The sequence below is a fragment of the Alistipes timonensis JC136 genome, from assembly GCF_900107675.1.
GTDB classification, from domain to species: domain Bacteria; phylum Bacteroidota; class Bacteroidia; order Bacteroidales; family Rikenellaceae; genus Alistipes; species Alistipes timonensis.
The window spans coordinates 346,030-403,700 of the sequence record NZ_FNRI01000003.1; the positions used below are offsets into that span (position 1 = coordinate 346,030).

At 60.1% G+C, this 57,671-nt stretch carries 38 protein-coding genes (2 of these 38 only partly in view); 19 read left to right on the forward strand and 19 right to left on the reverse strand.

Going from position 1 to position 57,671, the window contains the following annotated elements:
• The 15 genes in view from BLU78_RS05895 to BLU78_RS05965 are tightly spaced (at most 49 nt apart) and all read right to left on the reverse strand, a layout consistent with a single transcriptional unit that may run on beyond the window.
• Positions 1-1,546 carry the 5' portion of an FG-GAP-like repeat-containing protein gene (locus tag BLU78_RS05895; protein WP_231290795.1) on the reverse strand. It extends 467 nt beyond the left edge of the window, so the window shows 1,546 of its 2,013 coding nt (coding positions 1-1,546); the start codon lies at positions 1,544-1,546; the stop codon falls past the left edge of the window.
• Positions 1,547-1,555: 9 nt separating this feature from the next.
• A complete protein-coding gene (locus BLU78_RS05900; protein WP_010261844.1) occupies positions 1,556-3,430 on the reverse strand; it encodes a sialate O-acetylesterase in 1,875 nt (624 codons plus the stop codon).
• A 15-nt stretch (positions 3,431-3,445) separates the two neighbouring features.
• Positions 3,446-5,053 (reverse strand): sialidase family protein, encoded by a 1,608-nt coding sequence (locus BLU78_RS05905; RefSeq protein WP_010261846.1) that lies wholly within the window; start codon positions 5,051-5,053, stop codon positions 3,446-3,448.
• A gap of 5 nt (positions 5,054-5,058) precedes the next feature.
• Positions 5,059-6,651, reverse strand: a complete 1,593-nt coding sequence (locus tag BLU78_RS05910) for a sialidase family protein (protein ID WP_010261847.1) — start codon at positions 6,649-6,651, stop codon at positions 5,059-5,061.
• Positions 6,652-6,674: 23 nt separating this feature from the next.
• Positions 6,675-8,606 carry a DUF5017 domain-containing protein gene (locus BLU78_RS05915; RefSeq protein WP_010261849.1) on the reverse strand — a complete coding sequence of 644 codons (1,932 nt, stop codon included), beginning with the start codon at positions 8,604-8,606 and terminating at the stop codon, positions 6,675-6,677.
• 12 nt (positions 8,607-8,618) lie between these two features.
• The gene (locus BLU78_RS05920; protein WP_010261851.1) at positions 8,619-9,617 is read right to left on the reverse strand and encodes a DUF5017 domain-containing protein; all 999 of its coding nucleotides are present in this window, start codon (positions 9,615-9,617) and stop codon (positions 8,619-8,621) included.
• 21 nt (positions 9,618-9,638) lie between these two features.
• Positions 9,639-11,264, reverse strand: coding sequence for a RagB/SusD family nutrient uptake outer membrane protein (locus tag BLU78_RS05925; RefSeq protein WP_026020702.1), 1,626 nt, complete (start codon positions 11,262-11,264; stop codon positions 9,639-9,641).
• Positions 11,265-11,283: 19 nt separating this feature from the next.
• The gene (locus BLU78_RS05930) at positions 11,284-14,430 is read right to left on the reverse strand and encodes a SusC/RagA family TonB-linked outer membrane protein (protein WP_010261854.1); all 3,147 of its coding nucleotides are present in this window, start codon (positions 14,428-14,430) and stop codon (positions 11,284-11,286) included.
• A gap of 34 nt (positions 14,431-14,464) precedes the next feature.
• Entirely contained in the window at positions 14,465-16,237 is a 1,773-nt protein-coding gene (locus BLU78_RS05935; protein ID WP_010261856.1) for an L-fucose isomerase, read from the reverse strand.
• Positions 16,238-16,259: 22 nt separating this feature from the next.
• A complete protein-coding gene (locus BLU78_RS05940; RefSeq protein ID WP_010261858.1) occupies positions 16,260-17,708 on the reverse strand; it encodes a sulfatase family protein in 1,449 nt (482 codons plus the stop codon).
• A complete protein-coding gene (locus tag BLU78_RS05945) occupies positions 17,705-19,192 on the reverse strand; it encodes a sodium:solute symporter family protein (RefSeq protein ID WP_009597978.1) in 1,488 nt (495 codons plus the stop codon). The genes BLU78_RS05940 and BLU78_RS05945 overlap by 4 nt, the downstream gene beginning before the upstream one ends.
• Positions 19,193-19,224: 32 nt before the next feature.
• Positions 19,225-20,136 (reverse strand): dihydrodipicolinate synthase family protein, encoded by a 912-nt coding sequence (locus BLU78_RS05950; RefSeq protein WP_010261865.1) that lies wholly within the window; start codon positions 20,134-20,136, stop codon positions 19,225-19,227.
• A gap of 22 nt (positions 20,137-20,158) precedes the next feature.
• Positions 20,159-21,034, reverse strand: a complete 876-nt coding sequence (locus BLU78_RS05955) for an alpha/beta hydrolase (protein WP_010261868.1) — start codon at positions 21,032-21,034, stop codon at positions 20,159-20,161.
• On the reverse strand, positions 21,031-23,091 hold the full coding sequence (locus BLU78_RS05960; protein ID WP_010261871.1) for an FG-GAP repeat domain-containing protein: 2,061 nt from the start codon (positions 23,089-23,091) through the stop codon (positions 21,031-21,033). Before BLU78_RS05960 ends, BLU78_RS05955 begins: the two co-directional genes overlap by 4 nt.
• A 49-nt stretch (positions 23,092-23,140) precedes the next feature.
• Positions 23,141-24,199, reverse strand: a complete 1,059-nt coding sequence (locus BLU78_RS05965) for a LacI family DNA-binding transcriptional regulator (RefSeq protein WP_231290796.1) — start codon at positions 24,197-24,199, stop codon at positions 23,141-23,143.
• A 115-nt stretch (positions 24,200-24,314) separates the two neighbouring features.
• Between BLU78_RS05965 and BLU78_RS05970 the strand changes: the two genes are divergently transcribed.
• From BLU78_RS05970 to polA, 4 genes are all read left to right on the forward strand, one after another.
• Positions 24,315-25,454 (forward strand): DUF6786 family protein, encoded by a 1,140-nt coding sequence (locus tag BLU78_RS05970; protein WP_026020703.1) that lies wholly within the window; start codon positions 24,315-24,317, stop codon positions 25,452-25,454.
• 11 nt (positions 25,455-25,465) lie between these two features.
• Complete coding sequence (locus BLU78_RS05975; protein WP_026020704.1) at positions 25,466-27,091, forward strand: ribulokinase; 1,626 nt, start codon at positions 25,466-25,468, stop codon at positions 27,089-27,091.
• 241 nt (positions 27,092-27,332) lie between these two features.
• Complete coding sequence (locus BLU78_RS05980; RefSeq protein WP_176791124.1) at positions 27,333-27,785, forward strand: 6-pyruvoyl trahydropterin synthase family protein; 453 nt, start codon at positions 27,333-27,335, stop codon at positions 27,783-27,785.
• Between the two features lie 36 nt (positions 27,786-27,821).
• Positions 27,822-30,698, forward strand: coding sequence for a DNA polymerase I (gene polA, locus BLU78_RS05985; RefSeq protein ID WP_010261886.1), 2,877 nt, complete (start codon positions 27,822-27,824; stop codon positions 30,696-30,698).
• Between the two features lie 53 nt (positions 30,699-30,751).
• Here polA and BLU78_RS05990 read toward each other — a convergent pair whose 3' ends face one another.
• Together BLU78_RS05990 and BLU78_RS05995 are read right to left on the reverse strand one after the other, a co-directional pair.
• Complete coding sequence (locus BLU78_RS05990) at positions 30,752-33,403, reverse strand: peptidase associated domain and porin domain-containing protein (protein ID WP_010261888.1); 2,652 nt, start codon at positions 33,401-33,403, stop codon at positions 30,752-30,754.
• Between the two features lie 145 nt (positions 33,404-33,548).
• Positions 33,549-34,079, reverse strand: a complete 531-nt coding sequence (locus tag BLU78_RS05995; RefSeq protein ID WP_010261890.1) for a nitroreductase family protein — start codon at positions 34,077-34,079, stop codon at positions 33,549-33,551.
• Between the two features lie 160 nt (positions 34,080-34,239).
• Between BLU78_RS05995 and BLU78_RS06000 the strand changes: the two genes are divergently transcribed.
• The 6 genes from BLU78_RS06000 to folE are packed head-to-tail and all read left to right on the forward strand — an operon-like array spanning position 34,240 to position 38,516.
• Complete coding sequence (locus tag BLU78_RS06000; RefSeq protein WP_020691997.1) at positions 34,240-35,079, forward strand: HAD family hydrolase; 840 nt, start codon at positions 34,240-34,242, stop codon at positions 35,077-35,079.
• Between the two features lies 1 nt (position 35,080).
• On the forward strand, positions 35,081-35,662 hold the full coding sequence (locus tag BLU78_RS06005) for a hypothetical protein (RefSeq protein WP_010261896.1): 582 nt from the start codon (positions 35,081-35,083) through the stop codon (positions 35,660-35,662).
• A complete protein-coding gene (locus BLU78_RS06010; protein ID WP_010261899.1) occupies positions 35,649-36,299 on the forward strand; it encodes an ATP-binding cassette domain-containing protein in 651 nt (216 codons plus the stop codon). The genes BLU78_RS06005 and BLU78_RS06010 overlap by 14 nt, the downstream gene beginning before the upstream one ends.
• Before the next feature lie 25 nt (positions 36,300-36,324).
• On the forward strand, positions 36,325-36,906 hold the full coding sequence (gene rdgB / locus BLU78_RS06015) for an RdgB/HAM1 family non-canonical purine NTP pyrophosphatase (RefSeq protein ID WP_010261901.1): 582 nt from the start codon (positions 36,325-36,327) through the stop codon (positions 36,904-36,906).
• Between the two features lie 4 nt (positions 36,907-36,910).
• The gene (locus tag BLU78_RS06020) at positions 36,911-37,888 is read left to right on the forward strand and encodes a Gfo/Idh/MocA family protein (RefSeq protein ID WP_010261903.1); all 978 of its coding nucleotides are present in this window, start codon (positions 36,911-36,913) and stop codon (positions 37,886-37,888) included.
• Between the two features lie 19 nt (positions 37,889-37,907).
• A complete protein-coding gene (gene folE, locus BLU78_RS06025) occupies positions 37,908-38,516 on the forward strand; it encodes a GTP cyclohydrolase I FolE (RefSeq protein WP_010261906.1) in 609 nt (202 codons plus the stop codon).
• Between the two features lie 58 nt (positions 38,517-38,574).
• On the opposite strand, the gene BLU78_RS06030 is transcribed toward folE, so the two are convergent.
• Both BLU78_RS06030 and BLU78_RS06035 read right to left on the reverse strand, forming a co-directional pair.
• Entirely contained in the window at positions 38,575-40,893 is a 2,319-nt protein-coding gene (locus BLU78_RS06030; RefSeq protein ID WP_010261910.1) for a PAS domain-containing protein, read from the reverse strand.
• Positions 40,894-41,046: 153 nt separating this feature from the next.
• Positions 41,047-43,884: a helix-turn-helix and ligand-binding sensor domain-containing protein gene (locus tag BLU78_RS06035; protein WP_143029364.1), complete on the reverse strand. Its 2,838-nt coding sequence runs from the start codon at positions 43,882-43,884 to the stop codon at positions 41,047-41,049.
• Between the two features lie 288 nt (positions 43,885-44,172).
• Between BLU78_RS06035 and BLU78_RS06040 the strand changes: the two genes are divergently transcribed.
• The 9 genes from BLU78_RS06040 to BLU78_RS06080 form a co-directional block, all read left to right on the forward strand.
• Positions 44,173-47,283 (forward strand): SusC/RagA family TonB-linked outer membrane protein, encoded by a 3,111-nt coding sequence (locus tag BLU78_RS06040; RefSeq protein ID WP_231290798.1) that lies wholly within the window; start codon positions 44,173-44,175, stop codon positions 47,281-47,283.
• Positions 47,284-47,300: 17 nt separating this feature from the next.
• Entirely contained in the window at positions 47,301-48,944 is a 1,644-nt protein-coding gene (locus tag BLU78_RS06045) for a RagB/SusD family nutrient uptake outer membrane protein (protein ID WP_010261916.1), read from the forward strand.
• Positions 48,945-48,962: 18 nt separating this feature from the next.
• Complete coding sequence (locus BLU78_RS06050) at positions 48,963-49,916, forward strand: PKD domain-containing protein (protein WP_010261918.1); 954 nt, start codon at positions 48,963-48,965, stop codon at positions 49,914-49,916.
• A 21-nt stretch (positions 49,917-49,937) separates the two neighbouring features.
• Entirely contained in the window at positions 49,938-52,625 is a 2,688-nt protein-coding gene (locus BLU78_RS06055) for a M26 family metallopeptidase (protein ID WP_010261920.1), read from the forward strand.
• A 25-nt stretch (positions 52,626-52,650) separates the two neighbouring features.
• Positions 52,651-53,553 (forward strand): glycosyl hydrolase, encoded by a 903-nt coding sequence (locus tag BLU78_RS06060; RefSeq protein WP_010261922.1) that lies wholly within the window; start codon positions 52,651-52,653, stop codon positions 53,551-53,553.
• A gap of 5 nt (positions 53,554-53,558) precedes the next feature.
• Positions 53,559-55,358, forward strand: coding sequence for a glycoside hydrolase family 2 protein (locus BLU78_RS06065; RefSeq protein WP_010261924.1), 1,800 nt, complete (start codon positions 53,559-53,561; stop codon positions 55,356-55,358).
• Entirely contained in the window at positions 55,358-56,602 is a 1,245-nt protein-coding gene (locus BLU78_RS06070; protein WP_010261926.1) for a glycoside hydrolase family 5 protein, read from the forward strand. The genes BLU78_RS06065 and BLU78_RS06070 overlap by 1 nt, the downstream gene beginning before the upstream one ends.
• 205 nt (positions 56,603-56,807) lie before the next feature.
• The gene (locus tag BLU78_RS06075; protein ID WP_010261928.1) at positions 56,808-57,449 is read left to right on the forward strand and encodes a DUF4136 domain-containing protein; all 642 of its coding nucleotides are present in this window, start codon (positions 56,808-56,810) and stop codon (positions 57,447-57,449) included.
• Between the two features lie 26 nt (positions 57,450-57,475).
• On the forward strand, positions 57,476-57,671 hold the 5' portion of the coding sequence (locus BLU78_RS06080) for an outer membrane beta-barrel protein (RefSeq protein WP_010261930.1). 431 nt of this gene lie beyond the right edge of the window; only the first 196 of its 627 coding nucleotides appear in the window; its start codon is at positions 57,476-57,478; the stop codon falls past the right edge of the window.

Here is a 57,671-nt window from a genome sequence, read left to right on the forward strand (position 1 = left end):
CGATCTGGCGGTACATGTGCAGGGCATTGTCCTTGTCCATGATGACGATGCGGTTGCTGCCGCCGATCCGGGCGATGGCCGGGCGGACGCGCCAGGTGCCGTAGAGTTCGAGGTTGTCCACGCTCAGGGCCACGGGAGCGTCGAGTTCGGGTTTTTCACGGGTGCCGCGGTTGAGCATCACCTCGAATTTGGCCCGTGAACCCGAAACCACGACATCGGGCAGTCCGTCGCCGTTCCAGTCGCAGACCGTCGGGCAGAGATAGCCCCACGAAGCCTCGAAAGGACCTTGTACGACATGATACCCCGGACGCAGCAGGATCGGGCTGCCTCCGGCGCAGACCTCCTCGGAACGGGCGAAATCGGGCTCGGTGTTCGTGCCGCGGTTCTTGAAGAAGAGCAGCCGCCCTTCCGAATTGCCGGCCACGATGTCCAGTGCGCCGTCGCCGTCCCAATCCACGACATTGGGCACCGTCAGCGAACCTCCGTAGAGAGGAGCGTTGCGTTGCAGCACCGGCGCCGGGTCGGAGTAGATCGGAGCCCCTTCGGGCGTGGAGCCGATGAAGCGGTAGCGGTACATCGCCGCTTCGCCGCCGATGATCAGGTCTTGCCGGTCGTTCCGACCCGAGGGATAGGGAATGACACGCGAACTGTAAGACGTATGTACACGGATGCGCTCGTTGTCACGCATGGCATGGAGCGGCGGCAATCCCCCGGTCGGTATCTTTTTCCGGTAGGGAATGAACTTCATGCTTCCGAGTTTGTTGGTGAAGAGGTAGCCGTCGTAGCTGCCGTCCGCCGAACGCACGCAGGCTAGTTCGCTGGCTCCGATGACGAGGTTCATGTTGTTTCCCACCTGTTCGACATCGGTGATCTGGTTCCAGTTGCCGGCGTCCAGCGTCATGCGGAAAAGTCCCGAACCGGGCAGCGCCCCGCGGTAAATCTCGGCGCCGTCGTAGTAGGACTGACGGTCGCCCTTGAATGTTTCGGGGCGGTAGGACTGTCCGTCGTGGCAGAGGATCGCCAGCTCGATGTCGCGTTTGCCGCGGCGGATGCAGTCGAACGACGCTATTGGATAGGGAATGCCTTTCAGCACGCTTTCGGCGATCGTCGTGAAAGCACGGCCGTCCCAGCGGGTGACGACGAGGCGTTTCGTGGAGAGGCGCAGCAGGTAGACCTTCTTGCCGTCCTGAAAGATGCGGATTTGCGAGGGGAACTTTTTCTCCTTGTCCCAGGGGGTTGACACGCGTTGCGGCGCGGCGTAGACGAGTTCGCCCTCCGGCGTGGTCCGGTCGTAGGGGCAGCGCCAGAATCCCCGGGCGTCGGGCATTCCGCTCGCTATGAAGACGAAAAGATCGGGATATTGCTCCGAGGAGATGTAGGCGAAGCCGCGCGGGGCGTTGCTGTATGTCAGTCCGAATGACATCGGGGCGAGTCCCTCTTCGCCGCCAGCCGCGATGGGTTGTGCGTGTTGCAGCGGCCCGGCCGCCCAAAGATTTTGCAACGTCAGGAAACAGATGATTGTGAGGATGATAGATGGTTTTTTCATGGTGGTGGACTATTTCGTATAGTCGATTTTTGGTGCGAGGAGTGTTACGCCGGCGAAATCTTTGGTGCGGGGGAGCGTGACGCTCTCTCCGGCCTTCACGTCGCGGTAGTAGATGCCGAGGATGCCGGGCTTGCTTTTGTCGTGCGTGGTGTAGCGGATTTCATCGTCGCGTTCGGGTTTCCAGCCGTTCAGTACATTGGCCGTGTGGCTGTTGCGGCGTACGGCGATGTAGATGCGGCATTTTTCCCGGGCAGTCACTTTGCAGGTGAGCATCTGTTCGCCCAGCCCTGCGTCGTGTGTCAGCATCTCGTAGCCGGCGAAGCGTTCGGGGAGCTTGGTCAACGGGTAAACCCGGTTGGTGAAGAACTTTTCGCCGAGACGGAAACTCCCCACCGCGAAACCTTTGCCCGAAGCCGTCACGGCGGCGCCCGAGAGCGACTCGACGGGCTGTCGGGCCGGAGCGGCCTTGTCGTCGGCATCGCTGCGGAAAGGGGCTACGGGGAGTCCGGCCGTATCGAAGAGATTGCCGATGGCGCCGTCGCTGAAGCAGTAGCGTACGGCCGTCGGGCGGGCTACCTGCTTGCTCCAGACAACCAGCCGGTTGCTCTTGTCGTCGATGATTCCCTGCGCCGGAACGAACTTCATCGAGGCGTCGCACACCTCCAGTCCGCGGATGGCGTCGTCCTTGCAGACGATGCCTCCTTCGGCATTGTCGAACGAGACGTAAACCTGCGATTTTCGGAACTCCGCCTGCCGAAAGGTCGGGCTTTTGTATTTCCGGCCGCTCTTACCGTAGACTTCGGCAAGGGCGAAGCCGGCCAGCCGGTCGCCGACACCTTGCTTATAGCGGGGATGGATGTTCGTCACGTCGTCCACCAGGTCGGAAATGACCGCCATGCCCGTCGAAGGGACCGTCGCGGCGACGCGGGCCTGCTGTTCGCGGACCACGGCGCCGGAAGTGCCGCCCTCGGAGCGGGCGTGGGGGGCTATCTGCACGAAATAGAAAGGCAGCGTCTGGCCGAATACCTTGCGCCACGACTCGATCATCATCGTGAATTCATCGCCGTAGAGTGCGGCGTTCGTCTTGTTGGACTCGCCCTGATACCAGATGGCTCCGGCGAAGGCCGTGTGGCGCAGCGGGTGGATCATGGCGTTGTAGAGCGAGCCGATCTGCCAGAGTTTGCTCTTCGACTGCTCTTTCCAGGAGGCGACCATTTGCGGGTTCTTGCCCATGACGTTGGCGGGGGTCCACACTTCGACGGGAGTTCCGCCCCACGACGAGTTGACCAGTCCGACGGGTTGTTGGAGTTCGTCGGCGAGGCGTTTGCCGAAGAAATAACCCACGGCGCTGAAATAGAGGGCGCTTTTGGGGGTGCACACCTGCCAGCGGCCTTCGCAGTCGTCCTGCGGATACGGAGTGCTGTTCTTCGTGACGGTGAAGAGGCGGATTTGGGGATTCATCGGGCTTTCGAGCTCCTTCTTCATGTCCACGATGCCGTTGGCTGCACTCCAGTTCATGTTCGACTGTCCGCTGCAGAGCCATACCTGGCCGATGAGGATGTCGTCGACTTTCCGTACCGCCTTTTTATTGGTGGCGAAGGTGATCGAACGGGGCTCCGCCGAGGCGGCGGGGGTGGTCAGTTCGACGCTCCAGGCGGTGTCATACCCCACTTTGACCGTTACTGCTTCGCCCCACGAAGGGGTGACCGTCAGCGTGGCGTTGGGGTCGGCCCAACCGTGCAGTTTGACGGTGGTTTTTTCCTGAAGGACCATGTGGTCGCCGATGACGGCCGGCAGCCGGAGGAACGGTTGTGCCGCTGCAGAGAGAGCGGTCAGCAGGCAGAATCCCGCGAGGAGAAGCGCTTTTCGGATGCTACGTTTCATGGTATCTGTTTGGTTTTAAGGTTTATGCAGTGTTTGAACGCAGTCGGAGGCGACCCCGGGTTCCCGAAATCGTTCGATGCGTTTGAATACGAGGAAATTGGCGTCGTGCTGGCGGTTCGGGAGGCCGCGAGGCTCCTCCATGGCCAGCCGGATGACGGCGATGAGGTCGTCGCCGTCGAACTGCCAGTCGACATACTGGAAACCGTCGAAAAAGGGATTGTCGCTCCGGATGACGGTGCGTTCGACCTTCCAATGGCGGAGGTCCTTCGAGCTGATGAGCGTCAGGGTGTTGCGAATCAGTCCGCAATGGATGCCGTTGGCGTAAATGCCCCCGTGGGCGAGGCCCCGGAACTCTTCGCAGACGGCGGAGGTGAGCGACCAGTAGCGCTGTGACAGCGAGTCGTAGCGGATGGTGAACTTCTTGCCGCCGCCCGGCATTTCGACGATGTCCCTGCGGGGATCGAACGCGAGCCGTTCGGGACTTAATACGCGGACGATGGCCGCCGAGCGGCCGTAGGTGTGCTCGTCCACCCGCAGGACATTGACCAGCGATTGATCAGGGGCGACGACGATGTTGCCTTCGATCCACTGGCGGAATCCGTTTCCGTCTATCCACGCGGGGTCGTAGTCGAGCTGTTCGGAGCGGCTCCAGCTCGATGCCTGCATCAGATCGGCATCGACGGGTGCCGACATGACGAACGCCCGGCGTTTCTCGCCCGGCGTGTTGGTCTCCATGGCACGCCAGATGCGCCCTCCGTGGACGACGACCGGAACGGGTGCCGAGTGGTATTTGCCGCGCAGGAGGATGCCCTCGTCGGAACGTGTTTCATCGGGGAAACTCCACGTGCGTCCCATGTCGTCCGAGCGGCAAATGATGATGTCGCCCCGGGGCGTGGCCGTTCCCATCATGTATAGCGCTCCCTGGTGGGGAAACACCGTGTAAAAATTGATCGGATAGCGTCCCCGCGACCAGTGTTTCCAGGTCGCACCCCGATCCGTCGAGCGGTAGAAATCGACGTTTCGTTGGAGGTTCACGCCGCTGCACGCAGCCAGATAACTGCCGTCGGGGAGGATCAGCAGGTTGGGATTGGTGATGTGCGTTCGGCGCAATTCCCGGACCTGTGTGATGACAGTTCCGGGGATGGGCGCCGTGTTCGCAACGCGGAGGTTTTCGGCGAAAAGCAGACAGGAGGGTCCATCCTGCTGCGACGGGAGTTCCAGCCAGCGGCCGGGGGTGTCATAACGTTGCCGGTAAAGCCGATAGCGGGTTTTGTTGACGAAAAATCCCTCGCCGGTGGGGAGCCACTGAGTCGTGTCGGGCCGGGTGCCGGAGAGTGCCAGCAGCAGGTCGCAGGGCTGCGATGACCGCACTGCCTCGGGGCCTCGGAATTCCCGCAGGCTGACGGCGTAGGTCATTCCTTCGAGACGTGCGGGGAGGCTTTTGCCGAAGCGGTTGCGCTTGTATTGGGGGAAGACCTCCGCGCCGGGTTGCGCCTGGCGGATGTCGATCAACCGTCCCCGGACTTCGATGCTCCCCTCCCCGCGCGGGGAGGCCGCAAAGAGTTGCGGCTTTCCCGTGACGAGGAGCAGGAGCAGCGGGGCGAGCAGTCGGATTCGGCGCATGGCGATCAGAGGTTTCGGAAGTCGGCGATGCGCAGGAAGCTCAGGATATTGGCGTCGTGCTGGCGGTAGGGCAAGCCGCGGCGTTCGGGACAGGCCATGCGGCATACGGCCACGAGGTCGTTGCCGTTGAACTGCCAGTCGACGTACTGGAATCCGTGGAAGAAGGGATCTTCGTTTTCGAGGACCACCTTGTAGGGAACCCACGTGATCAGATCGGTCGAGTAGCACAGCACCAGCCGGTTTCGGATCAGGTCGCGGGTGATGCCGTTCAGGTAGAGGCCGTCGTTCTTCATCCCGACGTATTTCGAGGCCGCGGGATTGGAGAGGGTCCAGTAGCGCTGGCTTTGTTCGTCGTAGCGGATGGTGAATTTCTTGCCGCCGCCGGGGAAGGTGATGAAGTCGTTGGAAACGGAGAAGGTGAGTTTCGACGGGCTGGTGACGGTGACTTTGGCCGCCAGCTGGCTGGTTTGTTTGCTGCTGGCCCGGAGGATGTTGTAGAGGCCGTTGGAGGTGGCGACCATGTTGCCCTCGATCAGCTCGGTAACGGTCTTTTCGTTGACGATCATTTCGTTGTCGGTAATGAGGTTGTCGGATTTAGTCCAACTCGACGCGTCGAGCAGGTCGGCATCGACGGGTGCGGAAATGACGAACGGACGTTTGATGGAGGTGTCGCTTCCGGCTGTTTCGCAGGCCCGCCAGAGACGCCCGTCGTAGACCACCACGGGCACGGCGGCCGAGTGGAAACCTCCGGTGAGCAGCACGCCGTTCGTGGCGTCGGTGGGTTTGGTCCAGGTCGCTCCGTTGTCCTCCGAGCGTGAAATCAGCAGGTCTTGGTTTCCGATCCCGGCCCCCATCATATAGAGCGCACCCTCGAAGACGAAGAGGTTGTAGTAGTTGCGGATGCCGTTGAGGGCCGTGACGTTCTCCACGAGGGTTGACCAGGTGGCGCCGCGGTCTTTCGACACGAAGAGCGTCGCACCGTCCGTGACTCCGGTGCACGAAGCCACATAGTTCCCGTTGGGGAGGATGGCGATCGAAGCGTTGCTGACGGTGCTTTTGCGCAGCTCGGGGACCTGGGCGATGACGGTTCCCGGTACGGGATCGCAGGCGACGCTCAGGGTCTCGGCGAAGAGCATCGTGGCATATTCACGGTCGGCCGGATCGGGAATTTCGATCCACTGCCCCGGGGTACGGCAGACGTAGGAGTAAAGGTAATAGGTAAGGTCATTCATCGCGAAGCTCTTTTCCGTGGCGCTCCACCCTGCGGCGTTCAGCTCGGGGGTGGTGATCGCCATGTAGACCGTTTGGGCGCTGCCGCAGCGGAAAGCCTCGGCGCCGCGGGCTTTCAGGAGCCCGGTGGCATAGGAGAGCGGCGTATCGAAGAGCGTTTCGATGTCCGAGTCGAAAATATAGTCGGATTGCTGGGGAAACGCCTCCTTCCCCACCGCGAACGGACGGATGTCGACGAGTGTTCCGCGAACCTCTATGGCACCGGCGGGCAGGGGCGCCTCCTTGGCACCGTCGTCCTCTTTTTCGCAGGCGCCGAAAAGGAGTCCGGAAAAAAGGAATAAAAGCGCTGTTTTGATGCTGTTTTTCATAGTCATGAATTTTCAGAGTGGGGTTATTCGGTGACGGAGACGCTCTTCCGGAGCAGGATTTGTTTTTCTCCGGCCAGGGTCATCACCGTGCCGACCACCGCTACCTGGTAGATGCCGGGGGCGGTGAACGTATATTGATAACTTGCAGGCTGCTCGTCGTCGGAAGCTTTGATGACGAAGGGGCTGTCCTTACCCACGTTCTTCGCTTCGGGGCGTGTCAGTTTCGGCATCACCAGGTAGGAATCCTTGTCGACCGTCGGCCTGAATGCGGCGCCGAGGCGCAGTACGCAGGAATAACCCGTGTAATTGGTGAAGAGCCGGAACGGATTGGTTCCGTCACCGGAGTCGAATGTCGAGCCCTGGACGAAGGTCGGATAGTCCGGGTTGCTCACACCGTCCGCATATTTCTGGCGGTAGATCTCCGTATAGGAACTTTCCGACTTGTACTGCGCCCGTACCCACATGTCGTAGGAGTAGAAGTAGGTGCGGCCGTTGCCTGCTGTACCCGTTTCGGGGTCGGTGTAGTCAGCATCGAATTTGTCCACATGGTAGAAGAACGCGATCCAACAGCTGTTGCCTTCGCCCGAGAACCAGTCCGTGCAGTCGGCCGTGCCTGCATCATAGGGTTTGGTCGAAGCGGTGGCGGCGGGATATCCGGAATCGACGCCGTGTATGGGCTTCGTCATGTCGAACCGGTCGGATACATCGGTCCATGTGGCGGCGAGAATTCCCGTCTGGGTCATCGTGCCGTCGAAATCGGTCGAGTACATCACCTTGGCGGGATGGCGTTGTGTACCGCTGTTGAGCAGCATCATGAAATTCATCGTCATATCGGGCTCCTGCATCCGGTCTTTTTCCGCATAGGCGTAGTCGTGGCCCTCCTCGCCCGACCAGAAATCCACGCGGTCGGCGATACCTGTCATGGAAACCGTCAACGGCTCTCCGACCTTGCAACTCAATACGGGGATTTCCGCCTCGAACTCGTCGGAGAGTATAAACTCGTCGAGTGAAAGCTCATAGGACTTGGTGTAGTGGCGGTTCGGGTGCAGTGTGACCTGCTCCGGGATGGTGTAGCTGTAGGTCGAGTTGTCGATGGCCGTCACTTCGAAGCGGAGCGTGCCGGCCGGATGGGTCCCGGGTGCCGCCACCAGATAGGCGCTGACATAGTCCGTCTTCGTGACGGCGAGGTTCGTATCGAAGGTCAGCGTGAGGCTTTGCGACTCCTCTTCCCCGACGACGGGCAGCGTTGCTGCAGGGTCTATGGTCCGGGTCAGGTCGATGGTTCCGGCCGGGATGGCGAGCGCCGCGGCGTCGGAGAGCAGGCGGACCTGTTTTACCGGTACCGAAGCGATGGCGCAGTCGGCGGTCATTTTAAAACGCAGTTCGACGATGGAAAAGATGTTGGCGAAGTTGAACCGGATTGCACCTTCGCTCACGGTTCCCGCGGGGATGTTCACCGGTGCGGCTGTCATCAGCCCGTAGCGGGCGATATGAGCCGGAGAGTTGCCCTCCGACTGCGTTTGCAGGGCCGGAAGCGAAAAGGGATGGGCCTCGGGATTCGGAGTGCGGTCGTCGATCTTAGTGTAGGGATAGTAGGCGTAGAAACCCTGCGCGGCGTTTTTTGTCCACGTAAAGAGTTCGTAGGTGTCCGATGCCGAGAACGAGCAGCGTGTGGCGTCGCTCTTGTAGGGGGTGGCCGTGTAAGCATAGTTGTCGCCCGAGGAACGGTCGTCTTTGCGACCGTAGATGCCTACTTCGTCGGCTTCGGCCCACGTGATGGCGAGCGTCCGGTCGTCGTTGGTTCCGACTTCGGTGCGGGTCGTCGGTTCGCCTGCGGAGAAGCATACGGCCTGCTCCCCGTCGGGGAGCGCTTCGCGCGGCATGATATCGTCCTGGCTGCACGCCGTCAGGAACAGCGACGCAGCGATGATCGTAAAGGTTATGCGGTTCGTCATGGTTTTGTCGTTTTATTGGTTCCACTCTCCGGGCAGCGGCGGCGTGATGCCGCCTTCGTCCTCGATAATCCGGACCGAGACTTTTCGGATGACCTCCTTGCGGCCGTAGACATTTGCGTTGGCCGCCACGAAAGCGATTTCGTAGTCGCCCGGTTCGGTGTAGGTATAGGCATAGCTGCTCAGCGAAGCCTCGGCCATCGCCTTGATGCCGACGCCGAAGTCGGGACCGTCGTTGATCTGGTCCATCCGGTAGATGGGACCGCTGACGGCCCAGCATTCGCGGGAGACCGAGGGCTGGAACTCGCTGCGGAGGAGGATGCGCGAGGCATTGACGTCGGGCAGCGAGGAGGCCCCTTCGAACGAAGCCGCCTGCACGATCTGCCAACGCATGTCGGCGAAATCGTAGAGCGTGGAAACCGACTCCCCGGCTATGCCGTTGAGCTTCGTGGCCTGGATGTTCCATTGCGTGCGGCCGTTCTTTATCGCAGCATCATAGGGTTCGACGACCCAATGAAAACTGAAATAGAGCGGAGATTCGGGGTCGGAGAAGTACTCGGTGACATTCACGTCGCCCGAGAGCAGAGCGGTAATCCCGGTGTCGGTCGGCATCTTGAAACGGTCGGTGATGTCGATCCACGTGGCGGCCCGCACGGCCTCCTCGGTGTACTCACCCGAGAAATCCGTGGAGTAGCAGACTGGAACGCGTGAAGGGTTGGGATTTCCGGCCGTTCCCGAGGTGGTCGTGGTGGAGAAGGAGAAGGTCATCTCGCTGTCCGTGATCCGGTCGGTATCCTTGTAGGCATAGTCGTTGCCCTTCTCGCCCGAGTAGAAGATGATAAAATCGGGGTTGCCGCTGAAATGGAACCGGACGGGTTCGCCGACCTTGAAGGTTTCGGCTTCGAGCGAAACGTCGAAATGCACGTCGTCGACATCGTCGAGGTTCTTGCGGCATCCGGTCGTCAGCGCCGCGAATGCCGCAAACAGCAAGAGATATTTTATTGTCTTTTTCATAATCGTTTGATTGTTTGGGTACTACCATCCGGGATTCTGTACCAGCGCTCGGTTGACACCCAGTTCGTAGGTGGGGATCGGCCATATCTCGTCGCGCCGGTTGACGCTGTTGTAGGTGCGTCGGGCGTTTACGTAGTACGAAGAGGTGTAACTGTCGGGAATGGCTGCCGCGAGGCTGCGGGCGTAGCGCATCCGGTCGTAGAATTCACCCCAGCGCACGATGTCGTCCTTGCGGAGCAGCTCGAAGCCCAGTTCGCGCGGACGCTCGTCTTTGATGGCTTCCAGCAGGTAGCTCTTGTCGCCCGTTTCGAGGTCGACGCTCGCATCCGGCGTGTTGATGTCCTTTCCGAAGCCGCGGCGGCGCACCTGGTTGACATATTCGTAGGCTTGTTTCAGGTCGTCGGCGCTGTGGTTGTCGGGGTCGGCGGCAACGCCTTCGGCCCAGATCAGCAGGATGTCGGAGTAGCGCAGCAGCGGGAAGTTGATAGGCGTGTAGTTGGTCGACCGCGGTTGGCTGAGTTCGTATTCGCGGCGGAATTTACCGCAATAGCGAATCCAGATATTGGACGTTTGTTCGGTCTTGGCGCCCGTCGTCGTGTTGTAGGTGAACGGGGCGATGGTCCAGTCGCGCCGCAGGTCGCCGGTCTCGAAGAGCGTGAAGAAATAGGGCGTCGTGCGGATCGCGCCGATGGAGTAGCCGTAGAGATCGACGACCGATTTTCCGGTATCGCCGATGATGTTCGTGCTCGAGCAGCCGATGCCGTTGTTGCGGCCTACCATGCCGGCCGTCGTGGTGTAGGTACCCTCGTTCGTGCCCCAGAACTCCACCTCAAAAAGGCTCTCGCCCACGTCGTATTTGTCCTGGATGTAGTTGATGAAGACCTGCTCGTAAGAGGCGTTCATCGCGTGGCTTCCCGTGTCGATGACTTTCTGGGCATACTCCTTCGCCTTGGCGTACATTCCCGGTTCCTTCACGGGGTAGCCCGCCATATAGAGGGCCACGCGTGCCAGCATTCCGTAGACGGTCGATTGGCTGACACGGCCCGGCGACTGCAATTCGGCGGCCGTGCGAACCAGCGGAGCCGCTTCCTCCATATCTTTGATGATCTGCAAATAGACGTCGCGCGTGCTGCTCTGCGGCGTCTGCACGCTCTCGCGGTTGCCGTCTTCGGGAACACTGAGGATCAGCGGGATGTTGTGGAACCGGACGACCAGCAGGAAGTGGTAATAAGCCCGCAGGAAAAGCGCCTGCCCGTAGATGTTGTTGCGGGTGGTTTCGTCGAGCTGCGGTTTGTCGATGTATTTGATGAGCATGTTGGCCCGGCCGATGCCGTCGTAGAGGTCGCGCCAGAAGGTGAGGATCTTCGAATCGGCGGGCGAAACGTCGTAGTCGCCCACCGAACCGTAGTCCGAGGAGTAGCTTTCGTAACCGATGTCGGCCGACAGTCCCATACGCCCCAACAGGTTGTTGCCGTAGAGCGTCGTGTTGGCCAGCGTGGCGTAGACCCCGTTGAGCGCCGTGTTCATCTCGGTTTCGTTGTTGTAGTAATTCGACGGGGTGACGAAATCCTGCGGCTCGGTGTCCAGCAGGCTGCACGAGGCCAGGAAGAGCACGCAGAGGCTTAATAGAGTAATATTTTTTTTCATATTCGTAGGCTCCGTTAGGTTAGAAGGTGACTTTGATGCCGGCCGTGTAAATCCGGTTGCGTGCATAGGCCGAGTAGTCGAAGTTGGGCGTCAGGGCCGAATTGCGGGTCGAGACCTCGGGGTCGAGGCCCGAATAGGAGGTCCAGGTCCAGAGGTTCTGTCCGGAGATGAAGACCTGAACCTGATTCAGATGGATCTTCCGGGTGAACTTCTTGGGCAGGGTGTAACTCAGCTGAAGGGTTTTCAGGCGCAGGAACGAACCGTCTTCGATGGTCCTCGAACTGTAGACGCCCGCAGGGCCGCGGCCGCCGACGCGGAAATTCTTGCTGTCGGTGTTCGTCGGCGACCAGCGGTCGACGTAACTCTTGTACTGGTTGATGGATTTGTTGGAGTAGTTGCCTTCGAAGATGATGCGGTTGGCGTTCATCACGTCGGAACCGTAGCGCCACTGGAAGAAGACGTTCAGGCTCAGGTTCTTATAGGTGAAGTTGTTGTTGAATCCGCCCATGTGGATCGGCTCGCAGCGTCCGATGACCACCATGTCCTGGTCGTTGACCACGCCGTCGCCGTTCTGGTCGACGTATTTGATGTCGCCGGGCTGGATGGAGCTGCGGTCGTTGCCGTTGGTGGCGACGCCCTTTTTCAGCGTGTAGTTGCCTGCGGCGTCCTGATCGAAATCCTCGTAGCCGTAAACCCCGGCCCATTCGACGCCGTAGAACTGTGCGATGGGCTGTCCGACTTTGGCCAGATAGAGATAGGTGGAGTTGAAATCGCCCGTGAAGCTGATTTTCGAGAGGTAGTTCTCTTCGCCCTCGGAGAGCGCCAGCACCCGGCTGCGGTTGAAGCTGATGTTGAAATCGGAGCTCCATTCGAAGTGGCGCGTTTTGACGTTCACCGTGCTCAGTGAAATTTCCAAACCGCGGTTGCGAACCTTACCGATGTTTTTGAAGACCGTACGGTACCCCGAACTGTACGGCAGGTTGGCATTCAGCAGCAGGTCGCGGGTCTTCTTCTGGTACCAGTCCACCGTCAGGCTGATGCGGTTTTTGAAGAGGCGCAGGTCCAGGCCGGCGTCGATCTGCTCGGTGCTCTCCCAGATTAGGTCCTGATTGCCCAGGCTGCTGGTGACGATGGCGTCGGCGGGCTGTCCGTTGTTGAACGAATAATAGTCCGAAAGGGTCAGCGACGGGTGTACCGAGTAGTCGCCGATGCGGTTGTTGCCGGTGACACCGTAACTGATGCGCAGTTTGGCGTCGTCGATGAAGCGCAGGCGGCGCATGAACTTCTCCTCGCCCAGACGCCAGGCGAAGGCTCCGGAGGGGAAATAGCCCCAGCGGTTGTCGGGAGAGAATTTCGACGATCCGTCGGCGCGGAACGAAACGGTGAACATGTACCGCGAACGGAAGCTGTAATTGATACGTCCGAGCCACGACATGAGGTAATTCTCCGTCAGCAGCGCCGTCATCGAATCGGGCAGACCGTCGTCGATGCCGCTGATGCCGAGCGACTCGTTGGGGATTTGCATGCTCGAATAGCCGAAGCGCCGCTGGCTGCTGCCCTGCAGCGTGAATCCGGCCACGGCGTTGAATTTGTGACGGCCGTTTTTCCAGTCTTTCTTGTAGGTCAGCATGTTCTCGTTCATCCAGTCGGTCCGGGTCGTGTTCATCACCGAACCGTTGACACCCTTTGAGTTGGTGAGCGTCTGATAACCCTTGTAGGTTTTGGAGTTGTTGAACTCGCTGGCCTCGGTGAGGAAGCGCGAGTAGCCGCCGCTGATGCTCAGACGGAGGTTCTTGTGCAGGTTGTAATCCAGTTTGGCATTGGAGATGAAGGTCTGTTTGCGCGTGACCTTGTCTTCGTTCTTACTCGACAGGATGGGGTTCATCGTCGACGAATTGTTACCGTCGAAATAGTCGTCGAAGAGCTCTTCCTCCGAGTTGACGTTGGTGATGACCGGGCGGTAGGCCCATGTGCGGTACATCAGGTACGAAGCGTAGGCGTTGCTTGTCGACAGAGCGGTGGATGAGGTCTGTCCGTAGGTCTTGTCGCCCATGTAGCTGGCATTGACCGTCACCTTGGCGTTCTTGTTCAACTGCTGGGTCAGCGAGATGCGACCCTGATACTTCTCATACCCCGAATTGAGGATCACGCCCTTCTGGTCGGCCATCGAAAGCGAAACGGCATACTTGGTCTGCTTCGTACCGCCGGTCATCGAGAGGTTGTGCATGTGGATGGCGGCGTTGCGGAAGAGTTTGTCCTGCCAGTCGATGCCCTGACCCATACGCTTGTAGTCTTCGAGCGTACGGTCGAGGTTGTTCAGGTAGGTGTCGACGCTCGACGGCTGGCGCTCGATCTGGTACGTGACGAAATCGTAAGCGTCCATCATATCCATCTTCTTGGTCACGGTCTGGAATCCGTAGGTTCCCGAGTAGGTGATGACGGGTTTGCCCTCTACGCCCTTTTTCGTTTCGATGATGATGACGCCGTTGGCGCCGCGGGCTCCGTAGATGGCCGTCGCCGAGGCATCTTTCAGTACTGTGATCGAAGCGATGTCCGCCGAGTTGATGGCGGCGTTCGAGAAATCCTCGATGGGGAATCCGTCGATGACGTAGAGCGGAGCGTTGCTTTGGGTCAGAGAGTTGGCTCCGCGGATGACGATGTCCATTTCGGCTCCGGGCTGTCCGTCGGACGACGAAACCGAGACACCGGCCAGACGGCCTTGGAGCGCCTGGTCGAAGTTCATGACCGGGGCTTTCACCAGGTCCTCCATCTTCACGCTGCTCAGCGTTCCGGTGATGTCTTTGCGGGCCTGTGCGCCGTAGCCGATTTCGATGACGACCTCGTCGATGGCGCTGGCCGACTCTTCGAGAGCGACGTCGATGCGGGTGCGGTTGTTCACGGCGACCTCCTGTTCGGTGTAGCCCAGCAGCGAGAACACCAACACGTCGCGGGCCGACGCCTGAATGGAGTAGCTGCCGTCGCCGAGCGTGGTCGTTCCGCGCGTCGTTCCCTTCACGAGGACGACGGCTCCGGCGATAGGCTGTTTGGCCGCATTGGTCACCTTGCCTTCGACTTTGCGAGGTGTCTGGGCCGATAGCGGCGTCGGGCTGCCTCCTGCGAGGAGCAGGAGCAGCACGGCGCGGCATATCATCTGTATGGGTTTCATAGGTCGATGGTTGTAGGTTTAGGTTGTCGGTTCGTTAGCGGTAGACGGGTCCATAGTTGTTGCAGGCCCGGTAGTCGGCCCCTTCGGGATCGGAGCCGAAGGCGGCCCAGGCCGAAGGACGGAAGATTTTCTCCTCGTCGACGTTGTGCATGCAGACCGGAATGCGGAGCATCGCGGCGAGCGTGATGAGGTCGGCTCCCACATGGCCGTAGGTGATGGCTCCGTGGTTGGCGCCCCAGTTGTTCATCACGTTGTAGACGCTCCTGAAAGCTCCCCTGCCCGTCAGCCGGGGGGCGAAATAGGTCGTGGGCCACGAGGGGTCGGTGCGTTTGTCGATGTGCTCGAAGATCGCACGGTCGACGTTCACGGCCCACCCTTCGGCGATTTGCAGCACCGGACCCTGGCCTTTTATCAGGTTCAGGCGGCACATCGTGACCGGCATGTCGCCGCGCGTGAAGAACTTCGACGAGAAACCGCCGCCGCGCATGTATTCGCGGCCGGCCGGGTGCCAGGTCGTCGCTTCGAGGCACCGTTCGGCCTCCTGTTCGGTGATCTCCCAGAAGGGTTTCATCACGGGGTTGCCCTCGGCGTCGGACATTGCGCCCGAGGCGTCCAGCGTGCTGCTTCCCGAGTTGATGAGGTGGATGATGCCGTTCGCGGCCTTGCCCGTCAGTTTCCTGCCCGTGGCGCGCTCTACGGCCTCGGGGCTCCAATAGGAGCGCACGTCGGAGAAGAGCTGCGCTTGGTTGGTCAGCAGGTGCATGAAGAGCATCGAGACGCCGTTGAGCGTGTCGTTTTCGGTGGCGAAGGTGTAGGCTTCGCGGATGCCGTTCCAGTCGAACGACGTGTTGAGGATGGCTTCCGAAAAGTCGCCGTCGGGGCGGAAGTCGGTCCACTGGCGCTGGCCCTGGAAACCGCCGGCGATGGCGTTGTGTCCGGCGGCCTCCTCTTCGAAGCCCATTTCGGCGAGCTTCGGATTGCCCACCATGAGGTCGCGGAAGATCATCGTCATTTTGACCACATACTCCCACACCTCGTCTTTCTTTTCGCGCGAATAGCGGAGGTGTTCCGGGTTGAGGTCCTCGCCTTCGTGTGTCTTGCAGTGCTTTTCGACCCAGGCCATAGCCCGTTCGAACTCCTCCTTGTCATAGATGCCCAGCTCGATGCGGCGGGCGATCTCCGAGCAGTCCACGGCTTCGTTGCGCATGCCCAGATACTCCTGGAAGAAATCGGGATCGGGCATTGACCCGGCAATGCCCATCGACACCGAACCGATCGAGAGGTAGGATTTGCCGCGCATCTCCATGACGGCGACGGCCGCGCGGCCGAAGCGCAGCAGCTTCTCCTCCACGTCGGGGGTGATGCTGTTGTCGTCCTGCTCCTGCACTTCGGAGCCGTAGATGCCGAATGCGGGCAGTCCCTTCTGGTTGTGCCCGGCCAGCGCCGAGGCGAGATAGACGGCTCCCGGACGCTGGGTCTTGTTGAAGCCCCAGATGGCTTTGGGCATCAGCGGGTCCATGTCGATGGTTTCGGAGCCGTAGCACCAGCAGGGCGTCACCGAGAGGACAGCCCCGACGTTGTTGTCGCGGAATTTGTCGGTTGCGGCGGCCGCTTCGGCCACGCCGCCGATCGTCGTGTCGGCGATGACGCATTCGACGGGGACGCCGTCGGCATAGCGCAGCTTCGCGGCATAGAGTTTCGCAACGCTCAGGGCCATGCCCATCGTCATCTCTTCGAGGGATTCGCGGATACCGCCGCGGCGGCCGTCGATGATCGGACGGATACCGATTTTAGGATGGTTTGTCATAGGTCGGATGATTTTTCGGTTCTTATTCGTAAATTTTCGGATGAGGGAGCGTCACGAAATCTTCGTCCTCGATCATCTTGTAGGTCAGTTTCAGGATCAGGTCGTTGCGGATCTCTTTCAGCGCCGGATCGTCGATCAGGTTGCGCTGTTCGCAGGGGTCGTTCCGCAGGTCGTAGAGCTCGAACATCGGGCGTGTCGGCGAGAAATAGAGGCGGCTCGAAAGCGCATCGAGCTCTCCGCTCCTGTGCATGCGTTTCAGTTCGGCGAACATCTCCGTGCCGGAGAAATCGATGGGCACCCACGGCAGACCGGGCAGCAGGTTGTAGATGAGTTTGTACCGTTCGCCGACGATGCAGCGCATCTGGTCGAAGACCGAGGTTTTGCCCGGCAGCGAATTGGTCGCGTGGCAGCTCCGCACGGAGTAGACCCACCTTTCGGCCGGAGTTTCGCCCTGCACCATGAGGGGCAGGAGGTCCGCACCCTCCATCTCTTCGGGAACCGGCAGCCCGGCGGCCGCCAGACAGGTCGAGGCGATGTCCACGTTGGAGACCACGGCGTCCGTCACGGCCGGGGCGATGCGCCCGGGCCAGCGGACCAGGAACGGCACCCGGATTCCGTTTTCATAGAGCGTGCCTTTGGCCATGAACTGCGCTCCGCCGTTGTCGCCCATGAAGATGACGATCGTGTTGTCGCTCAGGCCGTGTTCGTCGAGGTAGCGCAGCACCTCCCCGAAATCAGAGTCCATCCGGTGTATCTCGTCGTAATAGGCCGCCAGGTATTCGCGGACCAGCTGCGTGTCGGGATAGAACGGCGGGAGGGTCAGCGACCGGGGGTCGTGCACCTTCGGGGCGTCGTAAGGCGTGTGGGGATCGGAATAGCAGAGTTGCAGGAAGAAGGGCTTGTCCTTGTCGCGGCGCTCCATGAAGGTCCGGAACTGGGCGTTGATCTTCCAGTGGTTCTTGCCCCTGCTGGCGTCGGCGACGACCATGCAGGTGTCGAGCCGGTCGGGGAAGGTCTTGTAGCCGTGCTCCGCGTAGTAGAGTTCGACCTCCTTGATCTTTCCGACCCGGCCGCTGACGGCTCCGTCGAGGTGGTAGCCGCGCCCGGCGACGCCCGTGTAGTAGCCGTTCTCGCGCAGGTATTCGGGAAAGGCGCGGAAGCGGCGGGCGAGCGTCACGTTGAAGCGGGTCATGTTCACCGCCACGGGCGAACGCCCCGTCATGATCGAGGCGCGCGAAGGCACGCTCTGCGGCGAGGTGGCGTAGGCGCGGTTGAAGCGCACTCCTTCGGAGGCGAAACGGTCGAGATTCGGCGTCCGGATGTCGGCGTTGCCGTAACAGCCGACGGCGAAGGCGCTCTGGTCGTCGCTCAGCACCAGCAGGATGTTGGGCTGTTTCTGGGCCGCCACGGCGGCGCTGCCGCCCAGGACGCCGCCGCAGAGCAGCAGTCCGGTTTTCAGTCGGGTTTTCATGCGTTTTCGGCTTTGCGGTTCGTGAGTTTCGTGAGCAGGAAGCCCGTCAGGAAGATGACCGTCGTTCCGAAGACGATGGTGAGGTAGGTGTGCAGCGGGCTGTGGAAACGGTAGAAGGGCGAACCTTCGTTAATCAGCGGCGAGAGGCTCATCCAGGCGATGGTCAGCAGTCCGAGGATCACGGCGACGACCGCATGGGCCCGGCGCACGGTCTTGCAGACGACGCCCAGCAGGAACAGCCCCAGCATGCCGCCGCTGAAGATCGACGCCAGTTTCCACCAGGCGTCCAGCACGCCGTCGATGCGCATCATCATCAGTCCCATGATGATGCCCAGGGCTCCCACGACGAACGACGTGGCGTAGAGCACCCGCATGCTCTTTTTCTCGGAGAGTTCCTTTTTCGAGAGCCGCTTGGCGAAGTCCGTCAGCACGATCGTCGCCGAGGAGTTGATGCTCGTGGCGATGGTCGACATGCCGGCCGAGAAGAGCGAGGCGATCACGAGGCCCGTGAGGCCCGTAGGCAGTCCGTGGACGATGAACCACGGGAAGACCTGGTCCGAGGGCGTGCCGGCGGGCAGCAGTTCGGGACGCGCCGTGTAGTAGGAGAAGAGCGCCGTGCCGATGTAGACGAAGACCAGCGACACGGGTATGTAGAGCAGACCGCCGAAAAGGGTCGACTTCACGGCTTCGGCCGTCGAGCGGGTCGTCATGTAGCGCTGCACGTAGTTCTGGTCGATGCCGTAGTTCTGCATGTTGACGAACAGTCCGTAGATGAGCACCACCCAGAAGGTCGGTTCCGTAAGGCTTGCGCCGAAGCTCCCGAGGCTGAACTTGCCGTGTTCCGAGGCTATCGCGAAGAGCTGTCCGGGACCTTCGGGCATCGTGAAGGTGAGGATCGCGGCGCAGGCGACGGCCCCGACGATGAGGATGATGCCCTGGATGGCGTCGGTCCAGACCACGGCGGCGATGCCGCCCAGCAGGGTGTAGATCAGCGTGGCGATGCCCGTGCAGATGATGATGGTCTGAATGTCCCAGCCGAACATCGTGTTCAGCGGCAGGGCCAGCAGCAGCAGAATCGAGCCCACGCGGGCGAGCTGCGTCAGCAGGTAGCAGACCGCCACGTAACAGCGGGCCCAGTAGCCGAAGCGCATTTCGAGGTAGTGGTAGGCCGAGACGCTGTTGATTCCGCGGTAGAGCGGGATGAAGACCTTGGCCGCGAGCCATGTGGCGATGGGGATCGAGAGGCTGAATACGAAGGGGTTCCAGTTGCCTTTGTAGGCGTCGCCGGGAAGCCCGAGGAAGCTGATGCTGCTGACGAACGTGGCGAAGATCGACATGCCCACGACCCACGTGGGCAGCGAACCTTCGGCGGCGGTGAATGCCGCGGCGCCTTTACGGCTGCGGAAGTAGAACGAGCATCCGAAGAGGGCGACACCGCCCACGAAGATGAAAAAGACGAGGTAATCGAGTATGGTTATCTCCATTTTTTATCGGGTTAGGGGGATTTGGTTGTGTGTTATTCGCCGCATTCAGCGCCCAGGGCTTCGAGGGCCTTGCGGATGCGGGCACGCTCCTCGGTGCGGAATTTCCGGTAGGGATAGGACATGTAGTCGTCGCAGATGCCCAGCAGCGAGAGCGCGCATTTGACGCCTTTCAGGTAGCTCGACCCGTATTTGCCGACGGTGTAGAGCGACGTGCTGATCTGCATGATCTTCCGTTGCAGCGCGTGCATCGTGTTCACGTCGTGGTTGCAGGCGGCGTAGTACATCTGCACGTAGAGTTCGGGGAAGATGTTGGCGCCGCCGTTCACGCCGCCGTCGGCGCCCATCACGACGCTTTCGCCCGTCAGCTCTTCGGGACCCACGTAGAGGGCGAAATCCTCGCGGCCGCCCAGGTGGTAGAGCAGCGTTTGGAAATAGGTCATGTTGGCCGAGCTGTCCTTCAGTCCGACGATGTTCGGGTGGTCGGCCAGCGTTTTGACGGTCGCGGGTTCGAGGAACACCTTCACGTGCGACGGCATGTTGTAGAGGAAGAGCGGCAGCGGCAGCGCGTCGGCCAGCGCCGTGTAGTATTCGATCAACTCCTGCTGCGAGGGAGCGAAGTAGTAGGGCGCGGCGGCCACGACTGCCACGGCGCCGCATTTCGCGGCGTGGGCGGCCAGCTTGACGCTCTCGTCGAGCGACGTGTCGGTGACGCCCACCAGCACGGGAACGCGCCCGGCGACCTGACGGCATACCAGTTCGACGAAGTCGTAACGGCATTTGTAGGAGAGGCTCTGCGCCTCGCCGGTGGTGCCGAGCAGGAAGAGGGCGTGGACGCCGCCGGCGAGGATGTGCTCCGTGAGTCGTACGGTGCCTTCACGGTCGATTTGGTCGTCGCCCTTCAAGGGGGTAATCATCGGGGGAATGATCCCTTTGATAGTCTTCATTTTTTTATGTTTTTGTGTTTGATCAGTTGGTTGTCTTGTGTTGTTCGATCCACCGGATGACGGCCGGATAGGTTTCGTCGCCGTACTTGTAGCGTTCGCGCATCCAGAAGCCGTGGCCCCCTTCGGGATAGATATGCATTTCGGCCTTCACCCCGCGGCGGATGAGGGCCCGGCAGAAGGCGATGGAGTTGTCCGGAACCACCGCTTTGTCGTCGCTGCACAGCAGGAGCATTGTCTCGGGCACTCCTTCGTGCACCTGCCCGGAGGTCGAGTGACGTTTGCGCAATGCCTCCTCTTCGCTGCGGTCCCCGAGAAGGTTCTCCCGGGTCCGGACGCTGGAATACTTCATCGAGACGACCGGGTAGACCAGGACGGCGAAGTCGGGGCGCGTCTCCCCGCTCGTGTATTCCGTGATGAGCGTCGAGGCGAAGTGGCCTCCCGCCGAGAATCCGATAATTCCCACGCTGCGGGGATCGATGTTCCATTGCGCGGCGTTGCGGCGGATGACGCGCATCGCCTGCTCGCCGTCCTCGAGCGGAATCCCGGGATGGCCGTTCGGCATCCGGTATTTGAGGATCATTGCGGCGATGCCGTGTTCGTTGAGCCACTCGGCGGTCTTGTAACCTTCGTGTGTGATGCAGACTTTCTCGTAACTCCCGCCCGGCACGACCAGCATGGCCTGTCCCGTGGCGCGGGCCGGATCGGGGAGATATACCAACAATTCGGGGTCGCTGACCCGGATGTAGTAGCCCTTGTCGTTCACGCCTTCGGGCTGCTCTTCCAGACCGCTCTTCGTCGGGGTTCCCTCCGGGAAGAGTTTGACGCGCAGCGGCTCGGCCGCCTGCGACACGGCGGTGGCCAGCAATAGGGCGCAGAGTGTCGTGAGGCAGGTTTTCATCGCGCCTGTTGATTTGCCATCCGGTAGAAGTGGCCGTCCTCGGCCCCCAGCAGGAGTTCCGGCGTGCCGTCGCCCCGCCAGTCGATGGGTGTCGGGCAGGTCGTGTGGCCGGCCAGTATGCGCTCGTTGACGTTGCCCATGTATTCGTACCACACCTCGCCCTGCTCCTCGCGGACGTTGCGGAACCAGCAGGCGTTCTGGCTGTCGACGATCAGGTCGAGACGCCCGTCGCCGTCCCAGTCGATGAAGCAGATTTTGCGGCGCCCGGATTGCCCGCCGATGCCGTCGTTCAGGCGCAGGAGCCCTTCGGATGTCTCCACCACCCCTTTTTTGGCGCTGTAAAGCGAGCAGTTCGTGCCGTGGAAGATGCGGCGTCCGGGACGGAGCAGCAATTCGCCGCCGGGGGTGCGGAAACGTTCGTAATAGGCGAGGTAACCCTCCTGGTCGAGGACGATGAGGTCTGTCAGGCCGTCGCCGTTCCAGTCCATCGCCACGGGCGTCGTGCGCCATTGCGTGACGAGCGTGCCGGGCTCCGGCGTCCACCAGTTCCAGGCGGGTTTGGGAGTTTCTCCCTCCCAGGCCACGCGCACGGGCTGCGCCGGAGCGAGTTTCAGCCCGTCCTTGCTGCCGAGGTTGCGGAACCATTCGATCTTGCCCCAGATCGAGTTGACGATGATGTCGGGAAGTCCGTCGCCGTCCCAGTCGGCCACGGAGAGCACCGTATAGCCCCATTTGCGTTCGGCGGGACCTTGTATCGAGCCGTTCTCCCCGGCCTGGATGCGGATGGGCTTGCCGTTGACGGTGAAGAGGCGCGGAGCGTCCCACACGGGGTTTTCGCCGCCCGAGAGGTTGCGGATGAAAGCGATCTCGCCGGCGGAATTGCCGGCAATGATGTCCTGTTTCCCGTCGCCGTCCCAGTCGAAGGCGCACGGGGTCGAAAGGGCCCCGAATTTCACCAGATCGGCCTGCTGGGTGAAGTAGACGGGCGATTCGAACTGCGGCATGCCTTTTTTGACCTTCCCCGTGTGGCGCACCCAGGCCACGCGGCCGTCTTCGTCGCCGACGATGAGGTCGGGATGCCCGTCGCCGTCGAAATCCGAAACCACCGGGACGATCATCTCCAGATGGAGGCGGATCTCCCCGTGTTTGTTGGCAAGCGGACGTCCCGCCGCAAAGCGGGGTTCCGTGCGGGTTCCGATGTTCTCGAACCAGGTCAGCCCGTCGACGAACTCGCCGCAGATCAGGTCCAGATCACCGTCGCCGTCCCAGTCGGCGATACACGGATTGGGCGCTCCGTAGACGTCGATCGGGGCGCCTGCCGCCTCCACCTTGCCGCGGTTGACATATCCCTTGCCGGTGTTTTCCAGCAGGTAGACATAGCCGTGCAGCGGACCCCGGGTCCAGCGTCCGAGACTGTCGAAAGCGTTGTCCCAGCCGTAGTCGTCCCACGTGTCGATGCCTACGACGATATCCTTGTCGCCGTCGCCGTCCCAGTCGACGTAGTTCCACATATTGCTCCGCGACTTGTTGTAGGTGGCGCCGAGCTCCTCGCCTTCGTAGTGCAGGCGGCGTTTTTTGGCGTAGGGAGCTTTGAAAAAGTCGGGATATTCGAAATTCTTCGAGAGGACGTAAGGTTTTCCGTCCACCTCCGAGAGACGGATGTTGTTCATCCCCTTCTCGCTGATGCGCTCGGCGGCGGCGAAACGGGGATGGCGCGGCGTACCGATGTTTTTAAAGAAATAGAGTCCCTTGTAGGGGCGGTCGGGGCACGACACCAGCAGGTCTTTCACGCCGTCGCCGTCGTAGTCCACGGGCAGCGGAATGCCCCACAGTCCGACCCCCAGGTCGACCGTGAGGCCCGGATTGTTGTGGCGCAGGATGTCCGGGTCGGATTGGGACGGGGTGTCACCCCCCCCCTTGGAATCGGTGACAGGTGACGCCTGTCGAATGTCTGTTACGGCCGATGCCGATGTCGTGACGAGGAGTGCGGCGGCCAGCGCTGCGCTGCGGATGGCGAGGACGCTCGCCTTGTAAAACGGATGGATTGCCGGGTTCATGGTTTTATGTCGGTTTCTTATAAATCGTTTTAGCTTCGGAGCAAATATTTTAAGCTTCCGCGACCGCCGTCTCTGCACTCCGCAGTTCCTCTTCGGGGAGGCTCTCGACGATTTCGGGCGTCAGCACGATGCGCGTGCAGCTTCCGGGCTTGTCGCGTTGTTCGATGCCTTTGATCAGCAGGTCGAGGGCCTCGGTCCCGAACTGTTCGATGGGCTGGCGGACATAGGCGATGGCGGTTTTATAGATGTCGAAGGCTTCGTTGGTGTCGAAGCAGGCGATGGCGATATCCTGGGGCACACGCCAGCCGTTGCGGAAGATGGCGCTCAATCCCTGGCCTGCCAGGGTGTTGGTGGCGAAGAGGAAAGCCTCGACGCGGCGCTGCCGGGCCTCGCGGATGATATCCTCGATCTTGGCGAGTTTGTCATGGCGCAGGTGGTGTATGACGACGTTTTCGCCCATTTCGTTTGCCTGCATGCAGCGGCGGTAGCCCTCTTCGCGTTCGCGGATGTTCGAGAGCCCCATCGAGTAGGAGATCATCTCGATGCGGGTGAACCCGCGCCGGATCAGCGCTTCGGTCGTTTCGTACCCGGCACGGCGGTTGTTCAGCACGACGCTGCTGACCTCCAGGTCGGGCACCTCGCGGTCGAGCAGCACGAGCGGGATGTTCTGGCGGGCGATGTCGCGGATGATTTCGTCCGCGCCCTCGCACGGAACGACTATCAGGCCGTCGATGCCCTTGTTGCGGAAGACCTCGACCAGATTCTCCAACTTCTGCGGATTCTCGTCGGTGCTGCCGAACAGCACGGTGTACTTATGTTTATATGCGTGATTCTCGATGCACCGGGCGATGTCGGCGAAGAACTTGTTCGAGATGTCCGAAACGATGACGCCGATGGTGTTCGTCTTGCCGCTGCGCAGGGTGCGGGCGGCGTTATTGGGCTGGTAGTTAAGCTTCTGAGCGACTTCCAGAATGCGCTGGGCGGTTTCCTTGTTCACCCGGTAGGTATTCTTGCCGTCGGCCTTGTTGTTCATCACGAACGAGACCAGGGCGATCGAAACGCCTGCCTCCGTGGCTATATCTTTTATGGTAACTCGTTTCGTGCGCATATTTTTGGCGTTTTTTTGCAATATCTGGGATTTTCTGTTACTTTTGCAAAAGTAATTAAAACGTTTTAATAAACAAATTTTTTCGCAATTTTTTTGATTTTATCCCTTTCGGAATATGAAAACTTACGGCGAAGCGCGCTCATTTTTGGAGGCTTACGGGGTTCAGGGCGTGGAACTGTCCGATGAATCGGGACGTGCCCGGGTCTATCTGGTTCCGGCGTGGCAGGGACGGGTGATGACCTCGGCTTCGACCGGACCCGAGGGGCCCGGTTACGGCTGGATAAACCGTTCGCTGATCGCTTCGGGGGTCCGGAAATCCCGATTCAACCCTTTCGGCGGCGAAGAACGCCTCTGGCTCGGGCCTGAGGGCGGTCCTTTCTCGCTCTATTTTGCACCCGGCGCCGAGCAGGTCTATGCCAACTGGCAGGTTCCGGCGGCGCTGGACACCGAGCCTTTCCGGGTGGTCGGCCGCGATGCCCGGCAGGTGCGTTTCGAAGCCGGGATGTCGCTCCGCAATGCCGCCGGAACCTGCTTTGAGGTGGGGGTGACACGGCGTGTCGAGCTGCTTTCGCTCCGACAGGCGGAGGCGGCGTTGGGGCATGCCCTGTCGCCGGAGCTCGCTCTGGTGGCCTACCGCAGCGAGAACCGCATCGGGAACTGCGGTCCGGACGCCTGGACGCCCGAGGGCGGCGCTCCGTCGGTCTGGATGCTCGGGATGTTCACGCCGTCGCCGTCGACCACCGTTTTTCTGCCCTGCGACGGCGAAAACGTGCGTGCGGCCGTCAACAGCGACTACTTCGGAACGCTTCCGGACGACCGGCTCTCCGTATCCGGAGGGCTCGTATGCCTGCGGATCGACGGCGCTTTCCGGTCGAAGATCGGGCTGCCTGCGGGCCGCGATACGGGACTCTGCGGCAGTTACGACGCGGTGTCGCATCATCTGACGCTGGTTCGCTGCCGGCGTTCTGCGGCGGGCGACCGCTATGTGGAGAGCCGCTGGGGCGCGCAGGCCGATCCGTTCGGCGGGGATGTCGTCAACGCCTACAACGACGGGCCGACCGAGACCGGCGAGGTGATGGGCCCGTTCTATGAAATCGAAACCTCGTCGCCGGCGGCCTTCCTGCGGCCCGGCGAGACGCTGTGCCACACGCAGGAGGTTTTCCACCTGCAGGGGGATGAAGCCCTGCTCGAAGAGCTCCTCCGCGACCTGGTGCCGGGAGGATTGCGGGCTGTGAAAGAAGCGTTCAACCATTAACCGAAATAACTATGCAACCTCGAACCAATTATCTTTTGGGCGTCGATTTCGGGAGCGATTCCGTGCGGTGCCTCGTTGTCGACGCCGCCGACGGGTCGGAGCTCGCCTCGGCGGTGGTGGCCTATCCCCGGTGGGCCGAGCGGCTCTACTGCGATCCCGCGCACAACCGTTACCGCCAGCATCCGCTCGACTATGTCGAATCTCTGGAAGCATCTGTCCGTCAGGCGTTGGCGGCTTGCGGACGCGACGTTGCCGACGCTGTCTGCGGCATCTCCTTCGACACCACGGCCTCGACCCCGGCGCTGACTGACGCCAAAGGCACCCCGCTGGCCCTGCTGCCGGAGTTCGCCGAGGAGCCCGATGCGATGTTCGTCCTCTGGAAAGACCATACGGCCCTTGCCGAAGCGGATGAAATAAACGATTTAGCAAAGAAATGGGAAGTCGATTATACCCGTTACAGCGGCGGCACTTACTCCTGCGAATGGGTGTGGGCCAAGATGCTCCACTGCCTGCGCCATTCGCCCCGGTTGCTGCCGGCGGCCTATTCATGGGTGGAGCATTGTGACTGGATCAGCGCCCTGCTGGTCGGCGACACGACCCCCGAAACCATCGCCCGCAGCCGTTGCGTGGCCGGACACAAGGCGATGTGGCACGCCTCGTGGGGTGGACTCCCTGCGCCGGAGTTTCTGGAAGCGGTCGATCCGCTGCTGGGCCTCTTCCGCGGCCATCTTTATTCCGATACCGTCACGGGCGACGCGTGCGTCGGCCGGTTGTGCGGCGAGTGGGCCGCCCGGCTGGGACTGAAACCGGGCATCGCCGTCGGCGTGGGGGCCATCGACTGCCATGTCGGGGCCGTCGGGGCCGGGATCGTCCCCGGGACGCTGGTCAAAGTGATGGGAACCTCGACGTGCGACATCGTGGTAGGCACTTACGAGGAGGTCGGCAGCCGGACCGTGCACGGCATCTGCGGTCAGGTCGACGGTTCGGTGCTGCCCGGGTATATCGGTTTCGAGGCCGGGCAGGCCGCCTTCGGCGACCTGTATGCCTGGTTCCGGCGGGTGATGGCGTGGCCGCTGCGGCAGATCGCCAAAAGCGATCCGCAGCTCGAAGAGCGAATCCTCGGGGAACTGACGGCCGAAGCCGAACGGCTGCCGCTGACGGCCGAAGACCCCGTGGCGCTCGACTGGCACAATGGACGCCGCACGCCTGATGCCGATCCCCGGGTGCGGGGTGCGTTGGACGGGCTGACCCTTGCGACGTCGGCGCCGGCGATTTACAAGACGCTGGTCGAAGCGACGGTCTTCGGGTCCCGGGCCATCAACGAGCGGATGCTCGAGGAGGGGGTGCCCATCGACAATATTCTCGCCATCGGCGGCATCGCCCGCAAATCGCCCTTTGTGATGCAGACGATGGCCGACGTCATCGGCGTTCCGATCCGGGTGGCGGACAGCGACCAGGCCTGCGCCCTGGGTGCGGCGATGTTCGCAGCGGTCGCCGCCGGGCTCTACGGGTCGGTGCAGGAGGCCCAGCAGGCGATGTGTCCCGGTTTTTCGGACGAATATTTGCCTGATATGGAGCGGCATGCGATTTACGACCGTCTTTATGACCGCTATCTGAAACTCGGAGGTCGTCGCTGAACAGGCGTTCCGGAGCGTTAAAAGCCGCAGGCCGCGGGCAGAACCAAACGATTGATTGGCTTTTGCCCGCAGCTTGCACTATCTTTGGCGTTGCCTTAGATAGGCTGTGCCTCGGCAGAACTCAAATAAATTTGTTTCTGCCCTCGCCTTGCACTATCTTTGACTTTGTCTTAGACAGGCGGCGGTTCGGAAGTGCTCAAATAAATTTGGCACTCCGCTCACCTTGCACTATCTTTGCAATATGACAGTGATCAGATTGACCAAGGAATTTTCATTCGAGGCGGCGCATGCCCTCGACGGATACGACGGGCCGTGCCGCGAGATTCACGGGCACTCCTACCGGTTGTTCGTGACGGTGAAAGGCTGCCCGGCCGAAGATGCGGACGATCCCAAGTGCGGGATGGTGATGGACTTCGGGGTGTTGAAGCGGATTGTGAACGAGGAGATCGTTTCGCGTTTCGACCATGCGCTGGTGCTCCGGGATTCGGCGTCGGGTGCGGAACTGCGCCGGGTGCTCGCCGCACGATTCGGAAATATCGTTACGGTGGACTATCAGCCTACGTGTGAGAACATGCTCGCCGATTTCGCCCGCCGCATCGCTGCCCGGCTTCCCGAAGGTGTTGCGCTCCATTCGCTGAAGCTCCACGAAACCGCAACCTCGTTCGCCGAATGGTTCGCCGGCGACAACGAGTGACAGCTCCCCGAACACAAGTGACGCAACCTATCTAATATGAAAAAACTCTTTCTGGTCGACGCCTATGCGTTGATTTTCAAGTATTACTATGCTTTTCTGGGACGCCCCATGCGCAACCGCGCGGGGATGAATACCTCGGTGGTGTTCGGGTTCGTGAAGTTCCTGCGCGACATCCAGAAACGCGAAAGGCCCGACCTGCTGGGGGTGGCCTTCGACCCCAAGGGCGGCAGTTTCCGCCGCGACATCTTTCCGGAATACAAGGCGAACCGTGCCGAAACGCCCGAGGACATCCTCTTGTCGGTTCCCTATGTCAAACGGGTGCTCGAGGCGATGTGCATTCCGATCCTCGAGGTCGCGGGCTACGAGGCCGACGACGTGATCGGAACCCTCTCGCAAAAGGGCGTCGAGGCGGGTTACGACGTCTACATGGTCACCCCCGACAAGGACTACGGGCAGCTCGTGCGCGACAATTGCCGCATCTACAAGCAGCGGGGCGCTGAGGGGAGCATCGAGATCGTCGGCCGCGAGGCCATCCGCGAGAAGTACGGCATCGACGACCCCCAGCTGGTGCGCGACATCCTCGCGCTGTGGGGCGATGCTTCGGACAATATCCCCGGCGTGCCGGGCATCGGCGAAAAGAGCGCCTGCAAGCTGGTCCAGGAGTGGGGAACGGTCGAGAACATCCTCGACAACGTTTCGAAAATCAAGGGAAAACAGGGCGAGAAGATCGCCGAGTGGGCCGACAACCTGCGTCTGGCCAAGCGTCTGACGACCATATGCCTCGATGTGCCGATCCCCTTCCGCGAGGAGGATCTCACGGTCTGCGAACCCCATATCGACGAATTGCGCGGGGTCTTCGCCGAGCTCGATTTCAAGGCTTTCATGAACGACCTCGCCAACCTCGCGCCGCCCGAGGCGCTTCCCGAAGGCCCCCGGCAGGAGGCGCAGACCCAGCTGGCGGAGATGGCCCGCGCCAAGTCCGCCGCGGCGAAGAAAGCCGCACTGGCGGGTCAGGGCAATCTGTTCGGCGACCCCGTGGTGCAGATGCCCGAGGTTCGGGAGGTTCCCGTCGCCGAACTGCAGGCCGAAGCCGATGCGATGCAGCTGGCGACGGCCCAGAACACGCCCCATGAATATACGCTTGTCGAGAACGCCGAACAACTGCGCGCAGTGATTGCCGAGGTCGGGAAATACGAGGAGTTCTGCTTCGACACGGAGACCACCGGATTCGACATTTTCAACGACCGGATCGTCGGTCTGTCGCTCGCCGTGGAGCCTTTCAAAGCATGGTACGTCCCCTTCAAAGAGGAGAACACGCCCCAATATGCGGAGATCGTGCGGCCGCTGTTCGAGAATGAGAACATCGCCAAGATCGGTCAGAACATCAAATTCGACCTGATGGTGCTGCGCCGGCTGGGCATTGCGATCCGGGGCCGCAAGTACGACACGATGATCCTCCACTACCTGCTCGATCCCGAGTCGCGCCACAATATGAACGCCCTTTCGGAACGCTACCTTAACTACAAGCCCATCGAGATCGAATCGCTGATAGGCAAGGGTTCCAAGCAGCTGACGATGGACTTGGTGAACGTCGAGCGCGTCAAAGAGTACGCCGCCGAGGATGCCGACGTGGCCCTCCGGCTCAAACATGAACTCTACCCGATGGTCGAGAAGATCGGTCTCCAGCACCTCTATTTCGAGGTCGAGGAGCCGATGATCGCCGTGCTGGCCGATATCGAGATGGCGGGCGTAAGGATCGACACCGGGGCGCTGGCCGTCTATGCCGTCGAGCTGAACCGCAAGCTGGGCGAGCTGGAAGCGGCGATCCGCACCGAGGCGGGCGAGGCGAACCTGAACATCAACTCCGCGCGCCAGTTGGGCGAGGTGCTGTTTGCGAAGATGCGCATCGCCGAGAAGCCCAAGATGACCAAGACCAAGCAGTTCTGCACCGACGAGGACTACCTCCAGTCGTTCGCCCGCAAACACCGCATCGTGGATCTGATTCTCGAGTACCGGGGCGTCAAAAAACTGCTTTCGACCTATGTCGAGGCGCTGCCCCAGTTGGTCAACCGCACCACGGGGCGTATTCATACCTCATTCAACCAGGCCGTGACGGCCACCGGGCGCCTTTCGTCGACGAATCCCAACCTGCAGAACATTCCGGTCCGCGACGACATGGGCCGCCGCATCCGCAAGGCGTTCATCCCCTCGGACGACGACCATCTGTTGCTCTCGGCCGATTACAGCCAGGTCGAACTGCGCCTGATGGCCCATCTTTCGGGCGACGAGTCGCTGATTGCGGCCTTCGAGCACGGCGAGGACATCCACACCGCCACCGCCGCCAAACTGTTCAACAAATCGCTGGAGGAGGTGACATCCGAGGAGCGTCGCCGGGCCAAGACGGCCAATTTCGGCATCATCTACGGCATTTCGGCCTTCGGTCTGAGTCAGCGGCTCGAAATTCCCCGCAAGGAGGCCAAAGAGATCATCGACGGCTATTTCGCCTCCTATCCCAAGGTGAAGGAATATATGGACAACGTGGTTGAGAAGGCCAAGGAGGAGGGTTTCGTGTCGACGATCTTCGGCCGCCGCCGCTACCTCAACGACATCTCGTCGCACAACGCCGTGGCGCGCGGACTGGCCGAGCGCAACGCCGTGAACGCCCCGATTCAGGGTTCTGCGGCCGACATCATGAAGATCGCCATGATCAATGTCCACCGGCGTTTCGCCGCCGAGGGCATCCGCTCGCGGGTGATCCTGCAGGTGCATGACGAATTGGTCGTCGACATGCTCCGTTCGGAACAGGAGCGCGTCACGGCCATCGTCACCGAGTGCATGGAATCCGCGGCGCAGCTCAAAGTGCGGCTTATTGCCGACGCCGGCGTCGGCGACAACTGGCTCGAGGCGCATTGACCTCAGCATATTGAAACTGAAAAATCGTCCTCCGAAAGAGGACGATTTTTTTGTCAGAAGGTATAGGAAACTTCGAGGAACCAGTAGCGGCCGAGCAGTGATGTCTGCGAGGTCGAGATGTAATCGTTGACCACCTGTGTCCGGCGGTTCTCGCCCTGATTGAAGATGTCCACGACGCCTGTCAGCATTCCCAGCCGGTTCTTCGCCCCGAATTTACGGCCGATTTCGACGTTGCAGTAGACCGCGTCGCGGGCCGCCTGCTTCGAGACGTCGTTGCGGTAGAGGCTGTAAAAGACGATTGCCTTGGCCTCGTACTTTTCGGCGAAGCGCGAGCGCAGGGAGCCGTTGATCTGGGCGTCGAGGTAACGGCTTTTGCCGTAGGGGCCGCTGGCGAACTCCCCGATTCGCGCCGTGCAGCGGATTTCGGGGGTGACGTGCGAGGAAAAACCCCCGATCAGGTGGAGCATCAGGCCCATATAGTGCTGGTCCGTTGTCCGGGCGACGCCGTTCAGGAAGAACGGAACCTGCGAATAACCGTATTCCAGTTTGCTTCGGATCGTCGTGCGGACCGCCTTGAACTGTTTGCTCATCGACAGCGAAGCGTTCAGGTTGAGGTATCCGCCGGCGTTGTCGAACGTGGAGAGCGTGGCTCCGCGCTGTGCCGTATAGTCGTATTCGGGCAGCGGGGTCTCTTCGGTGAAATAGGTGGTTTTGTCGGCGATGTAATGGAGCGTGTGGCTGCCGTCGAACCGGGCAGCCCAGTTGAAACTCCTTTCGGCGATCTGCTGGTTGTAAACAAGCGAGAAATCGGTCTTCAGGGGTTGTTTCAGATCGGGATTTCCCACTCGAAGCAGCAGGGGGTTGCGCGTATCGATCACTCCGCGCAGCTGTTCGAGCGAAATATCGTCCACCCGCGACTGCGCTCTGAGCGACAGGCTTTTCTGCGGTGTGAAATTGTATGAAAAATCCAGTCTGGGGATTACCGACCAGAAGGTCCGGGGCGTGTACACATCGTGGGGCAGCCGTTCGTCGCGGTTGGCGACGGTCGCGTTGCCGCCGATGCCGGCGTCTAAACGGACTTTCCGGTTCGGCCGGAAGGTGTAATTGAACGTGAGGGTGTTGTGGCTTGCGTTGACCGTGTAATCGTAGGTGTTCAGCAGGTCGAGCGCCCCCAGCGGATCGTTCAGAAAATCGACCGACCGCTGTTTCGACCGCTCGTTCCGGTAGTCGAATTCATAATTCAGTCTGATTGTCGAAACTTTGGAAATATCCTTCGAAAATCCGAATTGTCCCTGCACGTTCCAGACGGACCCGTCGCCGTGGTTGCGCAGGTTGGTGCGGAAACTGGTTGTGCCGAGCGTATCTATTTCCCAGCCGTCCCGGTCGTTGTTCGAATAGTCCGCAGAGGCCGAAGCTGTAATAAATGCGTCGTTGTTGAATCCTTGCGAATACGATACAGAGGCTTCCAACTTTCTCGAATCCCCGTCCGAACGGGTGCGGCGCAACTGCGATACGGTGTTTCCGTCGGTCCGGTCGGTCGAACCGTTCGTCGTGCGGCCCATCTGCGTACCATAGCTTCCCTTGATGCGGGTTTGCAGGATGTGTCTTCCGCGGGCATGCGTAAACATTCCGCCCAGGTCATAGGTATTGTTTTTCGTCAGCGCTTTCGACTGCGACTCTACCCGGCGGATCTCGTAAACCTCGGTCGGAAAGTAGTCTGTCATACTTTGCTGTTCAGTCTCACTTCGGTCAAGATATATGGAAACGTTGATGCCGTATTTCAGCGAGTCGCCCTTCCGGTGGCTGTAACTGCCGTTTATTTCGGTGTACCGGAACGGGGTCGGAGGTGTATATATCGATAATACGTCTATGCCTAACCTCCGGGCGGCATTGCTGCCGTTGTAAGCCATCAGGCTCATGCTGTTTCGGGGTGTGTTCAGACTGACGACGGCCCGCTCGTCATGTCGTGCCGTATGTTTGCCGTTGTAGTCGGTCTGGGTGCTGACGCCTCCGGATGCTGCGAGCATAATATTTTTGATTATCTTGGGCTTGCTCTTCGTGGTGACGTCCATCACCTTGTCTTTCGGGGCCCGGGTGTCGCCGATGCGTTTCGCCACGGGATTGTCCTCGTCGTAGACCTTTACGTCCTTGATGTCCTCGGTCGTCAGGTCCCGGAGCGCGGCCTTCGTGTCGTCGCCGAAGAAAGTTTGTCCGTCGACATAGACGCGTTTGATCTCCGCGCCGTTGGCGAAGATGCTTCCGTCGCGGACCTCGATGCCCGGCAGCTGTTTCAGCAGCTCCCCGAGCCGGTCCCCGGGCAGGGTCTTGAAAGCGGCGGCATCGTAGACGGTCGTATCTCCGCGGATAATCATGGCGATGCGGTCGCCCCGCACCTCCACCGCGGCGATCTGCCGTTCGTCCTCGGCCAGATTCACGTCGATATTGCCGACGAAATCTTTCGCTTCGTACCTTTTCGAAAAGGGTTTGTAACCCATGAAACTCACGGTCAGCTCCACCGGATGCCGGAACCTCCGGAAACATTCGCAGCGAGCGCTTGTGACGGTGAATACCATGTTTTTGACCGTTGCATACGCAAGCGTGTCTTTTCCGGAAACGATCCGGACCGTCGCTCCGACCAGTGGCTCTTTCGTCAGGCTGTCCTGTACGTAGATTACCGTCCGGGCGGTGCTCGGAGGTCTCATCATACCGGCTCCGACAATCACTTCCTGCCCGTTGGCGGGCGGGAGAAGGCTCAGACAGAAGCATAAGGCAAACAGGCTGCGGAGACCGGCTCGGGGCGGAGGGATCATGCGTCGGGTGGCGTAGGCGTATCGGTTTTTCGGAACGGGACTATTTCAGGCGGATAATCCGCGCCTCGTCGTCCGCGGCGGGCAGCGGGGCGGGGGTGAAATCCGAATACCCTGCGGCGATGGCGCAGAGGGGTTCGCAGCCCTCGGGAACGGGCAGGAAGGTCCGCAGGTAATCGGCGGCCGTCTCCCCGTCGGGTGCGTCCTTGCGCCGGGGGCGTCCGTTGACATGCACCCAGCACGACGCCAGCCCCTCGTCGACGCAGGCCAGCTGCACCACCGTCGCCGCAATCGCGGCGTTCTCGCGCCACAGGTCGCTCGACGACGTGTCGCCCAGCACCACGATCGCCAGCGGCGCACCCGTCAGGAATCCCGATCCGTAGTCGCGCATGTCGGCCATGCGGGCCACCAGCGCCGGATCGTTGACCACCATCAGGCGTGTCGAGCGCGTATTGCGGGCCGAAGGGGCCGTGAGGGCTTCGGCGAGGATGCGGTCCACGACCTCGCGGGGAACCGGTCGGTCGGAGAATTTGCGCACCGAGCGGCGTTTTGCGATCAATTCCTTGAATTCCATAATCTTTTGCGTTTTCGTACGTTTATTGCAAAAGTAGTAAAAAAAAACGTATCTTTGGTGTCGGGGTCGTAACGACCCTTTTATTGGTCGGACGGTTTGCCGGACCTTGCGCAATTCGGTTTTGCGGCCCTCCGGGTTAAAAAATAAAACTTTGAAAACGATGGAATTCAGATTCACCATAGCACTCATCTACGATTTCGACGGCACGCTGGCCCCGGGCAACATGCAGGAGTACGATTTCATTCCGGCCGTCGGCAAGAGCAACAAGGAGTTCTGGACCGAGGCCAACACGCTGGCCGAGGAGCAGGACGCCGACATGGTCCTTACGTACATGGCCCGGATGATCCAGGAGGCCAAGTCGAAGGGCCTGTCGCTGCGCCGCGAGGCGTTCCAGGATTCGGGCCGCCGCGTGACGCTCTTCGCGGGGGTCAAAGAGTGGTTTTCGCGCATCAACGCCTACGGCGCCGAGCGGGGCATCCGCATTTTGCACTACATCAACTCCTCGGGGCTGAAGGAGATCATCGAGGGCACGGAGATCGCCCACGAGTTCCGCAAGATCTACGCTTGTTCGTTCCTCTACGACGTGGACGGCATCGCCTACTGGCCCGCCGTGGCGGTTAACTACACCAACAAGACGCAGTTCATTTTCAAAATCAACAAAGGCGTCGAATCGGTCTTCGATTCGAAGATGGTCAACCGCTATATCCCCGAAAACGAACGCCCCGTGCCGTTCAAACACATGATTTATGTGGGCGACGGGACCACCGACATCCCCTGCATGCGGCTGGTGAAAAACTCCGGCGGCCACTCCATCGCGGTCTACAACCCCGACCAGAAGGGCGCCCGCAAGGAGATGGCTTCGCTGATTCACGACAACCGCGTGAGCCATGTCTGCCCGGCCGACTACCGGGCGGATTCGGAGATGGACATACTCGTGAGGACCATCATCGACAAGATCGACCTCGACGACAAACTCGAAAAACTGGAAGTCGTCCGATAACATGCTTTCCGAAAAAGTCTACTCCGGGCGACTGGTGCGCCCGGGCGTGTTCGGCGGATCGCCCGAATGGACCGCCGGCGTGCGTCGGCATCCTGCCGCGGTCGTTGCGGCGGCCGTCGTGCTGGCCGTCTGCGCCTGCATCCCTTATGCCGGATTTCCGGCCCTTTATCTTGCGGCGGCGGCCTGCGGGTCGTTCTATGCCGCGAACGAACCCCTGCAACTCCTGCTGCTGCCCGAAAAGGGCGCCGCGCGGCTGCTCGCCCGCAAGGTCCTCACGGCCTGGCGCAACTATTTTCTGACGACAGCCCCTTTTGCCGCGCTGGCCCTCCTCGCACAACCCCGTTTGGCCTGGATGGCCGCGGCATGGGCCCCGCTGGCGGCGCTGGCGCTGCTCTATTTCGTCGCGGCCAAATACGCCCGCTACGACCCGGCGGACGAATCCCCGCGCTGGCCGCTGGCCGCCCGGCTGGGAGCCGCGGGATTTCTCCTCCCGCCTCTGCTGCCCCTCAGCCTTTGCCTTGTAGTGAGTTACCTGCTCCGGGCCGAACGCAACCTCAACCGCTACCTGTATGATTACGATTGACGCCCTCCGGATTTGCGACGGGGAGCGGACGCTCTTCGACGGCGTGACGATGCACCTCCCGGCGAATGCAGTCCACGGCATTGCGGGCGAAGGACGGAGCGCGCTGTTGCAGGCATTGTACGGACTTATGGTCCCCGACGCGGGGCGCATCACCGCCGGCGGGCATCCCCTGCGGCGGTGTGACGTGGGTTTTGCGGAGGCGGAACCTCGCTTCTGGCCCGGACTGACGGCGCGCGACTGTCTCGACCTCGCGGTCCGTTACAACCCCGGATCGAATCCCGCGGCTATGCTCCGCCGCCTGCCCGTACCGCTCGACGCGGAGGCCGCGGCGCTTCCCGCAGCGGAGCGGAAACGGCTGGCGCTGGTCCTGCTGCTGCTGAATCCCAAACGGGTCCTACTGCTCGACGAGCCCTTTCGCGGACTCGATGTCGAGAGCGCCTTCATGCTCCGCCAACTGATCCTGCAACTCGGCTCGGAGGGCCGCACGGTGCTCGTCGCCGCACGGCTGGCGGAGTTGGACGGCATCTGCGACGATTTCTACGTGCTTGACGGCGGGGTTGTCCGCGGCCGTTACGAACACTATGAGTTTGCCCGGGCGGTCCGGGAAGCGGCCGCTTCGGGGATTGCGGAAAAATAACTATTTTTACGAAAAATTTCACCCTATGAAGATTGTTTTCGCCACGAATAACGCCCACAAGCTCTCCGAAGTGCAGGCTGTGCTGGGCGACGCCTTCACCCTGCTGACGCCCCGCGACTGCGGCGTCACGGAGGACATTCCCGAGGAGCAGGAGACCCTCGAAGGCAACGCCTCGCAGAAATCGCACTACCTCCACGGCCGCACCGGGCTCGACTGCTTCGCCGATGACACCGGGTTGGAGGTCGAGGCGCTGGGCGGCGCCCCGGGCGTGCATTCGGCCCGCTACGCCACCGACGGCCACGATTTTGGGGCCAATAACCGCCTGCTGCTGAAAAACCTCGAAGGCGCGGAGAACCGCCGGGCGCGTTTCCGCACGGTCGTATCGCTGATTCTCGGGGGCGAGGAGCACCTTTTCGAAGGCGTCGTCGAGGGCCGGATCATCGACCGCGAGACGGGGCACGAGGGGTTTGGCTACGACCCGCTGTTCATCCCCGACGGCTATGCGAAGACGTTCGCCGAGATGACCACCGATGAGAAAAATGCCGTTTCGCACCGCGCCCGCGCCGTGCGCAAGCTGGCCGAATTCCTCCGTTCAATCGAAAAATAGCCGTATGAAAAACGTCAACTGGGGAATTCTGGGCTGCGGCGACGTCTGCGAACGCAAGAGCGGCCCGCCGATGTACAAGACCCCGCATTCCGCCCTCGCGGCCGTCATGCGCCGCGACGCCGCCAAGGCCGCCGATTTCGCCCGCCGGCACGGCGTGCCGAGGAGTTATACCGACGCCGACGCGTTGATCGCCGATCCCGGCGTGGACATCGTTTACGTCGCAACCCCGCCCGACAGCCACCGGGAACTCGCCCTGAAGGTGCTGGCCGCCGGAAAACCGGTCTATGTCGAGAAGCCGATGGCGATGAACCATGCGGAGTGCCTCGACATGATCGCCGCGGCGGAACGCTCGGGGCAGAAACTTTTCGTCGCCTACTACCGCCGGGCGCTGCCCTATTTCCTGAAGGTGAAGGAACTTCTCGACAGCGGGGCCGTCGGCGATCCGCTGAGCGTCGAGGTGCGCTATTTCCGTCCGGAAAGCCCCGGGGACCGTGATCCGGCCCGTCTTCCGTGGCGGCTGCGCCGCGAGGTCGGCGGGGAGGGTTATTTTTACGACATGGCGCCCCATACGCTCGACATCCTCGATTTCCTGCTCGGGGAGATCGCCGACGCCCGGGGACACAAGGCCAACCGCGGGGGTTTTTACGACGTGGCGGACACCGTTACGGCGTCGTTCCGGTTCGGTTCGGGACTCCCCGGCACGGGGGCGTGGTGCTTCGTCGCCCCGCCCTCCGCAGCGGAGGATTCGGTGGTCGTCACGGGCCGCAAGGGATCGGTGCGTTTCAGCACGTTCGACTTCACGCCGGTCGAACTGGTGACGGCGCGGGGTGTCGAACGCTTCGAAATCGCATCTCCGGAGCATATTCAGGGTCCGCTGATCGAAACCATCGTCCGGGAGCTGCGCGGCGAGGGCGTGTGCCCCTCCACGGGAATCTCCGCGGCGCGAACTTCGCGGGTGATGGATGAAATAATGAAAGAATAAATCGTTATCTTTGCGCCCTATGGAAATGAAGAATTACGACAAGGAGGAGCGTTTCGATCCTGCGACCATCGAGGCGCTGAAGCTCCACTACGCGGAGATCCTGCGCCTGCTGGGAGAAGACCCCGCGCGCGAAGGGCTGCTGAAAACCCCCGAACGCGTGGCCAAGGCCATGTCGTTCCTGACGAAAGGTTACGACGAAAACCCGCTCGAGATCATCCGCTCGGCGACGTTCCGCGAAGAATACAGGCAGATGGTGCTGGTCAAAGACATCGAGCTTTACTCGCTGTGCGAACATCACATGCTGCCCTTCTACGGCAAGGCCCATGTGGCCTATATCCCCAACGGCTACATCACGGGCCTCTCGAAAGTGGCCCGCGTGGTGGAGTGCTTCGCCCGCCGCCTGCAGGTGCAGGAGCGGCTGACGGTGCAGATCCGCGATTGCATCCAGGAGGCCCTCAACCCGATGGGCGTGGCCGTGGTGATCGAGGCCAGCCACATGTGCATGCAGATGCGCGGCATCGAGAAGCAGCAGTCGGCGACCACGACTTCGGCCTTCACGGGCGTTTTCCTCTCCAGCCAGCGGACCCGCGAGGAGTTTATGACCCTCATCTCGCACCGGTACCGCTAAACCGGGGCGCATACACCTGAAAAACCCGCACACTTTCGGTATGCGGGTTTTTTCATGCCTATTTTCGTTTCAGGTCGACGAGGGCGGCGTTCAGTATCTTGTTGAGCGAATACTGCGACAGGGGTTTGGTCAGGAAATCGTTGCATCCGGCTTCCCGGGCCAATTCCGGTTCGTTGCCGTAGGAGTAGGCCGACATGGCAATTATGGGAACGTCGGGCGACATTTTGCGGATTTGCCGCGTAGCCTCCAGTCCGCCCATCACCGGCATCCGGACATCCATCAGCACGGCGTCGGGATGCATGTTGGCGAACTGCTCCACGGCTTCCGCTCCGGTAACGGCGCGCACCAGTCTGAAACGCTGGCCCAGCACCGCCTCGATCAGCCTGAAATTCATGTCCGAATCCTCCGCGACGAGCAGCGTCCACCGGCCCTGCTGCCCTGCTGCATCCGGCGTGCAGCCGTCTATACCCGGCAAATCCCGCGGTGCGACCGGGATCGAGAAGTGGAAACGGGTGCCTTTTCCCACCTCGGAGTCGACGCCGATCGTGCCGTCCATGCGCTCGACGATCATTTTCGAAATGGCCAGCCCCAGTCCGGTCCCGGCGGCGAAGTCGTTGAGCTTGACGAAACGGTCGAAGACGTCGCGGACCTTCTCTTCGGGGATGCCCACGCCCGTATCCTCGACATAGAACTCCACCCGGTCGTTCTTCAGGTCGAAGCCGAAGCGGATCGAGCCGTGTTCGGTGAATTTCGAAGCGTTGTTCAGCAGGTTGGTGATGACCTGCGCGAGACGGTTCTGGTCGCAGACGATCTGCACGTCGTCGTATTTCTCCTCGAAAACGAGCTCTACGCCAGGCTTCACGCGGGTTTTGTGCACCTCGAACTCCGAGCGGCACAGGTCGTTGAGGTTTATCGGCTTGAACCGGAATTCGAGGGTTCCGGCCTCGATTTTCGAAATGTCGAGGATGTCGTTTATCAGTTGCAGCAGCAGTTCGGAATTGGTGTCGATGATCTCGGCGAACTGCTGTTTCTCCTCCTCGGTCTCGGCCGAGCCGATCAGCTTGGCAAATCCCACGATGGCGTTGAGCGGTGTGCGTATCTCGTGGCTCATGTTGGCCAGGAAAGTCGATTTGAGTTTGTCCGACTCCTCGGCGCGGATGCGTGCCTCGACGATCTCCAGTTCGGCGTTTTTCTCGTCGGTGATGTCCCACGATACGCCGATGATCAGCGGCAGGCGGTTCTCGACCGGGACCAGCGATTTGGAGGTGTTGACGATGCGCGTCTCACCCGCGGTGTTGACATACTCTTCGACGAAGGTCACGCGCTCGCCCGTGCGCAGCAACTCGAGGTCGTCGCGGCGGAAATGCTCGGCATCCTTCGGATTGGGGAAGATCTCCAGGTCGGTGTGCCCCAGCGCCCGTTCGGCCGGAATGCCCGAATGTTCCTCGAACGCGCGGTTCCAGTAGAGGTAGCGGAATTCGTTGCCGGGGTCTTTGACGAAAAGGTAGACCGGAATGTTATTCAGGATGCTGTCGAGGATCGAGTTCATCTCTTTGACCTTGTTCTCGTGCTGGATGCGCAGCGTCACGTCGCGGCCGAAGAACCAGACGATCTCGCGCTCTTTGAAATGGTCGTAGATGATGTAGGCCACCACGTCCCAGGCCACGACATTCCCCTGGTCGTTTTTGAAACGCACCGTGTATTTGTGCGCGCCGTTGTCGCGGCGGATTTTCCGGAGCCGCTCCTCCCACTGGGCTTTCGTGCCCCGGAACGACCAGAAATCGTAGACTTTGTGTGCGGACAACTCGTCCGTGATGCCGTGGTGCACGCGGTACTGTTCGTTGGCATACTCCATCGTGCCGTCCAGGTCGCAGGCGTAAATCTCCTCCTCGACGTTGTTCAGGGCATATTTGACCATCTCCAGCTCGTATTTCGCCGTCTCGGTCTCGGTGATGTCGCGGCAGATGCAGAGCGCATGCTCGCTGTCGAGCGGGAAGATGCGGTTTTCGTAGTTGCGGGTCTCGCCGTCGAGCGTGATGTCGTGGTGCGACGCCGAGCCGTGGCCCGTGGCGAAGACGTTGTCGAGGTTGTTGCGCACATTGCGGCACGCCTCGGGGGAGAGCACCGCCTGAATGTCCTGGCCGATGAAATCGCTGCTCGAGACTCCGACGTGGTTGGAACCCTCGGCGGAGACCAGTTCGACGAGTTTTCCGCGCCGGTCGAGCACGGTCAGCATATCGGGGATCGAGTCGAGAATTTCACGGGCGAACCGCTCCCGGAACCGTGCCGGGGCTTTGGTTTCCGCTCCCTGTTGCCGTTCGAGTTCCTCGATCCGGCGAATCAGCTCCTCGCGGGAGCAATTGTCATATCGGCTCATATTCAATGATATTATGCGCTCAGTAACATACAAAGGTAACATATTGTACGCAGGATAGACCGGCCTGGGGAATAAATTTCCCCGGAAAGGTGAAAATACCGACGGAGTGCGGCCTAGTCTGCGCCATCGGCAGCAAGGGGTTCGGTATATCTGTTACCGGAGGATGGACCCGATATTGTCGTTGGACCCGAGTCCCAACTTCTTGCGCAGCCGGTAGCGGGCCATTTCCACGCTGCGCGGCGAAATGTTCATCAGTTCGGCGGTCTCCTTGGTCGACAGGTTCAGTTTAATGTAGACGCACAGCCGCAGGTCGGTCTGTGAAAGCGACGGGTAATTGGCCCGGAGCCGGTCCAGCAGGCCGTCGTAGATCGTATTGAAATAGTTTTCCGATAACTGCCAATCGCTGTCATCTTTGAGCTGGGTGTTGATCTGGCGGATGATTCGGCCTACGATCGCCTTGATCCGGCCCGGGCCCTCGACCGTCATCAACTCCGAAACCTCGCTTTTCAGTTCGTTGAGCATGTTGTTGCGGCGGATGCTGTTCATCGTGATATTTGCCAGCCGTTTGTCCTTATTGCGCAGGTCGATCTTCAGTTTCTCGCGTTCCAGTTCCGAAATCCGCTTCTCCTTAAGCAGGTTTTCCCGTTCGAGCTGTTCCAGTTCCTTTTTCCGGCGCTCCTTTTCCCGGCGGAGAACCTCCTCCTGGGCCAGGCGGTTTTTGCGGATGTAGTAGCTCCGCACTCCGGCAAGCAGCAGTGCGACGACCAGCACGTAGAGGAGGATCATCGGCCACGAAATATACCATGGCGGACGTACCCAGACCTCGACCTGCCGGATGTCCGACGGGTCGGCGGCGCCCGGGGCGCGCAGTTCGACGAGGTGGCGGCCGTGCGGCAGTGCCGGGACCTGCAGATATTCGTCGATGCGCACGATCTGCCAGTCGGGGGCCAGCGATGCGATGCGGTATTCGATCTGCCGTCCCGGCGGAAGACGGATTGGCCAGATGCGCAGCGTGTTCATCGATGCGGGAATTTCGAACACAGGATCGCCGAGGCGGTGATAGCACGTCTTATTAGGACCCTGTGCCGCCACCATGCCGATTTCGATGGGCAGCATCGGAGCGCTGCCGCCGTAGGAGAATCCGATGCCGTTCCGGAATCCGATGGCCTCGGCGGTGCCGATTGCCCGGAATTCGCTCGAAATCCGTTCTTTGGTGGCCTGCTCGAGAATGCCAGCACAGCGGCTCAGGGAATTGCCTGTCCGTTCGACATAGCCCGTCCCGTCAGCCGCCACATACCAGAAACGATTGTCCTGTTGTACAATGCTTTTCACCCCCCCCCGGCCGCATAGTCCGAGGATCTGTTCGGCGCCGGGAGCGCGTACGAGCGAGTCGGTGACGTAATCGATGCGGTAGGCCTGGTCGTCACAGCACAGGATCAACTCCTGGTCGATACGTGTCGAAAACACGTCTTTGTCCTGTCCGGCCGCCAGATCGTAGTTGCGGGCTTCGATGACGCGACATTTGTCCTCGGAGAGCGTCAGCCGCACGAATCCCACGCCGAGCACCGTGACCCAGATACGGTCTTTCTCGTCGATGCGGATGTTGCGTGTGAACCCGCTGTAATCGGCGATCCGGGATATGGGCTGTAATCCCTCGTCGGTATATCGCAACAGGCTAATGCCCGAATAGGTGCTCATGATGTAGAAGCGCCGGTCGTTCCGGCACCGGCGCAGCGAGTAAACGCCGCTTCCCGTGACGACCGGCGTGAGCTGCAGCCCCTCTGTCAGCCGGAAGAGCCCCAGATCGTGAAGTACATAGATCAGGCCGTCGATTTTGTCCAGTTCCCACACCGAACCCGTGCTGCCCGGGATCAGGCTCAGTGAACCGCCGTTGTCCAGCAGGAAAAGTCCTTTGTTCGAACCCACGAGCATCCGGCCGTCATCGAGTCCGAGCACACCGTGCACCTGCCCTAACCGCGTATCGGTGAAATAATAATCCTTCGTGCTGTTGTCTATGGAGGCTACGCCTGAATCCAGTCCGAGCCAGATGTTGCCGCGCTCGTCCGCCGCGGCGCTCAGGATCGTGGAATTGTCGAGCTGACGGCCATAGGGTATCGAGTGGTCGGCCGAGCCGTCGTTGTTTATCAGAAACAGCCCTTGGCGGGTGGTCCCGACCAGCAGCAGTTCGTTGTTGTAGCGCCGGCAGCACATGATCTTGGCATCCGCCAGCAGGGCGTTGGTCGCGGCATTGAGCGGGGCGACGCGTCCTTCGTTGTCGATGGAGAACATGCCGGCATGCTCCACTGCCGCCAGCAATTCGCCGTTACGGCCCGGAACGAGGTTGATGATGCGGCTCGGGACGTTGCAGACAGCCTCACGGCTCAGGTCGTCACCCAGGCGGCAAAGGGTGGCGCCGTCCTGAAAATAGATGTGTCCGCCGACTTCGTACATATACCGGAAAGCATCCTGCGGCTGCAGTTCCCGGATCGAACCCGACAGCAGATCGTAGATGCAGATTTTTTCGCGGCATTGGAAGTAGACCCGTCCCGAATGGGTTTCGAGTGCGATCCGCCAGAAATCATTGCTCCGGGAGCGGAATTCGGGGTTCCGGTATAACGATGTGTAGGCGAGCCGGCCATAGTCATCACGCACCCAGTATCCGAATTCGTTGACCCCGGCCGTATAGAGCCTGCCTGTTTCGGCGTCGTAGCGCAGGGCTCGGAGTACGGAGTTTCCTTCGGGACGGTAATTGCTCCAGCGGATACCGTCGTAGACGCAAAGCCCGTCGTTGGTTGCGAAAAAGATCCGGCAGCCGTCCCCTCCGTCGGCCGTTATGTCCCACACCTGCGTATGGGCCACGGGCTCTGTGTTCTGTGCAAAGCGTTCCACATGTCGCAGACCGCAGCGGATTGCACCGGCGGTATCTTCTGCCAAAACTGCCAGGACGGCCAGCAACAGCAGACGTAGCGGGGTAAAAGTCGGTCGGACCATCGTTCGGAAGCGTTTTCTTTTTACAAATATATTAAATATATTAAGAAAAATGAATCTGCGTGAAATTACAGGAATGTCGTATGCGCCATGAAACGGGTATTTGGATAATAAACGCATTGATAATAAATATATTGAAGGTGTATTTGTAGGGATTTGGATGACTCGGAGAGTCTGCTGTGTCGTAGTTTTGTAGGGGCTGAAAAATTCGAATTCATTCATTGAAATTTTACTTTTGGGCAAGAACTATTTTTAAAATAATTCGAATAGCTAACCTAAAATCCAATTTCTATGAGTGAAAATCTACACGGAAGAGCCGTTCTCCCGGGGTTGCGCAGGATGCTGCTGGCTTTGGCCGGCATGTTGTTCCTGTTGCCGGGATCGGCACAGTCCCAAAGCTCTGTTTCGGGTATCGTGACGGATGCGTCGGGGGAGGGTATCGCCGGTGTGGCGGTCATTGTCAAAGGTACTACGACCGGAACTTCGACCGATATGAAGGGCGCTTATACGATCCGTGCGTCGAAGTCCGATGTGCTGGTATTCAGCTTCCTCGGATACAAAACGCAAGAGGTTGCCGTACACAACCGCATGGAGATCGACGTGCGTTTGGAGAGCGATACGCAACTGGTCGACGAGGTGGTGGTCGTGGGTTACGGCGTTCAGAAGAAGAGTCTTGTGACGGGAGCCATCTCGTCGGTCAAGGGTTCGGCCCTCGAAACGACGGGCATCATGCGGGCCGATGACGCGCTGGCCGGGAAAACAGCCGGCGTGCAGGTCGTTTCGAACTCCGGACAACCCGGATCGGACGTACAGATTTACATCCGCGGTATCGGCTCCAACGGCACGGCGACACCGATTTACATTGTCGACGGAATGGCCGTTTCGGGTATCGAGTATCTCAATCCGGGTGATATCGAATCGATCGAGGTGCTGAAAGATGCCGCTGCCTCGGCCATTTACGGAGCCCGCGGCGGCAACGGTGTCGTCCTGATCACGACGCGGCGCAGCAAGGACGGACAATGGAGCGTCAACTACGACTTTTCGTACGGTATCCAGAATATCGCCCGTAAGATCGATGTGCTGAATGCCCGCGAATACGCCATTATCCAGAACGAGGCTGCGGCCAATTCGGGCGCGACGCTTCCTTTTACTGACGAGCAGATCGCTTCCTTCCATCAGGGAACCGACTGGCAGGAGGCTATTCTCAACCGCAATGCGGGCGTACAGCGCCACAACGTGCGCGTATCGGCCGGTACTGCCCGTTCGTCGTTCAACGGGTCGGCCGCGTACCTGAATCAGGACGGCATCCTGGCCAAGGGCAAGTCGAATTTCAAACGCTATACGATCAATCTTGCTGCCGAACACAAATTGCTGCGCAATGATGCACTGACGGTCGGCGAGAATGTCGTGGTGAGCCATGTCAAAAAACAGTCCGTGACGCAGAACTCCTCGACGGCCGGACCGCTGGTCGGAGCCCTGAGCATGGACCCGCTCACCCCGGTTTACGATCCCTACCAGACCGATGAGCTCTACGGTGGGTTCGGTGTCTCGAAATACGTGTCGCAGGAGGTCGTGAATCCCGTGGCGCGCATCCATTATTCAAACGGGCGTACGCTTTATACCACGATGAAAGGAAGCGTTTTCGCAGAACTCAAATTCCTGAAGGACTTCCGTCTCCGGGGTTCGGCCGGCGCCGACATCACCTGGACCGACGGATTCGGCTATACCCCGATGTATAAACTCAACTCGACGACCGGAAACACATCGGCTAACGGCGCCTCGCAGAGCTACGACCAGAACCGCCGCTTCAATTACGAAGGCTATCTCACCTGGGGGCATACCTATGACGAACGGCATGAAGTGTCGGCCATGCTCGGCGCTTCGCTGCTTCAGCGCAGCACCCTTTCGCTGAGTGCCAGCCGTAACGACCTGAAAATCGATGACGAGGAGCACGCTTATATCTCGATGGCGACCAATTCGTCGGCTTCGGCCAGCGGTGGTCCGGGCAACCCATCGGCTATCGTATCGTTCTTCGGCCGCGTCAACTACGCTTACGACAACCGTTACATGATGACGGCTACCGTTCGCCGTGACGGTTCGTCGCGTTTCGGGCCTAACAATCGTTTCGGTACATTTCCTTCGGTATCTGTGGGCTGGAATGTCGCCAACGAAAGTTTTCTGCGCGACGTGCGTTGGCTCGACGCGCTGAAACTCCGAGCTTCGTGGGGACAGAACGGTAACGAGAATATCGGTGATTTCGCCTATCTGGCAACCATTTCGACCTATGGCCTCGGCTATTCTTTCGGGGCGCAGGATGTGAACGGGAATCTTGCGGTGGGTGCGGCCCCGACCAAATTGGCCAATCCCGACCTGAGGTGGGAGACCTCCGAACAGACGGACCTCGGTCTCGACGTGCGGCTTTTCGGCTGCCTCGGGCTTACGTTCGATTATTATGTCAAAAAGACCAAGGACCTGCTCGTCACGATACCCATTCCGCTGATGTTGGGAAACTCGTTCCCGACGGCCAATGCCGGCAATGTGAAGAACTCGGGTGTCGAGTTCGCCGTGGATTTCCAGCGCCAGTTCGGCAAATGGAATATCGCCGTGAACGGCAACATCTCCTATAATAAAAATAGAGTCACCTATGTCGGAACCGATACCGGGTACGTTACGGGTGCGACCGTGCAGGGTATTACGGGTGCCGTAACCCGCATGGAGGCCGGACACGCCATGTCGTATTTTTGGGGCTATAAGACGCTGGGCATCTTCCAGAATCAGGATGAGATCGATGCGTGGGTCAACTCCAAAGGCGTGCAGATCCAGCCTGACGCCCGCCCCGGCGATTTCCGGTATCAGGACACGGATGATAACGGCACGATCGACGACAACGACCGTGTGGATTTGGGCAATCCTTTCCCGACGGTTACTTTTGGTTTGAATATCAACGTCAGCGCCTATGGATTCGACCTGGGCATCACCTCGGCGGGACAGGCCGGTAACAAGATTTTCAGCGTACTGCGTCGTCCCGACCTGACGATGAGCAACTACGGAGCCTGGGTGCTCGACCGCTGGCACGGCGAAGGAACGTCGAATTCGGTTCCCCGCGTAGCCTCCTCCGATACGAACCTCAACTGGACGCGCCCGTCTGATTTCTACCTCAAAGACGGGGATTTCTGGCGTATTCGCAACATCACGCTCGGCTATACGGTCAATATTCCCGAGAAGTACTACCTGCGCAAAGTGCGTGTCTTCGCATCGGTCGACAATGCCTTTACATTCACGAAGTACGACGGTTACGATCCCGAAGTGGGTAATGGCGGATCGATCCTCGGATCGGGCATCGACCGGGGTGTTTATCCCCGTCCGCGCACCGTGTCAGTCGGCCTGAATCTCACCTTCTAACCTGAAAAACAAGCGTTATGAAACATATTAAAATTTATTCGATCGCCGCCGCAGGCCTGATGTGCCTGGGAGGTCCGGCCTGCAACTCGCTGCTCGACCTCACCCCGCCGATGAACGATGTGGAGGATAATTTCTACAAGAAGGAGACCGACATGTATCAGTCGCTCACTTCGGCCTACAACGTGCTGACATGGAGTGCCCCGAAAGCCGTCGGCGGCGGTGCGCAGAACTGCGCGTTCGAGGTGGTCAGCGAAATTCTCGGCGACTGCTGCTACGCCGGAGGCGCCAATGCCAACGACGCCGTGCAGACCAGCCGTCTCGACCGCTTCACGATGCTGGTTTCGGACCTCTATCCCGAGGCCCTGTGGCACAAGTACTACACCGGCATCTACCGCTGCAACAAGTTTTTCGAGAAGATCGACGGCGCCGTGTTCAACGATGAAGACTTGCGTGCGATGTATAAGGCCGAAGGACATTTCCTGCGCGCTTACTACTATTTCGATCTTGTACGCCTGTTCGGCAATGTGCCGCTGATCCTTAAACCGCTCACTCCGGCCGACTATGCCCAGAAGCAGGCCGAGCCGGCGGTCATCTACGAGCAGATTGCCGACGACCTGATGGCGGCGATCGAAATGACGCGTGCCGACGGCTCTCCTGCGATGGCCGAAGCTGCCAACCGATTCGACGCTGCGGACAAGGGCCGCGCCACGCTCGATGCCGCCAAAGCGCTGCTTTGCCGCGTATGGCTCTACTATACGGGATACTACGGCCAGCAGGAGTTGCCCGGGGTGTCCGCGGCGGAGATGATCCGCATGATCGAGGAGGTGGCCGACAGCGGCAACTATTCGTTCCTGGCCAATGCCTATGCGAAAGATGCGGCCAGCGGCGTCTCCCCGCTCTGGAACGTCTCGAACAAGAATAGTTCGGAAGAGGTCTTCACCATTCAGTATTCGGCGCTCTCGAAGTGGGGTGACTGGAGTAACCGCGAAGGTTGCATGGGCAATCAGGCCGTAATCCTGTGGGGTATCCGCGACATAGGTTCGCCCTATGCCGCCGGTTGGTCGTTCGCTCCGGTGGCTGAGCGCCTCTTCAATGCCTATGATCCCGCCGATCCGCGGCGCTGGGCGACGCTTATCAATGCCAATGCCGCCGAGGGCGATAACGACGGCGAAGGACTGAAGTACACGGAAGGATTCCAGAATACGGGCTATTTCTGTCGCAAGTTCACGCCGCTGACGGCCAACAATGCCTCGTCGGGTTCGCGTGAGCTGAACTATCCGAACAATTATCCCTCGATCCGCTGGACGGACGTGCTGCTGATGGCTGCCGAAATGGAGTTCCGCTATGGCTCGCAGAGCAAGGCGTTCGAGTATTACGCCAAGGTGCGCGAGCGTGCGCTGGGGGCCGGATCGGCCGGCAATGCCGGAGAGTTGACGCTGAATAAGATTCTCGATGAACGCCTGCTCGAACTGGCTCTCGAAGGGCACCGTTACTGGGACATCCTGCGTCAGGGCGACACCTATGCCGCCAACGTGCTGACCAATGGCGAGGAGGGCGAATTCGCCGTTACGTGGAACAAAACGCGCCGCGGCCTGCTGCCGATCCCGCAGTACGAGATCACGCAGTCGCGCAATTCGCTGGTACAGAATCCCGGCTACTAACCATCAAAACGAACTTTTATGAAAAAGATAATCAGTATACTGACCATCGCGCTCGCGGCCGTGGGGTGCACGATCGACGAGCGTCCTGAACTGCCCGACGGACGTGTCTCCGACCTGAAGATCGTCGTGACGCCGGGCGAGGTGCAGAACACCTACCTGCTGCGCACGAACCGCACCGACGTGATCGGGTTCTGGGACCTCGGTAACGGCAATACGGCCTCGGGAGTCAATTCGGTAACGGCCGAATATCCTTTCCCGGGCGATTATACGATCTCGCTGAAGGCCTACGGCGACAATGGCCGGACGAACGACGTTTCGGTGAAACTCTCCGTGACGACGGAAAACCTTTTCCTGCTGAACGACCCGATGTACACCTACATTGCCGGGGAGATCGGCGGAGCGGGTAAGACCTGGATGCTCGATGCCGAACGGCAGGACCATATCGGCCTGTTCAATCCCGAGAACATCAGCGACCGCTGGTGGGGCGTCAGCCCGAACGGAAAGGCCGGCTGCGAGGTTTACGACGACGAGGCGACATTCATCCTCAACAGCGAACACGGGCAGGCATACAACTACGTGAACAACGGCAAGAGCTCGACGCTGAACAACATGACGCCCGCCATGGAGCTTTACAACGACGGGGCATGGAGTGCGACGGCCTATAACCTGGCTCCGACGAACGACTACATCGTCACCTGTACGCCGCCTTCAAACATGGGCTGGAGCCTTTCGCAGACGGGAGGACGCTATTACATCTCTTTCCCGCCGACCAATGCCGGTCACGGCGGTTACCTCTTCTATTTCTGCGGCTGGAATACGCAGTATGAGGTTCGGGCCATCTCGGAGACCCATATGAAGGTCCTCATGTGGTCGACCATCGACGGCAAACTGTCGCTGCGCCAGCTGTTGCTGCGAACCAAGGAGACCGAGTCGAACAACGATCCGATCGAATGGATCTGGTCGAAGGATTAACCCGCAAAACCGAATGCCATTATGAAAAAACTGCTTTATATCCTTTGTGCCGTCGTACTGGCCGCGGGATGTTCGGACGACGACACTGCGTCCTACTACCTCGACGAGCTGGTTATCGACACGGCCAACTGCCTCGCTGAAGGCAGCTACGTGCAGGGTGTCGAAGCGAACGACCTCTGCCGCATAAAGATTCCTTACGAGAACGCCAAGGGCGGCACGGCACGCATCAGTGCTCCTGAAACCAACGGCCTGCGCATCGACGCGCAGGAGGTAGCGCTCGTGTCGGGTGCGGGTGAAGCGACGGTCGTCGTCAAAGGCACACCCCTGCTGCTCGAAACTTCGTTCCTGCAGCTCAACATCGAGTACCGGGCCAAAACCTACCTTTCGAGCGTCGAGATCGCCGTGCTGGAAGACGTGGATCCCTCGGGATCGATCGAATTCGAGATCGACCAGACGCCGCTTGCCGGGCTGACTGCTCCCAAGACCATTGCCTTCACCGTCAGCCCGACGATGGCCGCGATTGTCGAATCGGGAACGACACCCGACGGACTGCGCGTCAACGTCATTTCGGATCCCGCCACCGGCGAGGGAAGCGTCACGCTGACCCCTGCCGCCAATTTCCTCGGCGGCGAGGTGGAACTGACCGCCTCGTTCGGCGCCCGTGCACCGCAGGTGCGCAAAATCCGCGTCAGCGCTTTCGCCGCCGGTGAAGGTACGGCCGACGCTCCCTATGAGATTACCTCTGCCGCAGAACTCGAAAAGATCGGCTACGGTTTCGATAAGGCTTTCCGCCTCACTTCGGATATCGTTCTCGACAATAACTGGACGCCCGTCGGCACCGAGGCGCAGCCTTTCTCGGGTTCGCTCGACGGCAACGGCCGCAAGGTCACGCTGGCGCTCGACCGTCCGACGGAGGATTATGTCGCCCTTTTCGCCCGTGTCGGTGCGGGTGCCGAGGTCACGAACCTGACGCTCGACGGCAGTGTCACGGGCCGTAATTACGTTTCGGCGCTGGCGGCCGCCAGCGAAGCATCGCTCTCGGCTGATGTTGCGGCGGTCACGGTCAAAGGTGAAAATTTCGTTGCCGCAGCAGTCGCTTCGGGTGCGGGCAGGGATGCCCGGGTGATCGAGTTCGGTACGGTCCCCGCAGCCGTGAATATCACGATGGGCACGGATTCGGCCACCGAGTCGCTGGGACTCGTGACCAAGGGCGCGACGGTGACTTTCGATCCGGGTACGACCGGCACGTCGTGGAGTTATGACGATGCTTCGGGGAATTTCACCGTCACCAAAGAGGACGATTTCTCCGGCGGCGACGTTACGTTCCGCGTGGCGCTCGGTGACCGGGTGACTTCGACGGTGCACACCATTGCGGTTTCGTCGAAAAATATGTACGAAAGCGGTTCGGGCCTCGAGGGCGATCCTTACGTGGTGGTCGATGCCGATCAGTTCACTGCGACGCTGCACACCTATCCTGCGGCTCATGTGAAACTGACGGAGGACATCGCCGTTTCGAACTGGGAGACTATTCCTGCGTTCTCGGGCTCGCTCGACGGCGGCGGACATACGGTCGGAGGGCTGACGGCTCCTTTCGTTGCGACACTTACGGGTACGGTTGAGAACGTGAAATTCTCCGGTGTGAATATCGCTGCCGGCAAGAGTGCCTGCGGGGCCGTGGCCAATCTGCTCGACGGACATGTCGAAGGAGTGGCCGTGACGGGTACGCTGTCGGCGGAGTCGGGAGCGTCGTCAGGCGATACGGGCTTCGGAGCCATTGCCGGTCAGGCGCAGGGTTCGTCCGTCATCGATAACTGTTATGTGAATGTCACAATGACCACCAATTCGAATTTCGCAACCGGAGGTCTGGTCGGTGTCATTAAGGGTACGAACGGCGTTACGATGTCCAATTCAACGGTCGAAGGTTCGATTTCCGGTTCGATTTCCGGCACGAAGCTGGGCGGTATCCTGGGGCGCAAAACCAATACGAACCAAAATTCGAAAGATATTATTAAGGGATGTCTGGTGACTGCCGAAGTGAAGATGACCGGCGAGGGTTCGAATATGATCGGCGGTATTTTCGGCGCTTTGCAGGGAGCAACCGTCAGCGGCGATTACGTCGGCGGTATCACCATTGAGAAGAGTGCCTTTACGGGAAGCGTCAGCGGTGGGAATGCCGTGGGCGGCATCGGCGGCGTATGTTGTTCGGTCCGCGACTGCTATGTCGGCGGATCGGTGCAGGCGATCAGCGTGTCATCTTCCAGTACGGCTGCCGCAGCCGGAATCTCGGCTGCCGTCAAGGGTGACGTTGAGCGCTGCGTGGTCTACGGGGCGCGTGTGACGGGAGGTCCGAAGGGCTCTTCCTATACGGCCGGTATCGTGAACGTAAAGAATGGCAATGCTCCGAAGGCAACCGGCTGCGCCGTGATCGCTACTACGATTCAGACCGGCGGGTTTGCCATTTACGGTACGGCGTCGGGCGATATTACCGCTACGTCCAATTACCGTTGGAATGTCTCCTATGCCGATGCGGCGGCTTATGTTGCGCTGGATACCGATACTTATGGTCAGGACGGTATCGAGCAGGAACCGACACAGGCGTTGTTCGAAAGTCTCGGCTACGACTTCACGTCGGTGTGGACCTGGGACGCTGCGGCATCGGCTCCGAAACTGCAGAAAACCGGTTGTGACGATGCTGTGAAGATCAACTAATTAACCGTGAATAAGAAGATTGATTATGAAAAAGATACTCTTTATCCTCGTTGCTCTGGTGTGCGCCGTTACGGCGTGCACCAAAGAGCAACTGATCTCGGACCTGCCCGAGGACATCAACAAACCCGAAGGCGGAACGACGGGGGCCACGAAGGCCAAACGCGGCGTTTGCCAAAGTACGAACACGCTGGATTTCGGACAAAAGCTCGTCGATCTGAAAGCCAACTGGTATTATACCTGGGGGCTCGATCCCAGCAATACGGTCGAGGGCGCGGAGTTCGTGCCGATGTTCTGGGGCGCTTCGTCGGTCACCAAGGATAACTGCGACAAGATCAACAAGCTCTACGAAGAGGGCCGGGTTTTCTACGTGTTGGGATTCAACGAACCCGATCTGAAGGAGGAGTCGAACATGAGTGTCGCCGACGCTCTCGAAAAGTGGGAATTTCTTTGCCAAAACCTCGACAGCCGCATCAAACTCGTGAGTCCGGCCCCGTCGTATCCCACGCGGGCATGGCTCGATGAGTTTATGGCCGGGGTTGCGCAGCGGGGATTGCGCTGCGACTATGTCGCCGTACACATGTATGCAGGCATCGGGACCCAGAATTATCAGTCGGTGATCCGCGATGTTTACAATAAATTCGGCAAGAAAATCTGGATCACCGAGTTTGCGCCGCGCGACGACAATGCCAAGAACAACGGCTACAACAGCTATACCGAGAGCCGCGTACTCGATCAGATGAAGGTGCTGTTGCCGGCTTACCAGGGAATGAACGAGGTGTTCCGCTACTCGTGGTTCGGATGTGCTTCGCCGACGATGATCGGCCTGATCACCTCGCGCTTCTTCGGCGACGACGAGCAGATCACCTCGCTGGGCGAATATTACGCCACGCTCGAACCCAACGAAAAAATACAGCTTAAGAATCGATAGATCGCATGAAAAAAATACTGATCCTGGCAGCCCTGCTATCGGCCTCTTTTTCCTACGGGCAGCGCACCGAAGGGCTCGACCCGCTGATCCAGAACGTCTACGGACGTGAAATCCAGTCGTTGAACGGATACTGGAACTATTTTGCCGATCCGCTCGAAACCGGTTATTACGACTACCGTCGCCGGCCCGATCCCAACGGATTTTTCAAAGACAAGCAGGTGGACAACGTTACTACGTGGAAAGAATACGACTTCGACCTTTCGCCCGTGATGGCCGTTCCCGGCGACTGGAACACGCAGGTATACCAGCTTTTCCACTACGAGGGGATGGTCTGGATGCGCCACAAATTTCCGGCTGTCCGGGAGGCCGGAAAACGGAACTATCTCTATTTCGGAGCTTCGAACTACCTCACCCATGTCTTTCTGAACGGGGAGCATGTCGGCGACCATGAAGGCGGTTATACGCCGTTCAATTTCGATGTGACGGACCTGCTTCGCGACGGGGAGAACACGCTGGTGGTCGCTGTGGACAACAAGCGGCTGCCCGAACGGGTGCCGACCATCATCTGTGACTGGTTCAATTACGGCGGCGTTACGCGCGACGTGATGCTGGTGTCTGTTCCCGAGCGTTTTGTCGAGAGTTATACCGTACGGCTGAAACCCGGTACGGTCGATACCGTCGAGGCTTTCGTGCGCATGAACCGCAAACAGGCCGGACAACGTGTCGGACTCGCCATCCCCGAGCTGAAGATCGACCTGCAGGGAACGACCGACGCCGACGGCATCGCGCGGTTTGAGAAACGCGCGCGGATCGGCCTCTGGTCGCCCGAATCCCCTAAACTCTATGCCGTTGAGATTGCATCGGACGATGACCGGGTGGAGGATGAGATCGGATTCCGCACCATCGAGACCCGCGGTCGTGAAATACTGCTTAATGGAAAACCGATCTTCCTGCGCGGCATTTCGATCCACGAAGAGGCGGCATTCCGCAACGGGCGTATCGCCAAGGTCGAGGAGGACCGCACGCTGCTCAATTGGGCCAGGGAACTGGGGTGCAATTACGTCCGTCTGGCCCACTATCCGCACAACGAACAGATGGTGCGCGAAGCCGAACGAATGGGACTGCTGGTGTGGAGCGAGATCCCGGTTTACTGGACGATCCTCTGGGAGCGCGAGGATGTTTATGCCAATGCCCTGAACCAATTGGACGAGATGATCGAGCGCGACCAGAACCGCTGCAACGTCATTATATGGTCGATCGCCAACGAGACGCCCCACGGCGACGCCCGCGACCGGTTTCTGTCGTCGCTGGCCGCCTATGCCCGTGAAAAGGATCCCACGCGCCTGATCTCGATGGCCATGGAGCGTAACGATAAAAGTCCCGAGGTGCTCTCCGTGCAGGATAACATGAACAAATATGTCGACATCATCAGCCTGAACGAGTATGTGGGCTGGTACGACGGGACCAATGAAAAGATCGACCGCGTGCGCTGGGAGATCGACTACGAGAAACCGGTCATGATCTCGGAGTTCGGCGGCGGCGCCCCTTACGGCAGGCACGGTGAAGCCACGGAGATATGGACCGAGGAGTATCAGGCCGACCTCTATCGCAAGACGCTGCGGATGATCGAGGAGCGGATGCCGCCGGTATCGGGCATTTCGCCCTGGGTGCTCAAGGATTTCCGCTCGGCACGCCGGCTGCTGCCGCAGACGCAGGACGGGTTCAACCGCAAGGGGGTTATCTCCGACCGCGGGGAACGCAAACAAGCATTTTACGTACTTCAGGACTATTACAAAACGAAATAATGACTGCTATTCTCAAACACCTCACCCTCTCTCTTGCCGTGCTGTGCTGTGCGGCATGCGCCGACCGGGCCGACGGGCCGACGGATTTCATACGTACCGACGGTGTGAATCTGGTCGACGGAAACGGGGAGCGCTTCGAAATCCGGGGCACGAACCTCGGGCATTGGCTCAATCCGGAGGGATACCTCTTTCAGTTTCCCAAGAGCGCCAATTCGCCGCACCGCATCCATGAAGGGCTGTGCCAGCTGGTCGGCCCTGCCTATATGGAGCGTTTCTGGCGTACGTTTCGCGAGAATTACATCACACGCGAAGATATCGATTACATCGCTTCGACCGGAGCTACGACCGTGCGGCTGCCGTTCCATTACAAGCTCTTCACCGGGGAGGAGTATCTCGGGCTGCATGATCCCGAGGAGGGATTTGCCCTCGTGGACCGCGTTGTAGAGTGGTGTCGTGACGCCGGGTTGCGGTTGATTCTCGATATGCACGACTGTCCGGGCGGGCAGACCGGCGACAACATCGACGATTCGTACGGTTATCCGTGGCTGTTCCGCAGTCCGGAGATGCAGGAACGGTTCATCGCCGTCTGGCGCGGCATTGCGGCCCGTTATGCGGATGAACCCACGATCCTCGGCTATGACCTGATGAACGAGCCGATCGCCCACTATTTCGAAGACAAGGAGGAGTTGAACGCCGAACTCCAGCCGTTGATGATCCGTGCGGCGAAAGCCATTCGCGAGGTGGACCCCCGTCACATCCTGATTCTCGCCGGGGCGCAGTGGAACACGAACTTCAAAGTTTATGACAATTGGACTTTCGACGACAATCTGGTTTTCACGTGCCACATTTACAAGTGTCCCCCTTCGGTCAATTCGCTCAAAGGCTTCGCGGCGTTCCGCGACAAGTCGCAATGCCCGATGTATATGGGCGAAACCGGCGAGAATACCGACGAGTGGGTCGGGAATTTCCGCAAGGCGCTCGACGAGATGAACATCGGGTGGACTTTCTGGACTTACAAGCGGCTCGACGCCCAGCGATCGTTCGTGAGCGTGCCGATGCCCGAAGGCTGGCAGAAGATTTGCGACTTTCTGGCAGCCGACCGCTCCGAGTACGGGCTCATCCGTGAGGCTCGTCCCGATCAGTCCGAGATACGCCGCATCCTCGATATTTACCTCGAGAACTGCAAATTTGCGAACTGCCGCCCGAATGACGGCTATGTGGCTGCCCTGGGGCTGAACCCATAATCGTAACTTTGGAATAACATACTGATACTTAGCTGGAGAAAGCGCTCCGGAATCTTCGAATGATTCCGGGCGCTTTTTTTGTTATGCGGCAGAGGGAAAACGGTTTCTTTATACACAATTCGGGCTCTGTTCCGGGAAACCCTCGCGCGAGGAACGGAATTTGAAACGATGGTCGGGACAGCAAACCAAAAAAATTTAAACAACCATGAACGTCAAAAAATTACGTTACTTTGCGTTCGCACTCATTGCAGTTGCGTTCTGCGCGTGTCAGAAGGAGCCTTCGACGTCGGACCTTCACCGGGATTATCTGGTCTACACCGCCCACGACACCGACACCGATTTCGCCGCCATCGACACTTACTATGTTCCCGACAGCATCCTGGTGATCGGGAACAGCGACAAGACCGAATACTGGAAAGATGCCGACGCCCTGGAGATCATCGGCACGGTGGTCGACAACATGAACAGCGCGGGTTATACGCGTACCGACGACAAGGATGCCGCCAACGTGGGCATTCAGCTCAGCTACGTCGAGAAAGTGACCTACTTCGTCGGCTATGACTATCCCTACTGGTGGTGGTACTACCCCTACTACTGGGCGCCCGGATACTGGGGCGACTGGGTTGGCTGGCACTACCCTTATAGCGTCTATTACGGATATACGGCCGGTTCGCTGCTGCTGGAAATGCTGGACCTCGAGGCCGATCAGGAGACCGGCAAGAAACTGCCCGTCGTGTGGGACAGCTTCATCGGCGGTCTGCTGACTTCCGATGCGGAACTCAACCAGCAGCGCACGATCGCCGGCGTCGAGCAGGCATTCGAGCAGTCGCCTTATCTGGCAAAATAGTTTAACAGCAAAAAAATCGTCCGATTATGAAAACATCGAAATACCTCAAAACCATCGCTATCTGCGCCGTTATGCTCGCCGCGGCCCTGCCGGGCAAGGCGCAGGTATTCCCCAACACCTACATCAATGTCGACTGGCAGGTGGGCGTGCCTCTGGGCGCCGATTTCGCCGACAAGACCTCGGGCTGGGGCATGAACTTCGAAGGCGGCTACTTCGTGACGC

Bases quoted from the DNA above. Each gene is read 5' to 3' on its own strand.
- BLU78_RS05900 (WP_010261844.1), bottom strand. From the start codon at position 3,430: ATGAAACGTAGCATCCGAAAAGCGCTTCTCCTCGCGGGATTCTGCCTG.
- BLU78_RS05905 (WP_010261846.1), bottom strand. From the start codon at position 5,053: ATGCGCCGAATCCGACTGCTCGCCCCGCTGCTCCTGCTCCTCGTCACG.
- BLU78_RS05910 (WP_010261847.1), bottom strand. From the start codon at position 6,651: ATGAAAAACAGCATCAAAACAGCGCTTTTATTCCTTTTTTCCGGACTC.
- BLU78_RS05915 (WP_010261849.1), bottom strand. From the start codon at position 8,606: ATGACGAACCGCATAACCTTTACGATCATCGCTGCGTCGCTGTTCCTG.
- BLU78_RS05920 (WP_010261851.1), bottom strand. From the start codon at position 9,617: ATGAAAAAGACAATAAAATATCTCTTGCTGTTTGCGGCATTCGCGGCG.
- BLU78_RS05925 (WP_026020702.1), bottom strand. From the start codon at position 11,264: ATGAAAAAAAATATTACTCTATTAAGCCTCTGCGTGCTCTTCCTGGCC.
- BLU78_RS05930 (WP_010261854.1), bottom strand. From the start codon at position 14,430: ATGAAACCCATACAGATGATATGCCGCGCCGTGCTGCTCCTGCTCCTC.
- BLU78_RS05935 (WP_010261856.1), bottom strand. From the start codon at position 16,237: ATGACAAACCATCCTAAAATCGGTATCCGTCCGATCATCGACGGCCGC.
- BLU78_RS05940 (WP_010261858.1), bottom strand. From the start codon at position 17,708: ATGAAAACCCGACTGAAAACCGGACTGCTGCTCTGCGGCGGCGTCCTG.
- BLU78_RS05945 (WP_009597978.1), bottom strand. From the start codon at position 19,192: ATGGAGATAACCATACTCGATTACCTCGTCTTTTTCATCTTCGTGGGC.
- BLU78_RS05950 (WP_010261865.1), bottom strand. From the start codon at position 20,136: ATGAAGACTATCAAAGGGATCATTCCCCCGATGATTACCCCCTTGAAG.
- BLU78_RS05955 (WP_010261868.1), bottom strand. From the start codon at position 21,034: ATGAAAACCTGCCTCACGACACTCTGCGCCCTATTGCTGGCCACCGCC.
- BLU78_RS05960 (WP_010261871.1), bottom strand. From the start codon at position 23,091: ATGAACCCGGCAATCCATCCGTTTTACAAGGCGAGCGTCCTCGCCATC.
- BLU78_RS05965 (WP_231290796.1), bottom strand. From the start codon at position 24,199: ATGCGCACGAAACGAGTTACCATAAAAGATATAGCCACGGAGGCAGGC.
- BLU78_RS05970 (WP_026020703.1), top strand. From the start codon at position 24,315: ATGAAAACTTACGGCGAAGCGCGCTCATTTTTGGAGGCTTACGGGGTT.
- BLU78_RS05975 (WP_026020704.1), top strand. From the start codon at position 25,466: ATGCAACCTCGAACCAATTATCTTTTGGGCGTCGATTTCGGGAGCGAT.
- BLU78_RS05980 (WP_176791124.1), top strand. From the start codon at position 27,333: ATGACAGTGATCAGATTGACCAAGGAATTTTCATTCGAGGCGGCGCAT.
- polA (WP_010261886.1), top strand. From the start codon at position 27,822: ATGAAAAAACTCTTTCTGGTCGACGCCTATGCGTTGATTTTCAAGTAT.
- BLU78_RS05990 (WP_010261888.1), bottom strand. From the start codon at position 33,403: ATGATGAGACCTCCGAGCACCGCCCGGACGGTAATCTACGTACAGGAC.
- BLU78_RS05995 (WP_010261890.1), bottom strand. From the start codon at position 34,079: ATGGAATTCAAGGAATTGATCGCAAAACGCCGCTCGGTGCGCAAATTC.
- BLU78_RS06000 (WP_020691997.1), top strand. From the start codon at position 34,240: ATGGAATTCAGATTCACCATAGCACTCATCTACGATTTCGACGGCACG.
- BLU78_RS06005 (WP_010261896.1), top strand. From the start codon at position 35,081: ATGCTTTCCGAAAAAGTCTACTCCGGGCGACTGGTGCGCCCGGGCGTG.
- BLU78_RS06010 (WP_010261899.1), top strand. From the start codon at position 35,649: ATGATTACGATTGACGCCCTCCGGATTTGCGACGGGGAGCGGACGCTC.
- rdgB (WP_010261901.1), top strand. From the start codon at position 36,325: ATGAAGATTGTTTTCGCCACGAATAACGCCCACAAGCTCTCCGAAGTG.
- BLU78_RS06020 (WP_010261903.1), top strand. From the start codon at position 36,911: ATGAAAAACGTCAACTGGGGAATTCTGGGCTGCGGCGACGTCTGCGAA.
- folE (WP_010261906.1), top strand. From the start codon at position 37,908: ATGGAAATGAAGAATTACGACAAGGAGGAGCGTTTCGATCCTGCGACC.
- BLU78_RS06030 (WP_010261910.1), bottom strand. From the start codon at position 40,893: ATGAGCCGATATGACAATTGCTCCCGCGAGGAGCTGATTCGCCGGATC.
- BLU78_RS06035 (WP_143029364.1), bottom strand. From the start codon at position 43,884: ATGGTCCGACCGACTTTTACCCCGCTACGTCTGCTGTTGCTGGCCGTC.
- BLU78_RS06040 (WP_231290798.1), top strand. From the start codon at position 44,173: ATGAGTGAAAATCTACACGGAAGAGCCGTTCTCCCGGGGTTGCGCAGG.
- BLU78_RS06045 (WP_010261916.1), top strand. From the start codon at position 47,301: ATGAAACATATTAAAATTTATTCGATCGCCGCCGCAGGCCTGATGTGC.
- BLU78_RS06050 (WP_010261918.1), top strand. From the start codon at position 48,963: ATGAAAAAGATAATCAGTATACTGACCATCGCGCTCGCGGCCGTGGGG.
- BLU78_RS06055 (WP_010261920.1), top strand. From the start codon at position 49,938: ATGAAAAAACTGCTTTATATCCTTTGTGCCGTCGTACTGGCCGCGGGA.
- BLU78_RS06060 (WP_010261922.1), top strand. From the start codon at position 52,651: ATGAAAAAGATACTCTTTATCCTCGTTGCTCTGGTGTGCGCCGTTACG.
- BLU78_RS06065 (WP_010261924.1), top strand. From the start codon at position 53,559: ATGAAAAAAATACTGATCCTGGCAGCCCTGCTATCGGCCTCTTTTTCC.
- BLU78_RS06070 (WP_010261926.1), top strand. From the start codon at position 55,358: ATGACTGCTATTCTCAAACACCTCACCCTCTCTCTTGCCGTGCTGTGC.
- BLU78_RS06075 (WP_010261928.1), top strand. From the start codon at position 56,808: ATGAACGTCAAAAAATTACGTTACTTTGCGTTCGCACTCATTGCAGTT.